A 57,671-nucleotide genomic window follows, 5' to 3' on the forward strand; every position below is an offset into this window, starting at 1 on the left:
TTTCCGTGGTTTAGCTCAAGGCGTTACAGATTACCTAGGCTGGCTTGATTCGAATGGCTAAATATTTGATTGTTGGCCCTTCTTGGGTAGGCGATATGGTCATGGCACAAAGCCTTTTTATGACCGTCAAACAAGGTGATAAAAACGCGATTATTGACGTGATTGGACCAAAATGGTCTGTGCCCATTCTTGCCAGAATGCCCGAGGTTCGAAATGCTATCACTCTGCCCACTGGGCACGGTGAATGGGGTATCAGCACACGTCGTCAGCTGGGTCACTCGCTTCGTAAAGAGGCTTATGATCACGCCATTGTGATGCCACGTTCTTGGAAATCGGCCTTGGTGCCGTTTTTTGCCAAGGTGCCACACCGCCTGGGCTTTACGGGCGAACAGCGCTATTTTCTTTTAAATGAGCGTCGTACCCTAGACAAAAGCATACTTAACCAGACGGTGAAACGCTTCACTTCTTTAGGTCTGCCTGTTGAGCAAGCCTATCCACCGCAAGACATTCCTTTTCCAAAACTGACGGTAAATGAAGACAATCAAACGCGCTTGTATCAAGCATTCAGCCTTTCCAACCGACCGGCCATTGCCTTGATGGCGGGAGCCGAGTTCGGGCCGTCTAAACAATGGCCTATCGGTCACTTTCATGAATTGGCAAAAAGCGCTATTGCCTCAGGTTATCAAATCTGGGTACTTGGCGGACCGAAGGATCAAACCGATGGAGATAAAATCGTAGATAATCTTGGTGAATTTGCGATTAACTTATGTGGTAAAACACAATTAGTCGATGTCATTGATTTGTTAGCGGCCGCCGAAAAAGCCGTCAGTAACGACTCGGGCCTCATGCACATCGCCGCCGCCGTTGGCACCGAAGTGCATGGCATTTACGGCTCCACCAGTGAATTATTCACACCGCCACTGACCGACAAGAAAACCATTCATAACCTACACCTTGAATGCTCGCCCTGCTTTAAACGAACTTGTCCTTTGGGGCATACCAACTGCCAGAATCAACTTATGCCTGATTCAATTATCAAATCTCTCGTGCTGTAAAAAGCTTTAACATTAAGGACTCTCATGAAAATATCAGGCAATATAATTACACTTAATGAAGAGAAAAATATAGTTGAATGCATTGAATCTATGCAAGCTATTTGCGATGAAATCATCGTAGTTGATTCTGGAAGTACAGACAAAACGATAATGTTAGCAAAATCGTTAGGAGCTACCGTTATAAATCAACCCTATTTAGGGGATGGAATTCAAAAAAATGTTGCTTTAAAGCATATTAAAAATAATTGGGTATTAAGTATCGATGCTGACGAACGCTTAACCATCGAAATGATTACTTCAATTAAAGAGCTACAGCTTGCTAATTCTGAATATGATGGGTTTTCATTTCGTAGGAAAAATATGATTGGTAGCCGATGGATTAAACATTGTGGTTGGTATCCTGATCGTTGTGTTCGTTTATATAACTCACAAAAAACAAAGTTCTCCGATGTTAAACAGCATGCAAGTGTACAAGCAAAAAATGTACGACACATAAATACTGACATTTTACATTACTCTTTTAAGAATATTGGCGAGTTGTTTGCGAAGCCTGGCAGAAATTTTAGTGGGAGAGCGGCTAAGATCATGTATGCTAAGGGAAAACGTGCTAATTCACTTTCACCTTTCACACATGGATTAAACGCTTTTATTCGTAAATATATCTTCCAACGGGGTTTCATGGGTGGTGTTGATGGCATGACAGTAGCTTTAAGCTCTGCTGTGAATAGTTATTTAAAATATGCTAAATTATTAGAATATCAACGCGACCCAAGTGTTACGAAGCAAGACGACTTTAAAAATATTTGGTAAATTTAGTAGGTAGTATATAGCTTGAATAACATTTTAACCGTTATGCATGTCAATCTGGCTAAAGGTTTTCGCGGTGGCGAGCGTCAAACAGAATTATTAATTAGTGCTCTTTCAAACTATCCTGATGTAATTCAGGTACTTGCATGTAGAAGTGACTCACCTCTTAGAGAAAAGCTTAAACATATTAGACACTTAACCTTTTTAGACTCGAAAAACCAACTAGACGGACATTGCAAAAATCAACATGCGGATATAGTTCACGCCCATGAAGCCAAGGCTGTCCACTGGGCATACATTTATAAGTTAATTCATAAAACGCCATATATTCTGACTCGTCGAATAGATGCCCAAGTAAAAGAAAAATACTTAAACAAAAAAACTTATAGCAATGCTTCTGCCCTAGTCGGTATATCCACTCTTATATCCAATAATCTTCGCGCAAAAAATTGGGGAGCTGTCTACCAAGTGCCTAGTGTACTTGCAAATTTAGAAAGCAACCCTAATATAGGCGAAGAGTTCAAAAAGACATTCCCAAATAAAAAAATTATTGGTCATGTTGGAGCACTAGTAGATAAACACAAAGGACAAAAAGTACTTATTGAAGCAGCTCAATTATTAGAAGATACTCACCCAGACTTACACTTTGTATTTTTTGGTAACGGGGTCGATGAAGAAGAGTTTAAATCTTTATCTAAACACTCTAAAAATATTACCTGGATGGGGTTTAAAGAAAATATTGGTGACTTCTTGCCTTATTTTGATATTTTTGCCTTTCCTTCAAGAAACGAAGGTCTTGGCTCTACATTATTGGATGTAATGAATGCAAACGTACCAATTATTGCTTCCAACGTAGGTGGAATACCAGATATTGTTATCAATAACGTAACGGGAGTATTGATAGAACCGAACGATAGCGAAGTGCTAAAAAATGCTATCATTCAACTATCAACGGACGAACCCCTACAAGCAAGGTTAGTCGCAGGTGCGAAAGATCAACTGGAAAAATACACACCTGAGAAGATGGCTCAAAGCTACATCACTATTTACAATAGCTGTCGAGTAAAAAAATAAAATAACGCGGGCTCTCACCCGCAATGCACTTATTTTACTTTCTAAACCTAGAAATATCGTCTAATGCATCTTTTAGATGTTCAAAGTTTAATTGCTGATCCTCTTTGACTCTATTTTTTAAATCATATAGGGTATATTGACCACCTACTCCAACTTCTAAAATACTTTCTTCTGATATCAAAGCATACTTCGAGTAACTAGATGAAATAAGCCAATCTCTAGGCTCTGACACATTCAACAAATCTATACCATTAGAATAATCACTTATCTTATTTGAAACACCGAGATAGTTTTTCATGACTGTAGGTATAACATCTTCATGACTCGTCATACCTATGACTGAATAATTTTCTTTCCGATTATTTCTAGGATCAACAATTACAAACGGCACCTGAATTTGAGAAGCAGTAAAATTACTATTATGCCCCCAATAGTTCAACTTATTATCATTTAACTCTTGAGCATGATCACCAGTAATAACAATTAGAGTGTCATTTTCTTTATTTTCATCGATTCTCGTTAACACTTTATCCACTAATTCATCTACATATCGAACACTAGTTCTATACCTATTCATAAACAAAGTAGGATCTGTATCGTTATTAAGAGCAAGATAATTAACACTTGCTAGCATAGGCTCATATTTTTTGTCATAATCGTTTGGAAAATCATAACCATGTGGCGCATCATAAAATAAAAATGAAAATGATGCTTTGCTACTATCTCTCTCTCCGTACCAAGCTAACCAATCATCAGTTAGTTTTAGATCACGCTCAGCTGGAGTGTTTCCATCAGATCTTAAACGTAAATTATTAACATTAGAAAAAATAGTTCTATTAAACTCTGGGTTCTCTAATGATGCTGATGTAAAAATACCTAATTCATATTCTAGCTGTTGAAGCCGATCTATAAAAACAGGAGATCTTCCATTAGATAAAGCACTCTCCCAATACGTCCCCGGCAGTCCATAAAATAAACCAAAAATCCCTGTTAATGTTGCATTACCAGTCGACATATGAGAATTAAAAGAGATACCTTTTTTAGCATAATCCCAAATATGGGGAGTATTATCACTATTAAATGTATCAAATCGCCATGAATCAACGACTATAAAAATAATATCAATTGGTTTTTTTACAGTATTGAACTCTAATGCTTTAATAGGATATTGAAAACTACCTCCAGACTTCATTGTTAACTCTTTTTGTCTTTCTAAAACTTCTTCATCAATTAAGCCGTGTTTACTCATAAAACTATTAGCTGTTGCTGGGTAAAATAAAGGCAAATAACTCTTAGTTATTGTAACAGGCCTATAACCGTATGCATGAGCCCAAATATGTATGAAATTACTAGCTAACAGACATATAAAAAAGAAAGTGAAGAAGTATCTTACCTTTATTTTCATTTTGAAAAAATTAAAGATAAGTCCCATTTTTAAAGCCAGTATAACACTAAAGCCAAAGGCAATAGAGACCCACGTCAGAATTGAAAAATCAACTACATCTCCTGAAAGTGCAAGCTTTAAAACAACCTCATTTATATGAAATCTGTATTGCGAAAACACAAAAGTATCTATTATAAGAAGGGATATTATTAATGCGGAAATAACTCCAATTAATATAGAAAAAATTCTTTTTGGCAAAATAACTAAAGGAAATAAAAAACACCCAAATATAAAAGACAAAAGAAACATTTGCCCTAAAATACTTGTCGATACAAATGTAAAACTCAAGATATTTGAAGGGAGATCAGGAAGAAAGTAATAATACCTTAAAGATATCAATGAAGCTAAAAAAACATCAAAAACCATCAAAACCTTTAGGATATTAATATTATAAAAAAATCTCATCTTATCAAAAAACATTCAACTATACTCTTATTAATATCTATATATAAAACATTGTCAAAAAAATTATTTTTTCTTACAAACTCGCCGCTCTCAACATACGCTTTGACCATTGACTCCAAGAACCCACATACAACAATTTGGCCTCGATACCAGCGTAGTTCAGCGCCAAAATATTATGACAAGCACTTACGCCGGAACCACAGTAAAACACATTGGCATCACTGCTGCCCGATAACCAGTCTTGCCATTCAACATGCAGTTGTTCTGCCGGTTTAAAGCAGTCGTTTTCGTCTAGGTTGTCGCTAAAAGGTCGATTAATGGCACCTGGAATATGGCCAGCGACAGGGTCCATGGTCTCGTTTTCACCGTTAAAACGATCCGAAGAACGTGCATCCACCAGCTGAAATTGATCGGTTTCGAAGTTTTCAACTACAGCTTGCTCACTCACGGCCCAAGGAAACGTGACATCTATTGAAGACGTGGACGCTGTTGCCTCCAAAGGTTCAATAGATAATGCATTTCCTGCCCGTAGCCATGACGATAAACCGCCATTTAATACCCTCACATTAATACCTTGCTGGATCATCATCCACCAAGCTCGCCCAGCAATAGCCCCTCCAGAGGTATCATAAACAATCACTGTGCTGTCTTTATCTATGCCCCACGCTTGTATCTGAGCAGAGAATATCGCTTCGTCCGGTAAAGGGTGTCGCCCCGTCAATTCTGTTTCTGGTGAAGCAAGCTGATGATGGACGTCGACAAAAATGGCATTAGGTATATGCCCTTCGCCATATTCAATCTGTCCTTTGCCATGGTCTGTTAAATAAAAACGGCAATCTAAAATCACCACATTAGGCTGGTCCAGCAAGCCAACCAGCTCGCTTGTCTCGATGAGTGTTGTTAATGACACAGACATTCCTTAGACGATGGTCGATGAAGCAAATTAGGTATTTGTTGGTGCTTAAATCTACTTTGATTCGGTGTTTTTTGCTAATATTTGCCGCTACTATTTTTCTTGAGTTTACTATGTTGCGTATTGATTTAATGCTCACTGAGCAAGGCTTGGCAAAATCCCGCGCTCAAGCACAAACTTTTATTAGTGAAGGTCGAGTCTCTTATAAGCTCAACGAACAATGGGTTAAAGCAAACAAAGCCAGCCTTAAATTACCATTAAATACAGAGCTTAATGTCACACAAGATGATGCCGATAAGTATGTTTCTCGTGGTGCATTAAAGCTTGAAGGGGCATTGCAGCACACTCAGCTAAATATCCAGCATTTTCATGTCTTAGATATCGGCCAATCCACCGGCGGCTTTAGTGATTGTGTCATTCAGCATGGCGCTGCCAAGGTCGTCGGCGTTGAAGTTGGCCACGGTCAGCTAGATAAACGCCTACTCGATCACGATAATATCGTTTGCTTAGAGGGTATTAATGCCCGTCATTTGTCTGTAGACGATCTGCAAGGGCACCTTCCTAGCGGCGGTTTTGACCTTGCCGTAATGGACGTGTCGTTTATCTCGCAGACGAAAATTCTGCCTCAGCTACCCGACTTATTGAAAAGCGCAGGGCATTTAATCACTCTAGTCAAACCCCAGTTTGAAGTTGGCAAAGCCTTTATCGGCAAAGGTGGTATTGTCAAAGACAAGTCCTGCATTGCACAGCTCAGCACAGACATTCAAGCTTTCGTAGGTGAATTAGGTTTCACAGTACAATGCTATATCGAAAGCCCGATCAAGGGCGGCGACGGCAACCAAGAATTTTTACTCTGGGCGATTAAAAACGCGTAATCAGCGTCAGTCATTCTCACAATATTTCATTATAAGAGTGGGAATGGCTCGGCAAAATCGCCTCCGCTTCTTTTTCTTCCAACTCAGCAATGTAATTTCTCGCCATATAAAAACCCAAACAGCCAAAAATCACCGAACCAATGGCCTGCCCGAGCAACACCCCTTCTGCCCCCATAAACAATGAAAAAATAATGATCAAAGGCCAGGTACCAAGCGTCGCCCGGCCAAAATTTAATAAGGTACTGTTCAGTGGTTTGCCAAGGTTATTAAACACCGCGATGGCGATAAATAATAAGCTCTGAAAGAAAAAGCTAAAAGACACAAAGGTAGCAAAAAATCGAATCAATTCCGCGCTGCCTTCTGTGGCATTAAACACGGAAACAAGCCAGTCTTGCGCCTGATACAAGCCCACACACAAGATAACACAATAGGCAAACGCGTAAATCACGGCACTGCTGATGGTGCTGTGCATTCGGTCAAATCGACCGGCGCCATAGTTTTGTCCAAGAATCGGTCCCACCGCGCCCGATAAAGCAAACAAGCCACCGAACACCACAGGGATGATTCGACCGATAATAGCCACCGCTGCGACGGCATCGTCGCCAAACGTGGAGGTATGTTCCATCACAATGGCATTCGCCAAAGGCGAAGATAAGTTTGTCAGCATGGCAGGAATCGCAATCACAGAAATTGACATCGCGTCTTTGAAAAAATCCATAAGATCAAATTCACCAAGCATTTTATGGATATACACAACACCGTAATAAGACACCGCGACCATGGAGAAACGTGCAATCAGCGAAGCAATCGCCGCGCCTTGTACCCCTAAACCAAAGGCGAAGATGAAAATCGGGTCCAACACCGCATTGACCAGACCACCAATTAAAGTGGCATACATAGCACGGCGCGCATCACCCAGAGCCCGCATAATGCCCGAGCCAATCATGCCAATCATCACTGCGGGCATACCAATAATCAGAATTTGTAAATACCCCGTCGCCAGATCAAGGGTTCGCCCTGTTGCGCCTATGTACAATAAAACATTCGAAATGTTAGGCCACAACATCCAGACCACGGCGGTAGAAAAAAAGATCCCAAACGCCAACACATTCACCGCTCGGCGTTTCGCCAGCTCAATATTTCCCTCGCCAACCGCTTTAGACACCAAAGCGGTCGCAGAAATAGACACGGCCATGCTCAAGGAAATGGTAAAAAACATAATACTGCTGGCAAAACCAACCGCCGCCACCGCCTCTTTCTCGCCCAACATAGACAAAAAAAGCATATCGACTAGGTCGACCAAAAACATGCACATCAAACCAAACGCACCTGTGGCAGACATGCTAACCACGTGCTTAAAAGTAGAGCCTTGTATCAGTTTTGCCGTATGTGGCATTCTTATCCCCTGCAATGACGCACGCTCGGTACGACAAACCATAAAAAGGCTGAATAAGTAAGTTCTTATTCAGCCTTGTATTTTCTCATGTATGCCCAGCTTAGAGAATGCCTACTTTGTGGATAACCTAATGAAGTGCATCACTGGATCGATTAAACACTAATTTTTCTACGTCGGTAAAACGCTCGGCAAAATGCACCGTCATGCCCTCTTTTACTGACTCAGGCAACTCTTCAAAGTCTCGACGATTAGGCTCGGGTAAAATCACTTCACTGATTTTACTGCGTTTAGCCGCAATGATTTTTTCACGAATGCCGCCAACGGCCAGTACTTGACCCGTTAATGTTAGCTCTCCGGTCATCGCCAAACCTTTACGGATGGGTTCGTTGCGTGCCAATGACATCAAGGCCGTGGCCATGGTCACCCCTGCACTAGGCCCATCCTTTGGTGTTGCACCTTCAGGAACGTGTAAATGCACCAAGCTATTATCAAAAAACTCCGGCGACTTTTGGTAACTCTTAGCGTGTGAGAAAACATAAGAATAAGCGATTTCTGCCGATTCCTTCATCACGTCGCCCAATTTGCCCGTGAGTTTTAAACCTCTCGTGAGTTCATGCACCTTGTTGGCTTCAATCGGCAAAGTCGCCCCACCCATCGATGTCCACGCCAGACCCGTCACCACACCGACACCTTGCAAGGTTTTCTCAGGGCGGAAGTACGGCATGCCCAATAAGGTTTCCACGTCTTTTACGCCAACGTTAATGTGATCTTTCTCGCCCGTCATTAATTCGACCACACTTTTGCGTAAGATCTTTTGCAGCAGTTTGTCCAACCCTCGCACACCCGCTTCTCGTGCATAATGTTCAATAACATGACGCAGCGCGGCGTCAGTAATATTGAGTTGTTTTTTAAGCAGCTTGTTTTTCTTCAACAGCTTAGGCCACAAATGCTGTTTGGCAATCGCCAGCTTTTCGTCACCGATATAACCCGACAAGCGAATCACATCCATCCTATCTAACAAGGGTGCGGGAATGGTGTCGAGCTGATTCGCCGTACAAATAAACAAGGCTTTCGATAGGTCGATGCGCATGTCGAGGTAGTGATCTAAAAACTCCACATTTTGCTCAGGGTCCAATGCTTCCAGTAAAGACGACGCGGGATCACCTTGAAAAGAAGAACCAATCTTATCGATTTCATCCAACATAATAACGGGATTTTCCACTTCCACGTCTTTTAAAGCTTGCACAAATTTACCCGGTAACGCGCCAATATAGGTGCGTCTGTGGCCTTTGATTTCAGCCTCGTCACGCATTCCACCTAGGCTGAAACGATAGAATTTTCGATTGAGGGATTCCGCGATGGATTTGCCGATTGAGGTTTTGCCCACCCCAGGTGGCCCCACTAATAACAAAATAGAGCCGCCCATTTCACCACGATGAGCGCCTAGCGCTAAAAACTCCACAATACGATCTTTGATGTCGCCCAAGCCTGCATGCTGGGATTCGAGCACTTCTCGCGCTAATTTGATGTCTAAATTGTCTTTAGAGTGCACGCCCCAAGGCAAAGATGTCGCCCAATCCAAATAATTACGGGTTACGCCATATTCCGGTGAGCCGGTTTCTAAAATACTGAGCTTGTGCAACTCGTCTTGGATTTTATCCTCTACAGCTTTTGGCAAAGCTTTGTTCTCTAACCTTGCTTGAAAAGTTTCAACATCTGACGTGCGATCATCTTTTGAAATACCCAACTCTTTCTGTATGACTTTTAACTGCTCTTTCAAGAAAAAGTCACGCTGATGTTTACTGATTTTGTCGTTTACTTCGGCGCTGATTTCATTTTGTAAACGGGCAATTTCCAGCTCTTTTTTTAACAGCGTCAAGGATAGATGCATACGAGCCTGCACAGAGATAGTAGCCAACACATCATACAGCTCTTCTGCATCAGCAGACGTAATGGAGGCTGCAAAGTCCGCCAACAGGCCAGACTCGTTAAAAGAAAAGCGACCTAGGTACTGCTTCAAGTCTTCACTGAATAAAGGGTTTAAGCGGATTAATTGCTTAATAGCGTCCAAAATAGCGATGGAATAGGCTTTGGCTTCATCACCATTGGATTTGATATCATTGATGTAACGCACTCGTGCCAGATACGGCGCTTCTTCGCTTAACCATTCAATCACTTCAAAGCGTTTTACCCCTTGAGCGACAAAGGTCAGCTTGTCATTTTGCTTTTCCGCTTTATGGACACGAGCCACACAACCAACAGCGCGAAACTCATCCACAGAAGGGGCTTTTTTGGCTTTTTTGTCGGCGTATACCAGACCAACCGCGGCTTGTGGGTGCTCGGCAATACGCTCAAGTGTGTCTTCCCATTGATCCGCATCGACCATCACAGGCTGTACTTGGGCAGGGAAAAAGGGACGACTCGATATGGGCAAAATGTACAAGGTATCCGGCAACACATCATCGGGTAATGCCAGACCTTTAGGGTCACTGATCACCACACTCTCATTGTCATCCAGCGTGTCGCTTTCATCATCTTGATGTATTTCCTGTTGATCTAGGTAGTTATCATCTTCATTCATTTTCAAGGTTCCAATGCATAAAATAGTCTTTACAGCAGTCAAGACTCTGTGTCTTGTCGCTGTTTTTGGTAGATAAAGACTATGTAATGGCAATCTTAAGGAAAACAACACCATAGGAATTTTTCCTAACTCGTTGCAAACTTTAGAAAAAGTTAACCTAGTAGACAGGATTAATGATTTGGTCACTTTGGACTTAGTGTTATTATATAAAGAACATTGTAAGAATTACTCAAGCATTCGACTCCCCTATTGATAGTGACATTAAAGGACAGGCCAATGACCCGCGAAGAACTTCTGAACACTTACCAAGATATTCACTTGGTAACGCACCCTTTTGTAAAACACAAACTCACCAGTCTACGAGACAAAAACACCAGCACCCGTGAGTTCCGCATGCTAGTAGAAGAGCTGGGTACGCTTATTGGTTACGAGGCTACCCGTGACATAGAAACCCTAGATGTGGAAATCGAAACACCTCTAGAAAAAGCCATGTGTCCAGTGTTAAAAGGCAAAAAACTGTGCATTGTGACCATCATGCGAGCAGGTAATGGGTTGGCTGAAGGAGTGCTTAAATTATCACCCAGCGCAAGAGTGGGCCATGTGGGTTTATATCGTGATCCAGAAACCAAACAACCGGTCGAATACTATTTAAAAATGCCTCATTCCGTAAATGAGCGCACCATTATTGTGGTCGACCCTATGTTGGCAACGGGTAATTCCGCCATCATGGCGATTGATAAAATGAAAGAAATGGGCGCGAAGGACATACGTTTTATCTGTCTGTTTGCTGCTCCTGAAGGCATCGAAGCTTTTAAAGCAGTTCATCCAGATGTGGCCATGTACATTGGCGCAATTGATCAGGGCTTAGACGAAAACGCCTACATTCGCCCAGGTGTCGGTGACGCTGGCGACCGTATTTACGGCACTCGCTAAAAGCGAATTAAGCGGCTTTTCTCTATATTTCGAAAAGTCGCTTATATTTCAAGCTCAGCTTTTTAACGCAAGAAAAGCCCCTGCACTGGCCATAATGCCACCCGCCGTTCTATTCAAAGAACGCATGGATCGTTCTGATTTAAACAATCGTCTTGCTTGAGAAGCACCTGCTGCAATCAACATTAAGCCTAAGAATAAGGCCATAAAAGCCAGCACCGACGCGATAACGATGTCGGAACCATTTAACACGGTCAAATCCATGAAAGTCGGTAAAAACGCGACGTAAAAAAGAATCACTTTGGGGTTAGACGCAGAAATCATAAAGCCTTGGACAAAGCTGGCGATCTGACTTTTTGTGCCCTGCTCCCCTTGTAATGACTCAGCAGACACAGGCGACACCCACATTTTCCAACCTAGATACATCAAGTACGCCGCGCCAGCGTAACGAATCACTAGAAATGCCGTTTCCCAGCTCGATGCAATCGCCGCCAAACCAAAGCATGCCATCACCAAATAAACGATATCACTCATCACCATACCCAAACTTAAAGACATGCTTGCTCGCGTACCTTTTGTCATACTGCGCGCTAAAATAGCAAACACACCAGGACCCGGTGTAATGCTAAAAATAAAAATCGCGATGAAAAATGTAATACCACTTTCTAATGTCATTCCCTTCTTCCTTTTATTGAGTAACGCCACAGCCGGCGAGAACCATACGAGTGACAAACGCTTTTGCGTCATCGTAATCGCTGATTTCCAATGTGTCCTTTTTGAGTAAAATTTTCACTTGCGCATCAAAGTCTGCATAAGTTTGCGTCATGGCCCAAATACTAATAAATAGATGCTCTGTCGACACAGGCTGCATCCAGCCTTTTTCTACCCATGTTTGAATCGTCGCTTCTTCTCGACTCAATTCGGTAACGAATAAACGGCGCAAATAATCCAGAACGAACGCTTCCTCACCAATTAAAGCCATAGCGAAAATTTTCGACGCGTTTTTATTGGTACGCGACTGCTCAATCTTTTCTTCTATGTAGCGAGTTAAGTTTTGCTTTGGCCCTTCATCGACATCAAAGCGACTTACAGAATGCAGCCAAAGTCGCAATATACGCTCTAACACGGCTTCCAGTAAATCTTTCTTCGAGCGGTAATAATAGTGAATATTGGCTTTGGGCAAGCCGGCTTCATCGGCGATCATTTGCGTAGTGGTTTTTGCCAATCCCTGACGTGCAAACACACGCTCCGAGGTTTCCAAAATAAGCGTTTGATTTTGTTCTCTAATGTGCGCTTTCAACTGGTCTTTTGGTCGTTTTACATCGCTCAAGGGGAGCCTCGCTGATAATTTATGGCGTAAAAAAAGGGGGATGAAAGTGCCGTTTAAACGTCCTGTTCGACACGCAGCAAGAATAGCATTCTTTGGAATTGTCACGAAGAAATAAGGCAAAAAAAGGCCAGCAGGGGGAAAACTGCTGGCCTTTAGATGCATTAGCTAAAGTAACTTAGTGCATTTTTTGACAAATTAGTTAGAGAACTGATTCATCGTGTTATCTTTACCAGACGCTTTTAACGCTTGCGCACCAGAGAAGTACTCTTTGTGATCATCGCCCATGTTAGAACCAGACATATCTTGGTGCTTAACACATGCCAAACCTTGGCGAATCTCTTTACGCTGTACTTCTTTAACGTAACCCAACATGCCCATTTCGCCGAAGTAGTCTTTCGCTAGGTTGTCTGTAGACAAGGCTGCTGTGTGGTACGTTGGCAAAGTGATCAAATGATGGAAGATACCCGCTTGCGCAGCTGCATCTCTCTGGAAGCAACGAATACGCTCATCGGCTTCCGCTGACAGTTCAGTCTCATCGTAATCCTGTGACATCAAACGATCACGCTGGTAAGCCGATACGTCTTTACCAGATTCAGTCCATGCATCAAATACTTGCTGACGGAAGTTCAGAGTCCAGTTGAACGATGGGCTGTTGTTGTATACCAGCTTCGCATTTGGCATAACGTCACGAATACGATTTACGATAGACGCAATTTGACCAATGTGTGGCTTCTCTGTTTCGATCCACAATAGATCAGCACCGTTTTGCAAAGAATTGATGCAGTCCATTACTACGCGATCTTCACCAGTGTCAGGCTTGAAACGAACCAAACCGTTTGGCAAGCGCGTTGGTTTGATCAAACGATCGCCTTGCTTAATCATCATGTCGCCAGATTTCATTTGATCAAGGGACGTTACTGTTTCGCCATCAATGAACGCGTTGTATTGGTCTGCAAGATCGCCAGGGTTTTGAGACACTGGGATTTTTTGCGTCAAGCCAGCACCCAAAGAGTCTGTACGCGCTACGATAACACCGTCATCAACACCCATTTCTAGGAAAGCGTAACGAACCGCGTTGATTTTCGCGATGAAATCTTCATGTGGAACGGTTACTTTACCGTCTTGGTGACCACATTGTTTCGCATCTGATACTTGGTTCTCGATTTGGATACAACATGCACCCGCTTCGATCATTTTCTTAGACAATAAGTAAGTCGCTTCTTCGTTACCAAAACCCGCATCGATGTCGGCAATGATAGGTACAACGTGTGTTTCGAAGTTGTCGATGTTCTCTTGTGCTGCTTTCTCAGCCGCTTGATCGCCTGCTTCACGAGCGTCGTCTAAGGCTTTGAAAAGGTGTTGCAATTCACGAGCGTCGGCTTGCTTCAAGAAGGTGTAAAGCTCTTCAATTAGCGCAGGAACCGATGTTTTCTCATGCATAGATTGGTCTGGAAGAGGACCAAACTCAGAGCGCATAGCAGCAACCATCCAACCAGAAAGGTACAAGTAACGGCTACGAGTGCTGCCGAAATGTTTCTTAATAGAAATCATTTTTTGTTGGCCGATAAACCCGTGCCAGCAGCCCAAAGATTGGGTGTAGTTTGCTGCGTCTTTGTCGTAGCTCGCCATGTCTTCACGCATGATTTTAGCCGTGTATTTAGCAATGTCCAAACCTGTCTTAAAACGGTTTTGCAGTTGCATTCTGGCAACATACTCAGGGTTCATTGCACCCCATGTTGCACCTTGTTGCTCGATAGTTTGGCTAGCCTGTTGGGTTTTATTTTTGTAAGTTTCCATTCTACTTCTCACTCTATTGGGTTGGTTCAATTGTTTTATGACGCTAAATAGTTGTGTTGCTTAATATCTGAGCTTCAATGTGTGCTCATTGGGGTCGTGCTACGAGTGCGCTTTTTTGGCTTTCACTCGGTAAGCATGCAGCAAAGGTTCGGTGTAACCATTCACTTGCTCTACCCCTTTAAAAATCAAATCTTGTGCGGCTTTAAAAGCAACGCTGTCGGCATTCGATGACATGGCACGGTATCCTGCGGTGTCTTTGTTTTGCTCATCAACCACCTTCGCCATACGCTGCATCACTTCATCTACTTGTTCTTTTTGACAAACCCCATGCAGCAACCAATTTGCTAAATGCTGGCTCGAAATACGCAAGGTGGCACGGTCTTCCATTAAGCCAACATTGTTAATGTCTGGCACTTTCGAACAGCCCACACCGTCTTCAATCCAGCGAACTACGTAACCTAAAAGCCCTTGTACGTTGTTTTCAATTTCACGTTCGATAACTTGGCTCGACAACGTCAAACTCGCCGGAATCGTCGGAATGGTTAGCAAGTCCGTTAAATTGGCTTGAGCACGAGTTTTTAATCGTTCTTGCACTGCAAACACATCAATCTGGTGATAATGCAGTGCGTGTAACGTGGCAGCCGTTGGCGATGGTACCCAAGCGGTGTTGGCCCCCGCTTTGGGGTGAGAAATCTTGGCTTCCATCATCGCCGCCATTTCATCTGGCATGGCCCACATGCCTTTACCAATTTGTGCTTTGCCAGGCAGACCACAGCGCAAGCCGATGTCCACATTGCGATTTTCGTAAGCTTGAATCCAAGGCTGAGCCTTGATCTGATCTTTTGGTAAAAAAGCACCCGCTTGCATGCTGGTATGAATCTCGTCACCAGTACGATCCAAAAAGCCGGTGTTAATGAAGAACACTCGTGATTTGGCTTGACGGATACATTCTTTTAAATTCACTGTGGTACGGCGCTCTTCGTCCATGATGCCGATCTTGATGGTGTTTTCTTCAAGACCTAACATTTGTTCAACGCGACCAAACAACTCGCAGCTAAACGCCACTTCGTCAGGGCCGTGCATTTTAGGTTTTACAACATAGATGCTGCCTGTTCGGCTGTTTCGTAAACCCTGCTCACGTTGTAAATCCAGGGCGCCAATCAACACGGTTACAACCGCATCCATGATGCCTTCAGGAACAAAGTTTCCTTCTGCGTCTTGCATCAGATCGCATTCCATTAGATGGCCAACGTTGCGAACCAATAACAAAGAACGACCATGTACGCGGTATTCGTTGTTGTCTAAATCCGTGAAAACACGATCAGGATTCATACGGCGAGTGTGTGTTTTACCGCCTTTTTGGAAGCTCGCTTCCAAGTTGCCTTGCATCAACCCAAGCCAGTTGCGGTACACTTCAATTTTGTCTTCCGCATCGACAGCTGCCACAGAGTCTTCACAATCCATAATGGTGCTAAGAGCAGACTCAACCACGATGTCGTTAATATTGGCTTTGTCTTTCTCGCCATTTTGGCCGTTGCGATCAAATTGGATCTCTACGTGTAAACCATTATTTCTAAGCAGAATCGCTTCCGGTTCGCTGCGCTGTCCGTTTACCGCAACCAACTGGTTTGGCTGTTTAAGACCCGCTTGAGTACCGTCTTCAAAAAAGGCAAGCAAATGGTGGTAGTACACCATGTAGCTGCTGACGTCTTTGTGTGAACCGGTTTCCAGTGGGAAAACCTCATCTAAAAATGCTTTCGCTTTCGCGATTACCTCGTCACCACGAGCAGGGTTGTAGCCATTATCTGTTTCAAGACCGTCGGTTTTAGCAATCACGTCTGTGCCGTAAAAAGCATCGTATAAGCTGCCCCAACGCGCATTGGCTGCGTTCAAAGCAAAGCGAGCGTTTTTAACGGGAACAACAAGTTGTGGGCCTGCTAGGCTAGCGATCTCAATGTCTGTGTTTTCGGTTGTGATGGTGAAGTCGTCACCCTCTTCAACCAAATAACCAATTTCACGCAAGAAGGCTTCGTATGCTTTAATGTCCATCGGTTGATCTTTGTGGGCACAGTGCCAGTGATCAATCTGCTCTTGCATGGAGTCACGAGTCGCCAATAACGCACGGTTAACAGGCGCCAAGTCGGACACTAGTTTTTCTAGGTCTTGCCAAAACTTAGTTGGCTCGATGGCATGAAGGGGAAGCACTTCTTCATTGATGAAGTTGCAAAACCCTGGGTGGATTACACTGTTATTTTTAGGTAAGGGCATATTCATCTCGCTTTCCTTTTCTAGTGAGCTTTATTCTTATCTTTATATTCACTGTTTCTAAAACAGCGACTGGGAAACTGTTCCCGCTTGCTTGATTTATAGTCTATGCCCAACTAAGATGAAATTTCACAATAAGAATTACACAGTGTAAATTTTACAAAAATGAAAAATAAAAATAACCTCAATCGCAAGGCTCATTTTTTGGGCACAAAAATCCGCAACCTCCGTAAACGCAACCGCTTGACGATGGAAGACCTGTCTTCTCGATGCATCAAAATAGACCCAGAATGCGCACCCTCTGTGTCTTATTTATCGATGATAGAAAGAGGCAAACGCATCCCCAGTGAAGACGTTTTAGAGGTGATCGCCAGCGTTTTTCAAAAAAATGTTGACTGGTTTTTAGATGATATTCCTGAAGAAGACGCTATCACCCCGTCAAAAGGCTCTGGCGGTGGCATTAACGGCATGCCTTTAGAACCAAACTTTTTGTTCTCAAAAGACATTCTACAAATCGCCATTCCTGAAATGCTGTCACAAACGGGCACCAGTGGACGTCAATTTGCCCATCTATTGATTCGCGCTCACCAAGAGCACCATCAAAATCACTTTCCCGACCTTGAGCGAGCCGCAGAAGAAATTGGGAAAAAGCGCCTGCCTTTAAGCTTGGACGATCTAGTCGATATCACTAAACAAATGGGCTTACAGATTAAATGGTTTCGCAAAACACCAGCGTCTGTTTTGCAAGAAATTGGCAGTAATGGCAATAACTTAGTCACGTCGTTTTTTGATCCGCCAAACACGGTGTACATCAATCAAATTATGAAAACACAGCCTCATCGGCTCAAATACAACCTGGCCGTTCACATTGGACATACGGTACTGCACGACAAAGATGGGCTAAAAAACATTCTGGTCACAGGCCGCAATGAAATTTCACCACTGCAAGCAAGGCAAGCTGCAGGGCCATCATCGGGTATGGACGCACAAGATATTTTATACGCATGGCGTGATTTTGAGTGCAGCTTTTTCGCTGGCGCCTTGCTATGCCCTAAAGTGCCGTTTCGACAAATGCTGGATCGCAATGGTTACGAGATTAATACCGCCCAATTGGCCGGCGTGTCGGAATCTGTCGCCATGCGCCGTATGACAGCGGCGTCGCCCTACCCCCATTGGCATTATTTTGATGCCTATGCACCCGGAAAACTCAAGGCCGTGTATCGGGGCAACGGCATACCTTTGCCTTGGGGCAACATGAGCTTAGTCGAAGACCCTTGCCATCACTGGGCGGTCTTTCGCAAAATCAACGAGCAAAGCTCAGGGTCATCAGCGCAGATTTCGATTTTAAACGTTGCGGACGAACCACGGATTTACGCATGTGAATCGATAAAAGTGGAGGATCTTGCTGGTAATAGTCACGTTATCTGTTCTGGCATTGACCTTAATCCCGCCATTGCCGCTCAAGGCAAAGACGCCATTTCCATTGCCAATGACTTAAAGCAGGCCTGCGTTACCGGTGGGGGTTCCTCTCATATTCCAAGAGGCATTAAGAAAGATTTAATGAGTGTGGCCAAAATTCTCAACATCAATTGGGTCGAGCGCGGTATTGAAAGCGATGCTAGATTAATTTGCTCACGCGGCGCTGTGTGCCCAAGGTCACCAAGCTGTTATCAAGAATGTGGACACAAATAAGGAGTGAAAAACTGCTTACAAAATAACAAAAGCAACCTCTGAACAACCAAGGGGATGGTGGAAAATGCCGATTATATGCAATCAGGTCTATCGAAACAAAGACACACGTATTAAAATTGGCGCAAATTCCCCTTCCCCCTAGTAAGGATCTTTCATGACTTTGTCGACCAGTCAGCCAACTAACGTTGTCGTGGTTAGTAACTCTTCCGATAATCCATTTGCTATTGATATTGCCTACGCCATGGGTCAATACGATGACATCGCTGATTTAATCAGCATGAAGCAATTCATGAACTCTGAATTTTGCCCTCGGTTTATCTCCGATGAAGCAGATTTCGATAACATTGGTCGCAAACTCAAGGGAAAAGCGGTCATTATTGTCAGCACTGGCAGCCATGTAAAAAGTCGTCAGGAACTGGCGATGGCGAACTTGATCATTGCTCGCGCGGCCAAAGAAAATGGCGCAGAACGCGTTATTCTAGTAGAACCTGATTTATTCTACAGTGCGCAAGATCGTGGCCCTCATTCTGACTTAGGGGAAACCAGTTTCGAGCGTGATATCAAAGATGTGAAGAAGTTCGACGGTCAACCTTTTACCGCAAAACTTTACGCCCAATTGCTAAAAATGTCTGGTGTGGACACTGTGATGACGATTCACAACCATTCCGATTCGGTTCAAAAAATGTTTAATCAAGTATTTGAGGGTGATTTCCACAACCTCATCCCTTACGAAATTTATGCCCATTACTTGCTAAACTCCAACATTTTGGATTACGGTGACGATGGTGAAGGGCTTGTATTGTGCGCACCAGACAAGGGTGCTCGCGACTTTGTTAAAGAAATGTTCAACACACTTGGACTGTCGAAAGCCAAATTCATTATGCTCGATAAAGAGCGTACCGATGAACGCAAAGTCGAAATCACTCTACACAGAGAAAGCGAACACACTTTTGATGGCCTAGACGGCGCCAGTATTGTGTTGTTTGACGACATGGTTCGTACCGGTTCTACTGTAGTGAAGTCCTGCCAGTTCCTACAACAAATCAACCCAAAACGCATGGTGTTTGCTGTATCGCACTTTTACGCCAGCGATGAAGGCCGTGAGCGCATGGCACACCCTGCTTTAGGTGAAATCTTAACTCTGAACACACTACCTACTATTTTGAACCGTGACGAACAAGGGCGTTTACGTAAAAAAATGGTCGTGCTAAAAGTAGAAAAATGGCTGGCTCAGGAACTATGCAACATCTTGGATTTGCCACAAACCCAAGAAGCCAACCCATATAAAATAGATATGTCGTCTAAAAACCCTCGTTTTAAGCGCAAAATTTGGTTCAGTGAAGAATTGTCTGAGCTAAAGGGTCACTAAAAGCTTTTACGCTTTTGATTTTTGAAAACGCCCAGCATCTTGCATGCTGGGCGTTTTTTATTAGGCGTGGAAAGTTAGTAATAAAAGATCTTTAATTTTGCGATCTATTTCTGCCACACCGGCTGCATCAAAATCGGCTTTTTCCACTTGATACAAAAACGGCTTCATTTCCCTGAGCTTCTTAATGGCCTGCGGGTCTTCAGCAAGCAGCACAGCCGTGTAAGAAAAAGCATCGTAGTAGGGAAAGGCTTGTTCACGTAAGGCATTTAGATAGGAATCAACCGCCTCATCACCAAACACCTGTTTAATCGCCGTAATAGCACCAAATACCGCCGCGCCTTCACACAACACCAAAGTATTACTAACGTCCCGTCCGAGAGGGAATTGACCTCGAACCAACTCCTGCATGACATCCGCTAGCATCATTACATCATTTGTGAATACCTTGGCAGGCATTTGAATAGTGTATCGGTATGGCTCATCAGAGTGCGCAAATACAGCACCTGGCTTGCTGATATCATCTCGTACTTCGAAGCCATCAAATTTAGCCTGATCAGCAGCCCCACCAAAAAGAAACTCCACCGCGGGCAACCAAGCTGCACGCAGCTTTTCCAACTTGTTTACCTCTGCTAAATAGGTATCTGTCACAATCTTGTCCTTATCTTTTCTGAAAGAAATTACACGCTTGACGGATGGCCGTAAGCGATTTTTTATTATCGCCAGACCATAGCATATTGGCTTGTTTGGAGCAGGGAAAACTTTAAAAAACTCTTCTCAATACGAGCTAGCAATCGGTTTAGATCAAGAAAACCCTTCATATAATTTACCCAGCCTTTAGCTGTGCTAAAATCCAACTCCATTCCAGCCGCAAGAGCGGTGGTTTACAGAAGTGTATGATTTCCCAACACTTCATACTCATTTTTTGGAGATATTATTATGCGTTCAGTTACGCTTAAAATGGGCATAGCCGCTACCATGGTCGCTTTACCGACTCTTGTAATGGCTCACCCAGGACACGAACACGCCAGTAGTTTTATGACAGGATTGATGCATCCAATGGGTGGCCTTGATCATTTACTTGCCATGTTAGCTGTAGGCCTATGGGCCGCCAGTATTGGTGGCAAAGCCATGTGGATGCTTCCTCTCGCTTTTATTAGCGCTATGTTGCTTGGTGGTGGGCTGGCGATCGCCGGCATTCAAATGCCTTTTGTCGAACAAGGTATTTTGTTATCGGTGATTTTGGTGGGTGTGTTACTGGTTGCATCGGCACGCTTCTCTATAGCCACTTGCGCGAGCATTGCAGGGCTGTTTGCCTTGTTTCATGGCACGGCTCACGGAGTAGAAATGCCACTCAATGCCAACGGTGTTGAATACGCGCTAGGCTTTATCGCCGCCACTTTCGCCTTGCATATAACAGGCATGGCATTAGGCACTCTTGTTACGCGTTTGCAGGCGCCATTGATGACCCGTTTGGCTGGCAGCGTGATTGCTATCGCAGGCGTCATCCTTGCTATTGCCTAATATGAGCAAATAGCTTTTTCCCATGACATTAAACTCTAACCACCTTGCTTGTTAAACAAGGTGGTTATTTTTCACTTGTCTGTGGATAAAACCCATAAATGCTATGGTATTAAATTGATATGAAAGGGTATTTTAATGCTATCTTCTTTACTGTGCTATTTATAGAACTCTGACACTATGGACGAATGGGCTTACCGCAACGCGCTACAATGTTTTCGTTTTGTGAATAACAGACAAGGGTATTTTTTTGAAAAAATTTGAATTTAAACCGTATTATGCCGTCATTATTTCCATTATTGCCTTTGTCGTTATAGTTGTACTTGGTCTCTCTTGGGTTCAATCAACGCACCAAGCGATTGTCAGTCAACAGCAGTTATTATTGAACAGCATTACACGTACCCAAGCATCCGCCTTAGAAAGAAAGCTCTCTTCTGCGTTTACATCAGCACAAATTCTTGCCTACGAAGTTGAGCAAAATAATGGCGAAACATCATGGTTTGAAGGCTATGCTGATACCTTAATCGACTCCATTGGTGGCATTGAAAGTTTGCAGCTCTCGCCACAAGGCATCATTTCAAAGATTTACCCAATAGAGGGCAACGAATCTGCCATCGGCCTGGATATTCTCAACTCACCCGCTTTTAAGAAAGAAGCTTCTTTGTCCGTTCGCAATCAAACTATGTTTGTTATTGGACCAATAGAACTGATACAAGGTGGCATCGCTGTGATCAGTCGAGCCCCTGCCTTTCTTCACAAAGGCACTGAGCAAGAACGCTTTTGGGGGTTTTCCTCTGCCATTATCTATTTAGACAACTTGCTTGAAGCCACACAATTGCACTCATTAGAAGATGAAGGCTACCAATATCGTTTAACCAGAAAAAACACAGCGACTAAGGAAGATATCACACTCGCCTCTTCTGAAGTTCCTCTGGCAGATATCCATGCCGTAACGGATTTGGTATTACCGGTTGGTACCTGGTCACTGAATGTCAGTCGGGGCTCTATTGCACTCGCAGGCGCGCAAAAGAATATTGGCTATTTTCTTTCCCTTATAGTTGGATTACTGCTCTCTGCTGCTTTATACGCGATTTTAATTCAGCCACTTAAACTACGAGAGCAAGTCAAAGCGAAAACCGCAGAGTTGCAAGAACTCGCCTATCGTGACCCATTAACAGGGTTAAAAAACCGCCGCTTCATTCAAGATACCTTACCTAAATCCTTACGCGGCCATCAAAAACGCGGTCGTGTATCAGCGTTTTTATACCTGGATTTAGATAACTTTAAACGCATCAACGACACCATAGGGCACGATGTGGGAGATCAGGTATTAACCGTGATCGCAAATCGACTCGATAAATTCAAAAGAACATCAGATTTGGTGGTTCGTTTAGGGGGAGACGAGTTTGGGCTCCTACTAGGCGATGTAACCAACAAAAAACAGGTCTCACAGCGCGCAGATCAAATACTACAGAGTGTTCGCCGTCCTGTTATTTTACGGTCGAAAGAATATGTTCTAAGCACGTCTCTGGGTATTGCTATGATCCCTGAGCATGGTCGGGATTTGGTCACCCTAATGCAAAATGCCGACATGGCCATGTACCACGCAAAACTGGAAGGCAAAAATCAGTACGCTTTTTATAATGAGCACATGAAGGTCAGCACCCATAACCTGGTCAAAGGTGAACAAGACCTAGCGCTTGCTCTAGAACGTGAAGAGTTTGAGGTCTACTTCCAACCGCAGTTTAACCTCAAGACAGACGAGGTGTTTGCCGCAGAAGCCCTAGTACGCTGGAATCACCCTGAAAAAGGGCTAGTGTTCCCCAATGATTTTATCCCCTTGGCAGAGAGCACAGGTAAAATAGTGGCTTTAGGCCATTGGGTGCTCGAAAATAGCATTGCCTACCTAGCTCAACGCAAACTGGAAAACCGTCCAGACATTAGCATACACATCAATCTAGCCTCGGCTCAGTTATCCGACGTACATTTTGTTTCCCTGGTAGAAGCCTTACTGGATAAATATCAGGTTCCCGCGCATCTAGTGGGTTTTGAAGTAACAGAGACCTCTATTTTAGCCGATATTCCTCTTGCCAGAAGTCTACTGCAACGCCTTAAAGATATGGGTATTTGTTTGTCCATTGACGATTTTGGCACCGGTTATTCGTCTTTGTCGCAATTGAAAAACCTGCCCGTCACCATGCTAAAAATTGACCGCAGTTTTATTATGGAATTAGAGAGTAACCAAGACGACCGAAAAATTGTTGAAGCCATTATCGCCATGGCACATAAACTGAATATCAAGGTACTGGCAGAAGGCATAGAAACACGAACACAATGGCAACTATTGGAAGCGTTTCAGTGCGACTTTGGCCAGGGATATTATGTAAGCAAGCCGGTCACAGCGACAGCTTTCAACCAAGGTACTCCCCTGCTTCATCCTAGTTAAGTTTTCTATTTGACCATTAAAAAAGGCATCACAAGGATGCCTTTTTTAATGGTCACTGGATCAATTAAACCATGACATGTTATAGCATTAAGACGCTAAACAAATAGCACGACCATGATTTTGCGCCTCAACCAATTCTTTGTGCAGGCTGCAGATGGCTTTTTCATAGTCTTCTTCGTCTACCACGAATTGCATGTCTACTTGACGCATAGATTGGTGCATTGCTAATACGTTAACCTCTTGTTCTGCGATGGCTTTTACGGCCTTCGCCAACATGCCAGTAGTTTTCATATCACTGCCGATAGCCGAGACAATCGCCACTTTACGTTGGGTAATTTCAGCATCAGCAAAACGCTCATGCAAAACACGCATGACGCGTTTTAGGGTTTTTAAGTTAATCGCCAAGTAATGCGTAATGGTGTTGGCATTAATGTCTTTGGCAATGATATGAGCGTGAAACTGGTTCAATACTTTTAAAATACCACCATCAAATACATCGATGTCGCCTGCCATGTCCTGATCGAACAACTCAACAGCAAACACACCACGACAGCCAGCAATAATTTCAACACAAGGCGCATCACTAACATAATCGCCGGTAATCAAGGTGCCTGTATGGTCTGGCTCAAAGGTGTTTTTCACTCGCAACGCAATGCCGCTTTGACGCAGACCCTTCGCGGCTTTCGGGTGAATCGCTTCCATACCAAGGTTGGCCAGCTGATCAGCTACGTCATAATTGGTACGGCCAATAGGCACGGCTTTGCTTTCGCCGACCAAGCGTGGATCTGCGCTACTTAGGTGGAATTCTTTGTGAATAACCGCTTCATGGGCCTCAGTCAATACCGCAATACGGCTAAAGGTCATTTCGCTGTAACCCCGGTCAAATGTCGACATTAAGCCAGTTTCACTGTGAGCATAGCCCGTAGCGATAGGCAGCTCCTTACTCAAATCAATGTCTTTGAAGGCATCAATGATTCGCTCGTCCAATGACATATGACTTGGACTGTTCCAACCGGTTAAATCAACAAAAACCGCATTTACGCCGTCTCGTTGAAGTAAATGCGCCGTATTCCAGGCACTGTGCGCTTCGCCCAAACTCGCGAGCATTTCGCGTACCGTAGCCAAGTGCTCACTAATGGAAAAGTGACCGTGCTGGCAAAGACGATGTAAATCCTCTAAGCATTCTTGCGCTTCTTGCAAGCGGCTGCTTAAAAAGTCATCGGCTTTTTGGCGCAACTCGCCTTCTTCAAATAAAGTATGGTTAATGTCCAACATGGCACTGCGAACATCTTGTAACGCCGGAAACCAATTGTTTTGCATGCGCTCTTGTGCAAACAGAGCAAACACGCCCGCATCGCCGGTTTTCTTGTGTTCCAGTAACTTATCTGTCATGCCAGCGTAGGCAGAAACAACAAAAATACGCTGATACATGCTCTGAACTTGCGTTGGCTTGAAAATTATATTGTCACGAACTGAACGGTAGTCACTCATGGACGTGCCGCCAATTTTTTCAACTGTATGTTGTCCCATCATTTACCCAATTTATCTAAGGGTCGAAGGTTGACTTCGACCGGAGCCAAAAACTGCCGCTATATTGTCATAAGGTTGCGGAAATTTTAAGCATTAATCGTATTTAAAGCACCCAATTCGTGTCATAAAACACGCATTGTCCAATGTTTATAAAAAGCAGGAAAAACGGAGTAAAAGGCGGGTGCTGAGAAGTCTGTAAGAGGATCAAAAAGATCAGAGCGCATCGATAACAACACACCCTGCTCTTTTTAACAAAACGCGACCTTGATAATCGCGAGATTAATCAAGAAGTTCGTACGCGCCTTCGGCGTTGTGCACTTCTTTACCAGTAATTGGCGGATTGAACACACAAGCCAGTTTCAGCTCTTTTGTCGCTCGCAAAGTGTGCGCATCGTGCTTATCTAGCACATAGACAACACCTGGTTTGATCTGGTGTTTTTGGCCGGTTTCACGGCTTTCCACTTCGCCTTCACCCGAAATACAGTACACAGACTCAAGGTGGTTTTGATAATGCATATCAAAATCTTTGCCTTCATAAATGGTCGTAATATGAAACGAAAAGCCCATGTTGTCTTCTTTTAAGATAAGACGCGTGCTTTCCCAGTTATTTTCTGGGCACACAACACGGCGTTCGGTTTTTTCGCATTCGGCTAAATCACGTGCAAACATATTTTCTTCCTTATAGTGTTGTTAATCGTTGATCTCTGGTGTTAAACGGCAATGTCGTAGTTTTCATCGAAATAGCTTTTCGCTTCAGGCATGTCGTCTTCTTTGGCACACACATCACGAATCGCACGCTCTAAAATATCGATGCCTTTTTTAAGGTCTTCATCACTAATAATCAGTGGGCAAAGGAATTTCACTACTTGATCGTCGGCACCGGAGGTTTCGATCATCAGGCCATTTTGGAAACATTTTTTGGTGATCTTGCCAGCAAGTTCGCCGCTAACACAGTTAATGCCGCGCATCATGCCTCGGCCTTGGAGAATAAAATTCCCTTCGCCAAATTCGTTCACAATCTCTTGGGTGCGGGAATGAATGTAGTCCCCTTTGCGTTTGATGTCTTTTTCAAAGGCATCGTCTTTCCAATAAGTTTCGATCGCCGCTTTTGCCGTCACAAACGCTAAATTGTTACCACGGAAGGTACCGTTGTGCTCACCTGGTTTCCATTCATCCAATTCTGGACGCATCAAGACAACCGCAAACGGCAAACCATAGCCGCTCAAAGACTTCGACATGGTGACAATGTCTGGCGTAATTCCCGATTCTTCAAAACTGAAAAAAGTACCTGTTCGACCACAACCCGCTTGAATATCATCGACGATCAATAAAACATCGTGCTTTTTACATACAGCAGCGAGATTTTGTAACCAACCCACGCTGGCCGCATTAATACCACCTTCGCCCTGCACGGTTTCTACGATCACCGCCGCGGGTGTATCGACGCCACTGCTTGAATCGGACAAAACCTTATCTAGGTATTCGGTGGTTTCGATACCATCGCCAAGGTAACCATCAAATGGAACCGTCGAAACGCCAGCCCCCAAGCTTGTTCCCGCTGCGCCACGGTGATGTGAATTACCGGTTACTGACAGCGCCGCCAAACTACAGCCGTGGAAGCCGTTGGTAAAGCTGATCACATTTTCACGACCGGTCACATTACGCGCTAATTTCAACGCCGCTTCGACGGCGTTGGTGCCCGTAGGCCCAGTGAATTGCACCATGTATTCCAAGCCGCGAGGCTCAAGAATGTATTGTTTAAAGGTTTCAAGGAACTCACCTTTGGCCTTAGTGTGCATATCCAAACCGTGGGTAATACCATCTTCTAAAATGTATTCAATCAGTTTTTCTTTAAATACTGGATTGTTGTGACCATAGTTTAATGTGCCTGCGCCTGCCAAAAAGTCTAAATATTGATTTCCTTCTTGATCGAATAAGTAGGCGCCTTGAGCACGGTGAAAAACACGTGGAAAAGAGCGTGCATAAGATTGAACTTCGGATTCGATTTCGTCGAAAATTTTCATATTGTTATCATCCTTTACGTAAACTAACTGTTCAGAAACTAAGTGATTAAACGGTCAACAAAACGACGAGCGAAAGCCTTGGCTTTCAAGCTCAGCGTTTTTCGGTTTATCGTGAGAAAGGGCCGATTCGAACAAGATGCTCGGTATCGTGTTGCCCATTGAAGTGAGTCTGTTCATCAAACATGATGGACTCGTTTAATGGCGCCTTAAGCTGATCAGCCAGGCGGCGGAACAAGGCCCATGAGCCTTCGTTCGTTTGGGTAATACTGGTGTTAATAAAGCGTACGCCAGAACAAGCTTCTCGTTCTAACAACGACAACACCATTTTTTTAGCCAATCCTTGACCGCGAGCTTTTTCACTCACCGCCACCTGCCAAACAAACAAGGTGTCTGGCTGATTGGGTATGACATAACCCGATACAAACCCCACTAAACCGTGCGCTTCTGAACGCGCCGCTACAGAGGTGTCACTAAAGTGACTGGCTTGCAATAAATTGCAATACGCCGAATTGGTGTCCAATGGAGGGCATGATGCCACCAGCTGATTCACCGCCATACCATCGGCTGCATTGGGTTTTACTAGATTTATTTTTTCAACACTCATAACAGAATCCATTAGAAAACAAAGTATTTTCATATCTAAAATGTCATAAATCACTTTACCTACATCAAGACCAGTGACCTTGATGTAGATAAAAATAGCTGATTTATATGACTTAAATATGACTTCGCTCTCAAATCACCTTAAATTAATTTGATGTCTAATCATTATACGTAAAATGTATTTTTAATCCAGCATTTCATTAGAGAACTAATTATTTATATGGTGAATAGTCACTAAAGGTCAGTGTTTATGCCTCTTTATAACGCGTCCGCGCTAAAAACAAGCACGCTAAAAATGCATTTTTTGTTGCATAACCGCATCGAAATTCGGAAAATCCCGCCCCTATTCGAAGTTTTGCTTACCAGCAACCAACACGCTGGCAGATTGGAAAGCACGGTCATGGATAAAAAACCCTCTTCGAACGCTGTTTTGAATCGTTTTTAATCCTTTAGAGATAACTTTTAGAGAGAACTATGAAAAATAAAACATCTATCCAGGGCTCCTGGGCGAGCCGATGGATTTTTATCCTAGCGGCCACAGGTTCTGCTGTCGGCTTAGGTAATATTTGGAAATTCCCTTACATCACAGGTGAAAATGGTGGTGGGGCTTTTGTGTTAGTGTATTTGGCTTGTATTTTATTGGTTGGTATTCCAATCATGATGGCGGAAGTGTTTATTGGTCGTCGTGCCCGTAAAAACCCCATCAATGCTTTAACCGATGTCGCCGAAGAATCTGAAGGCATTAAAGCATGGGGCATCATTGGCATCATGGGCATGCTGTCCGGCGTGCTTATTTTCTCTTTCTATTCCGTCGTTGGTGGCTGGGTGCTTCATTACATCAAGATCATGGTGACGGGTGAAATGATGGGCATCTCTTCTGAAGATGCTGGCGCTGCTTTTAGTGCATTACTTGGCGAACCTATCACACTACTGGGCTGGCACACCTTATTCAGTATAATGACAGTATTTGTAGTAGCAGCAGGCATCAACAAAGGCATAGAAACCGCGACGCGCATCATGATGCCAGCGCTGTTTGTCTTGCTTTTCATTCTACTAGGCTACGCTATGACTACCGGCGGCTTCACTCAAGGCTGGAACTTCATGTTCGAGTTTGACTTTAGCAAACTGACTTGGAATTCCGCCTTAGTAGCCTTGGGGCACTCCTTCTTTACCTTGTCATTGGGCATGGGCACTATCATGGCGTATGGCTCTTACATGACCAAAGACGCCTCAATTGGTAAAACCGTTCTGGCGATTGGCGCCTTGGATACCTTGGTTGCGTTAGTAGCCGGCTTGGCGATTTTCCCAATCATCTTCTCGAACGGCATGAACCCTGGCGCAGGCCCTGGTTTGATGTTCATTTCTTTGCCTGTTGCTTTTGGTCAAATGCCATTTGGTCAACTGTTCGGCATCTTGTTCTTTGTCTTGATCGGTGTTGCCGCTTGGACATCGGCTATTTCTCTACTTGAACCAACGGTGGCTTTCTTGGTAGAACGTTTCAAAATGAAGCGTATCAATGCCGCTATCGCTCTTGGCGTGGTTGTTTGGGGACTGGGTATCGCCTGCCTAGGGTCTTTCAACTTCATGTCGGATGTGACTTTCTTTGGTAAAAACACCTTTGACTTCTTGGACTACATCACTGCCAACATCATGCTGCCATTGGGCGGTATCTTGATTGCTTTGTTTGCAGGCTGGATCGTTAAAGACAAGTTTGCTCAGGATGAATTGCAGTTGCCTGCTGGCATTTACACGCTGTGGAACTTCTCGATGAAATTCACCGCGCCGATTGCCGTTGCGATTGTGTTGTACTTCTTGATCAACCCAATGAAATAAACACGCTGACAACCACAAAAAAGCCCACAAATGCTTAGCATTTGTGGGCTTTCTTATAAGCAATACAAACAAACGAGATAAGACGTCATTAGTCTTTGACTAACCTTTCTAGAAGTCTATTACATAGAACGTAAAGCGTAATTCTCACTCGCAGATTGAAGCGTTTTACTCAACGCTGCAGCCGTTCCAGGACGTTCTATTTTGTTCCAAATTTTTTCGTGAAAGTAAAAAGCAATGGTGTTAATGGCCGGTTCAACGATGGCAACCAAACCGCCCACTAACAAGCTGCCAGTGATCAGGTAAGCAACGCCAAAGGCGATTGAAAAGTGCATTACAGCGAAAGTCAGTGTTTTAGTCATGGTATTCTCCTCGGTTGATTTAATAAACATATTAAGAGAGAAGAATAAATACTTAAAATTTATTATGAGTATTTGTCTGATAGCTTTTTCCTTTTATGCCACCTTACAACACAACATCGCCTACCTTCCCTGACAATTTGCGATAAACGCCAACACACCTTCTAAAGCCTCCGAATACACACTCACCTGACCGACTCGCGTAGTGCCCGCTTCGTGGGCCGCTAACCAAAAGCCAGCACCAATCGCCGCAACTGGTTTCTGCCATTGATCCATTTGAGTAAGAATATCAGCGGATTTCGCCGCCAATTCGTTATCGCAAAATACCAACACAGAGTGCACTTCAGGCACGGAAACAACGGTCGACCAATCATCGCTGTGATAAGCGTTAGGTAATACCAGGCAAGCCACACCTTTATCCAACAACATGGCCGCGGCCATGTAACACCATAAGATTCGCTGCGACGACAAGCCAGTAATCAATACCTTAGTGGCACTTTTTGACTGTCCTTTGCCCTGTCCAACGCGATGCATCAACGCGGTTAACACCACAGATTCACAAAACGCCAATTCAGCCCCTTTGCCAAGCTGCTCAAAGCTGGGCAATAGGCCATCGCGAACCGCAATCTCGGCAGGGTATTGCGAGAAAACGTCTTGGTACAACTGAAGCACTTTCTCTTCTTGAAAGGCTTTTGCGGCCACCACCAGCGCTTGTTGCCAGTCGAGCCATTCGTTGTTTGGGTCAGGTTTGGCAGATGCCGTACTTTCCCCTGCCGTTTCCTGTTCCAGTAAGGCGCGCACCTTGCTAACGGCCACGCCTTGTTGAATCCAGCGCAAAATACCCTCCACTCGCAGCACATCCCCTTGATCATACAAGCGATGCCCCTTATCGGTTCGTTTGGGTTTTAATAACCCATAGCGACGCTCCCACGCCCGTAATGTGACCGAGTTCACGCCGGTTTTTAACGATAATTCGCGGATAGGAAAACGCGCTTCGTCAGCTTGCTCAGCAGAAGGCCTTAAAATAGTGTGTGTCATTGTTTTGTCCACGGCTTGCTTTTTGTTAACGTGTTTTTATCTAATCGCATCTTGCTGGAAAATACTATACAAATATTTTTTTGTACAAGTAGTTGCATTTATTGTACAAGATTATATATTGTATAAGAATTAAAGAACAAGTATCAGGATGACACACCATGACAAGCGAACAAAACAACACTCCGATTTTTGATATTGCCATCGTTGGCGCTGGCTTAGCGGGCAGCCTATGCGCGCATTTATTGTCGACGTCAGGCCAGTCTGTGTGTGTGATCGACAAAAGCCGCGGCAGCGGTGGACGCGCCAGCAGTAAACGCTTGAAAGGCGATGTCAGTTGTGATCTTGGGGCTTTTTATGTGCACGCCAAACACCCAAATACCAAGGCGTTGTTTGACCGCTTGTTAAACGACAAGGTTGTCGCTCCTTGGCCTGCACTGGACACAACTAACGCCTCAGCTTTCGTAGGTGTGCCTAAAATGAGCAGCATCACGCGGCACTTGTTGGGCGAAACCCATTTTATTACCAATACTCGCGTGCATCATTTGGATCAAACATCGTCTCACTGGCTACTGCGTGACGAGCGTTACCAACCTATTGTGCTCGCCAAAAAAATCATTATAACCGCACCGGCTCCGCAGTCAGCGGCCATATTATCAACTCATAGCGCGCTATCATCGCTGCTTGAAACCACCAACCAAGCTTGCGAGGGGTATCAGTCCCAATGGGCCATGTGGTTGGAAACAAACGCCAGTGAAGCCGATGTACTGATTGAGCCACAAAATACCCCCATAAAACGCATCATAAAAGACAGCGACAAAGCCCAGCGTCAGCACGATGGCTGCGACCGTTGGGTGATTCAAGCAGACCCAGATTGGACAAAACAGCATCTTGATGACGACAAAAACGACATTGCTGCGGCGCTACTCGAGGCTTTCACGAGCAACACTCACCTCAATATCACCAGACATGGCGAACCACATCGCTGGTTCTTGAGTCGTTTTTTCGCCAACAAAACGCACAACGCCACCACTTGGTCTGCACAACATAATGCGGGTATCGCCGGAGATTGGTTGTGTCAAGGTGATGCCGAAGGCGCTTTACTTAGTGCACTTACCCTAATCCAACAAATGAAAGACGCCCAATAAACTTTATCTCGTCTTTTAGAGGACATAACCATGACACACATAGAACATTCTCCAGATCAGCTTTCTCACAAAATTCCCGTCGGTATCAGTTCGTGCTTACTTGGCGACAATGTTCGCTATAACGGTGGGCATAGCCATTCCGATTATTGCGACAAGGTACTGACGAAGTATTTTGATTATCAAAAATTTTGCCCCGAAATGGCCGCAGGCTTTGGTACACCAAGGCCGACTCTGCGCTTAGAGGGTGATCCAAACTCACCTCGTATGACGTTTAGTAAAAACGCTGAAGAAGATGTATCTGACGTCTTTATGGCAGCATCAAACAAGTATATAGAAAAGTTGTCGCACCTAGATGGCTACATTTTGATGAAAAAGTCCCCTAGCTGTGGCCTAGAGCGTATCAAGGTATACCAAGAAAATGGTCATCCACACATGCAACGCAGTGCCGGTATGTTCACCAAAGCTTTACGACAGCGTTATCCACTGTTGCCCATGGAAGAAGATGGCCGTTTAAATGACCCTATGCTTAGAGAAAACTTTTTGCTACGCGTTTTCACACACCACGACTTCCGTCAAAGCTTGGGGGAAGGGGCTAGAATGAAGGACCTGATCGCCTTTCATAGTCGCTATAAATACATGGTAATGGCTCATTCACAGCCAATTTATCGCAAATTGGGACGTATGCTGTCAGGTAATGATACAAGACCATTTCATGCACTAAAAGACGCCTATTTTGAGACATTGATGACCACCTTATCGCAACCGGCTAAACGCAAAAACCATTGCAATGTGCTCATGCACTTGGTGGGTTACTTAAAACACGCTGTCGATGTGTCGGTTCGTAAAGACATTTTAGACGTTGTCGAACAGTATCGTCGTGGCGAAGTAAACTTGGCGACCCCAGTGACTCTGCTGCACCATTACATAAAGCACTACGGCAGCGAATACATCAATCAGCAGAGTTATTTTATTCCATACCCATCTCCGCTCGGTATCCGTAATACGGTTTAAGGTTATTGAACATAATGAAGATTACCCACCTAGTTTGGTTACGAAACGATCTGCGCTGGCTCGATAACCCAGCCTTGCACTTCGCTTCCTGTGCTGCAAAAGAGGCCAATGAGGGCATCGCTGTGCTCATCACACCCACACCGGGTCAATGGTCTGAACATAACGAATCGGATGCAAAAATAGGCTTGCGAGCTGGGTTAGTCAAACATCTTGCGGGTGAATTAGCGGCATTGGGCATCCCTTTGCATATTGTTAATGGCGACACCTATGCGGATTTGCCAGAGGCTATCGGTGAATTTTGTCAGCTCAATGACATCAAGCATCTCTGGTTTAACGGCGACTTACCCATTCATGAACAACAACGTGACCAAGCGGTTTGTGCCAAACTGCAACAGCAGGGCATTCAGACACACCAACAAGCGGCAGATCTGATCGTCGCTCAGGATGTATTGAGCCAACAAGGTACGCCGTTTAAAGTCTTCACGCCTTTCTTTAACCGCTGGGTCAGTCTACTGGCTCAACAAGACATCACCCCTTTTCCCGCTCCAGCGGCGCAAGCCCCAGCTATTGACCAAGACAACGCGCTACCAGAGCTAGTATGGGAAACGCCCTACCGAGAAGATTTATGGCCTGCTGACCAAAACATAGCCAGACAAAAACTCTGGCAGTTTTGCCATCATAAAGAATGCCTGTATAAAGAAGAAAGAGATTTTCCGATTATTCCCGCCACCAGCACTCTATCGCCCTATCTTGCACTGGGCGCGATAGGCCCAAGACAATGCCTCGAAGCAATTTTCTATACTTGCAACCAAGAAGAAAAACGCTGGCAAGACAGCATTTGGCTAAAAGAATTGGCGTGGCGCGATTTCTATCGTCAACTCATGGCACACTTTCCTTTTCTTTCTATGAGCAAACCCTTTAAAGCTGACACAGATGCGCTAACTTGGCGTAAAAACGACGCAGAGTTTCAAGCTTGGTGCGAAGGCAAAACTGGCTTCCCCATCGTTGATGCCGCCATGCGCCAATTAAATCAAACAGGTTGGATGCACAATCGCTTAAGAATGATCACCGCCAGCTTTTTTACCAAGCTTATGTTTGCCGATTGGCGTCGTGGCGAAGCTTATTTCATGAGTAAACTGATTGACGGTGAATTTGCCGCCAACAATGGCGGTTGGCAGTGGAGCGCCTCGACAGGCTGTGATGCGGCGCCCTACTTTCGTGTGTTCAACCCAACGCGACAGTCGGAAACCTATGACAAAAATGGCGACTTTATCCGACGCTTTGTTCCCGAGCTGTCCAGTTTAGACGCAAAATCCATTCACGACCCAAAACCACAGCAACGAAAAGTGTGTCACTACCCCGACCCCATCATTGACTACAAGCCAGCGCGTTTGGCGGCGATCGCCGCTTTTGATGCCTTAAAAGGCAAATAACTCGGCAAAAAACAAGAAAACCAAACATACAGTAATGTATGTTTGGTTTTCTTGACGACCGCTGACCAGCAATTTTGTTTTGAACTGTAATATTTTATAAACTTCGCTTTTACCTATCCCAACTAAATAATATAATCCGTGAAAATTTTCTTTGGGATCATCACTATGCCTGACTCACCGCAACACCTACACGACGTTCTTGTTAACTTACGACGTATTATTCGTGCAACAGATCTGCAATCTAAACGCGTCGTAAAAGCGTGTGGATTGACGATTCCACAAATTATGGTACTTCGCTCTATTGAAACATTAGGCGATGTTACCGTTCGCAAAATTTCTGACAGTGTGTCACTGAGTCAAGCAACGGTCACAACCATTTTAAATCGCTTAGAAGATCGTAAATTTGTCGAACGCGTTCGAGGCCAAAAAGATAAGCGCATTGTTAACGCGAGACTGACTGCAGAAGGCAAAACCATTTTAGATACGGCACCGCCTTTGTTGCATGAAAAGTTTGTGGATGAATTTGAATCATTAGAAGGTTGGGAGCAAACTCAAGTACTTTCATCTCTGCAACGGATCGCCATGATGATGGACGCCGAAAACATCGACGCAGCTCCAATGCTAGACATCAATTCTCCCAACGTATAAATCCTTTCTTTTTACTCAAATCTGCACAACTCGGCTTTCTACAGTCGAGTTTTTTCCTTTCTTCTTTAACAAAATTTTCGCTTAAACTGCAATTAAAAACCTTTTTTAACCACTCTAAACTCCCCTTCAAAATTCACTCAAGACATTGATTTATAACAATAAAAACAACCTGTTAACAAAAAACAACAACAACAAATTGATATAATTACTTAGATGTGTAAACTAATTATAGTTTGTTCACTAATATTTAATTCATAACAGGAACATAAAAATGTATAAAAAAAGTATTATTGCGAGCCTAATGGCACTCGCGGCCACGTCCTCTTTTGCTGCAACAAGTTGTGGAAAAGTTGAGATTGCTGACATGAACTGGAACTCCGCTTCTCTCATGGCTAACATCGATAAATTCATTCTGACCAATGGTTACGGCTGTGATGCTGAATTGATTCCAGGCGACACCATGCCGACCAGTACCTCCATGGCAGAAAAAGGTCAACCAGACATTGCACCAGAATTATGGACTAATGCGGTAGAAGCCTTGATCAATCGCGGTGTAGAAGATGGCACTCTGAGCGTGGCCGGTAAGTCTCTGTCCGATGGCGGTGAAGAAGGCTTCTGGGTGCCTAAATACATGGTGGATGAAAACCCTGAATTGGCAACGATTTCCGGTATTAAGAAATACGCAAAAGACTTTCCAAGTTCTGAAGATCCTTCTGTATCCGCTTTCTACGGCTGTCCTGCTGGTTGGGCATGTCAAATTACCGGTGGCAACTTATTCAAAGCCATGAATCTAGAAGAGGCAGGGTTTGAATTGATCGATCCGGGTTCTTCTGCCGGTTTGTCAGGTTCCTTAAGCCGTGCGTATGAGCGTGAAGAGTCTTGGTTCGGTTATTATTGGGCTCCAACAGCGATTCTTGGTAAATACGACATGGTCAAAGTCGACTTCGAAAGCGGTGTTGACGCAGAACACTACAAAGGCTGTATCTCTGAAGAAAGCTGTATGGACCCTCAAGTTACCATGTTCCCACCTTCTCCAGTTTACACGGTGACCACGGCAAACTTTAAAAAATCCAATCCTGAAGCATACCAGTACACCACGCAACGCTCATTAACAAATGATCAAATGAATATGTTGTTAGCTTGGATGGAAGACAACCAGGCAGATGGTCAATATGCCGCTGAAAACTTCATGTTTACCTATCCAGAAATCTGGTCTAAATGGGTCAACAAAGACGTAAAAGCGAAAATTGACAACGCACTCGACAGCCTCTAATCATTCTTTTCAACGTTGAAACAGCCGTGTTGATCCTCTCAGCACGGTCATTTACCCTGCTTTACTCTTTGAGAACGAACTTATGATAGACAGCTCTTGGTTGACAGAATTTCCAGATATGAGTCGACGCGAACTTCTCGCGATTCGACAATCTCTTGATAGTGCTTATCGAACCTTTTCCCGTGACTACGGTGAATCTATCGAGAATTTCTTCGACCCACTTTTATACTTTTTAGTGTGGTTTGAAAACCTACTAATTGAAACCCCTTGGTGGCTTGTTTTAGCCGCGATCGTCGGCCTTGTGTATGCCGCGACTCGATCTTGGAAACTTTGCTCTGGCGTGCTCGCCGCCTTTCTCGCCATTGGTTACTTTGGCATGTGGGAAGACACGATGCGAACACTCAGCATTATTACCGTCTGTACCATTCTTTCTATTTGTATTGGTATTCCTATTGGCATACTGATGGCACGATCTGACAGAGCGAAATCCATCATTACGCCTATGCTTGATATCATGCAAACCATGCCGGCTTTTGTATACTTAATTCCCGTTGTTATGTTGTTGGGTATCGGTCGTATCCCTGGGGTTATTGCCGTGGTGATTTACGCCATCCCACCGGTTATTCGATTGACAAATTTAGGTATCCGTCTAGTAAATCAAGAAACACTGGAAGCGGCGACCGCTTACGGTGCTACACCTACTCAGCGCTTGTTCGGTGTTCAGATCCCACTTGCTATGCCCACTATTATGGCCGGCATTAACCAAACCATCATGATGGCGTTAGCCATGGTTGTGGTCGCCTCTATGATCGGCGTAAAAGGCTTAGGACAACCTGTATTGAAATCCATCACAAACCAATACTTTACCCTTGGGCTATTAAATGGACTGGCAATTGTTGCCTTAGCCATCATCTTTGACCGCGTTTCTCAGAGCTACGCAAAACGCGCACAAAAACACCTTGAAGGGACTGAGAATGGATAACACACGCGAAACATTGATTGAAATTGAAGGCCTATACCAAATATTTGGCCCTGATGCGAAAAACGTTTTACCCAAGGTAAAAGCCGGCGCGTCAAAAGAAGAAATCTTAGCAGAAACTGGCCATACCATCGGTTTACAAGACATCAACCTGAGTGTTAAACGCGGCGAGATCTTCGTCATCATGGGACTGTCTGGTTCAGGCAAATCCACACTGATTCGTCACTTTAACCGCTTAATTGATCCAACGGCGGGTAAAATAAAGGTGGAAGGCGACGACATCATGGAGTTGCCGGTGAAAGAGCTAACCACGTTTAGACGTCATAAAATGGCCATGGTATTCCAACATTTTGGTCTAATGCCACACCGTTGTGTGCTAGATAACGTGGGTTATGGTCTCTTGATCAAGGGCGAAAAACGCGCCGAATGGAAACCCAAAGCAGTAAATTGGTTGGAAACAGTTGGACTAGGCGGCTATGAAGACCAGTACCCTTCTCAGCTTTCTGGTGGTCAGCAACAGCGTGTCGGCTTGGCTCGTGCCTTGTGTACCGATGCTGAAATCCTATTGATGGACGAAGCCTTTTCCGCCCTCGACCCCTTGATACGTAGCGAAATGCAGGAACAACTGATCGACTTGCAAGAGAACCTGCAAAAAACCATTATCTTTATCACTCATGATCTCGATGAGGCCTTGCGCCTTGGCGACCGAATCGCGGTGTTAAAAGACGGTAAATTGGTTCAAGTCGGCACTCCGGTTGATATCGTTCTAAAACCAGAAGATGACTACGTGAGAGCCTTTGCGAAAGATGTTAACCGCGCCAGAGCACTCACAGTGCAGACCATCATGACCGCCGACACCAGCAAATTGGAAGGCATTAGCGCGAAAGACGTTCGTGATATTTTCCCTGCCGACCGAGGCCACGCATTCGTCTTCAACAACAATGCTTACCAAGGTGTGTTAACAAAGCAACAGCTGGACGACATGCAAGATGACGACTTATTGGAAAAAGTGCTTATTAAAGTGCCGACCGTACGTCGAACTAACTTACTGCAAGATGTCATTCCTTTGTCTTTGAACACGCGTTTTGACCTTCCTGTGGTCAATAAACAGGGTGAACTCAAGGGTCGAGTGGAAGCCAGTAAATTGGCAGACGTTTTGTCTCCCTAAGCCCTTTAGCGCTTTTTGTGAAAAACTCAAATACAAAAATGGCCGTTTCATACGGCCATTTTTTTGGTTTTTATTGGTACATTGTGTCGATTACTTGAGGTTCAGTACGTCTTGCATGTCGTATAAACCCGCAGGTTTACCAGACATCCAACTTGCCGCGCGTACCGCGCCTTTAGCAAACGTCATACGGCTACTGGCTTTATGCGTAATTTCGATTCGCTCGCCTTCTGTTGCGAACCAAACCGTGTGTTCGCCCACCACATCGCCTGCACGAATGGTTTCAAAGCCGATTTCTTTTTGTGTACGTGCGCCCGTTTGACCTTCTCGACCATAAACAGCGCATTCTTTTAAGTCGCGACCCAAGGCTTCAGCTACCACCTCACCCATGCGCAGCGCCGTACCTGAAGGCGAATCCACCTTGTGGCGATGATGAGCTTCAACAATTTCTACGTCATAATCGTCACCCAGAATTTGAGCAGCGGTCGCCAAGAGTTTCAGTGTCAGGTTAACGCCCACACTCATGTTTGGTGCAAAGACGACAGAAGTACGCTGAGCCGCTTGATCCAAGGCGGCTTTCTCGTCATCGTTCAGACCTGTTGTACCCACCACAATGGCTTTTTGATGCTGTGCACAAAAAGCCGCGTTTTCCAGCGTTAAAGTCGGCGTAGTGAAGTCGATTAATACATCAAAGTCGTTTACACAGTCAGCTAATGTTGCAACGGCCGCCACACCCAACTTACCTACTCCGGCTAACTCACCAGCATCAGCACCAATTAAGCTGCTGCCCGGCTTAACAATCGCCGCACCCAATGAAACACCATCAGCGTCATGAACAGCGGTAATTAAATTCTTTCCCATGCGCCCAGAGGCACCAATAACGGCTACTCGCATTTTATTTTTCCTCAAATTTGATTGGGCAAACCATAACAAAGATTCGCGTGAATCTCAGCATTAAAAAGCGCCTTAACAAACGACACCCACAAAAAAAGGAGCCGAGGCTCCTTTAAAGGGTAGATATCGATAAAAAACGCGGATTTAAAAAATCTCGTTTGGCGCCAGATCTTCTACCATCTCTCGATCAAACTCAATAACGCCATCAGATGGAATCTCATCCACTGTATTTTGCATTACGGGTCGCGATGTGTCGTTTTGCTTAATCACGATTTCAACCCGGCGGTTAGTGGCACGTCGCGCAGAGGTGTCGTTAGGCACCAAGGGGCGTGTATCAGCAAACCCTGTTACGGCAAAGCGGCTTTGATCTAGCTGTCTAGACGAAAACAGTTCTTCAGCAACCGAAATGGCACGGGCAGACGACAACTGCCAGTTAGATCGAAATCGACGACTGTCGATGGGAATATTATCGGTATGCCCTTCCACCGAAATGGTCCCCTGAATTCCCACTAACACATCACGGATCATATCCACTACTGGGATAAAATCGTAGTTCAACTCCGCCGAACCGGACTCAAAAGAGCCCTGGTCTTTGATTCGAATAGTGATGGTCTCTTCTTGTGTTTCTATTTCCACCAAACCTTTTGACACTTCTTCGCTCATGATAGCCGCAATCATTTGCGCGTCTTCTTCGGTTTGCTGGATCTTTTTCTCTCGTTCTAAATCAGCACGAGATTTGTCGACAAAAGTATCTGGCGACGGCGAGCCCGATGTTTCTTGCTCTTTAGTATCCGACGATTCAGGCTTACAAATCACCTCTAGTGTGTTTTCTGGGGTGGTATCGGTTTTTTGTTTCACTTCGTTAATCGGGGTTGGCTCAGGCTTTCCAGGGCTAAACTCTTGGGCAATGATTGAAGTACCCATTGGAATAGAGTCCGCTTCAACCTCACGCTGTACACCAAAAGCCAGACTCAATGACCCAGCAATTTGCTTGAACTTGATGACATCCATTTCAGCAAAAGACAGCAAAAGCACAAAGAAACACATCAACAAAGACATGAGGTCGGCAAACGTCCCCATGTAAGCGGGCAAGCCCTCTACACATTCGGGGCAATCTTGCTCTTCTTCATCACTCATGATCAGATCCGTTTACAGATAAAATATTATTCACGTTCAGTTCTCTTACCTTCGGCTATATACGTTTTCAACGCGCCATCCAGGATACGTGGATTTTGACCCGACTGAATGGCTAACAAAGCATCCATGATCATTTTCTGACACAGTAACTCCTCATCAGCACGAATACCCAACTTAGCCGAAATAGGCAAACACACCATGTTAGCCAACATGGCACCATACAAGGTGGTTAACAAGGCTACGGCCATCGCAGGACCGATCGCTTTAGGGTCGGACATATTAGCCAGCATTTGTACTAGACCAACCAAGGTGCCTATCATGCCCATGGCAGGCCCTACATCACCGAATGATTTAAACACCTTTGCCCCTGAAACATGGCGCGCATAGGACTGATTCATATCTTTAGACAATTGGCTTTTCACCACGTTGCCATCGTGACCGTCCACCAGCATTTGTATGCCTTTGGACAAAAACGGATGGCTAACCTCTTTGCCCTCTAAAGACAGTAAACCGCCTTTTCGTGCTTCGTCCGCCAAGCCATAGATTTCATCGATCAAGGTATCAAGCGGGACACTTTTAAACATAAAGGCTTTGGCTGCGACTTTACCCGCGCCCAAAAATTGACTTAAAGGGTATTGCATCAAGATTACGAATGTCGATCCCACTAATACAATCAGCGTGGAAGCCACGTCGATAAACATTCCTGCCGACCCACCGACAAAGATCGCCGCGATAATAACGATAAACGATCCAACAAGTCCTATTAACGTTGCGATATCCACACACGTCTCCTAACAATAAAGCTATAATGCAACATACATTTTTCAACAATTCTATACGAAAGAAACACTGAGCATGACATCTTCTTGCAGGATTTTTGTAATTTTCATTAACACTGCCTCGAACCATGCGTCATTTTCTGGTACAAAACATAGGTTAAAATAAGAGTAGTCATCATGTCCCGAAAAAACAGCGTTCGCTATTTCGAAGAAAACCTCGGCGAACTAGATACCTTAGTTACTCAACTCGAATCCAATCAGCTGTCTTTGGAAGACGCGTTAAAAGCCTTTGAAAAAGGCGTTAAGCTGAGCCAAGAGTGCCAATCTGTTCTGACACAAGCGGAACAAAAAGTTCAAATTTTGCTCGAAAAACAAAACGGCGAACACCTAGAAACCTTTGACCCGGAATCCGACTCGTGACCCTAGACGATTTTTCTCACTATGCGCGCACTAGAGTCGATGATTATTTAACGCAAAATTTGACCACCTATGAGCCAGCTCAGCATTTACAAGACGCCATGTCCTATAGTGTGTTTAACGGCGGAAAACGTGTCCGGCCTATGCTGACTTACGCCGCAGCGGGATTATTCGGCGAAGCCAATAGCCTTACCGATGCCAGTGCCGCGGCGATAGAATCGATCCACGCCTACTCTTTAATCCACGACGATTTACCCGCTATGGACGACGACGACTTGCGTCGAGGCAAGCCCACCTGCCACATCCAATACGATGAAGCCACGGCGATTCTAGCCGGCGATGCGCTACAAACCTTTGCTTTCGAATTGCTCAGCCAAGTCAAACACGACAATCCGTCTCGTCAGATACAGTTGATTCAGGAGCTTGTCTACGCATCAGGTCGTCATGGTATGGTCACAGGTCAAATGATCGATTTAGCCAATGTCGGCGTACAAATAGACATTCGCGCGCTAGAGCAAATGCATCAGCACAAAACAGGCGCTTTAATTCGCGCCAGCATTCGGATGGGTGCCATCAGTACCGGTGCCACGAAAGCAGACGATTTTGCAGCTCTAGACGCTTATGCTGCGGCCATTGGACTGGCGTTTCAAGTACAAGATGACATCATCGACATTACGAGCGACACCGCCACATTGGGCAAAACCCAGTTTTCCGATGAAGATGCCAACAAGCCAACCTACCCTAAGTTATTAGGCTTAGAAGGCGCTCAAGCATTAGCGGCCTCGTTGCACAAGCAGGCTATATCGGCTATTTCTCCTTTTGGTAGTGCAGCACAGCCATTAGTTGAGTTGGCGAACTATATTATTGGCCGCAACCACTGATATAATTGTGCACTTTTTTAGATTAACTTATACGTGACGATACCTGTGCCCATGTTCGAAGAGATACCCACAGCACGACCCAACACCCCCTTGCTTGACCAAGTTAATTGTACGGCAGACTTGCGTGCTTTTAAGAAAGAGCAATTACCAACCTTGGTGCGTGAATTACGTGAATTCATGCTCTACAGCGTCGGTCAAACAGGCGGTCACTTTGGCGCTGGCCTTGGCGTGGTTGAACTGACCGTGGCACTGCATTACTTATACAACACACCCGAAGATCGCATCGTTTGGGATGTGGGCCATCAAGCCTATCCTCATAAAATACTCACTGGTCGACGGGACGCTTTGCTGAATATCCGCCAAGAAAACGGTATTTCGGGTTTTCCTAAGCGTGAAGAAAGTGAATACGACACCTTTGGCGTGGGTCATTCGAGCACCTCGATTGGCGCGGCTTTGGGTATGTCATTAGCCGCTCGACAGTTAAACACGGGGCGCAAAGCCGTGGCTATTATTGGCGATGGCGCCATGTCCGCAGGTATGGCTTTTGAAGCGTTAAATCATGCCGGTGATGTCAAAGCCGACATGCTGGTCATTCTTAATGACAATGAGATGTCTATTTCAAAACCTGTCGGCGCCCTATCAAGCTACTTTGCGCGTATTTGGGCCAGTAAAACTTATGACAACATTCGACGTAGCGGCCAGAAAGTTTTTTCAGGTCTGCCCTCTGCCCTCGAATTAGCACGTAAAGCCGAAGAACACATGAAAGGCATGGTATCCCCTGGCATGATGTTCGAAGAACTGGGATTTAATTACATTGGCCCAATCGACGGTCACGACATCGATCATTTGCTTGCCACCATTGCGAACTTGAAAGACCGCACTGGCCCACAGTTTTTGCATGTGATCACCAAAAAAGGCAAGGGCTTTGAACCAGCCGAAGGTGATCCTATTGGTTATCACGCCATTAACAAAATCGAGCCTGATCCAAAGCCTAATGTCCAAAAAGTAAAACGCCCTAAATACTGCAACGTTTTCGGTCAATGGTTATGCGATGTGGCCGAACAAGACGACAAGGTCGTTGGTATCACTCCAGCCATGAAAGAAGGCTCAGATTTAATCGAATTTGCTGAACGCTTCCCCGATCGTTACTTCGATGTTGCCATTGCGGAACAACACGCTGTCACCTTAGCCGCCGGTATGGCCTGCGATGGGATTAAACCCGTGGTAGCCATTTATTCCACGTTTTTACAACGCGCCTACGATCAATTAATTCACGATGTGGCTCTGCAAAACTTAGACGTTTTGTTTGCCATTGATCGCGCTGGCTTAGTGGGCGAAGACGGCCCAACTCATGCGGGCGTGTACGATTTAAGTTACCTGCGCTGCATTCCAAACATGGTAGTAATGGCACCGTCCGACGAAGACGAATGTCGTAAAATGCTGCAAACCGGCTACGAATACAAGGGCCCTGCCGCGGTGCGCTACCCTCGTGGCACAGGTCAAGGAGTGGCGATCGAGCCGACCTTGTCCACCATTGAATTAGGCCAATCTCGTACTTTACGAAAGGGTGAATCTGGGATTGTGATTTGTGCCTTTGGTCGTCCTACTTACGACGCCTTACAGGCGGCCAACGAGCTAGACGCAACGCTACTCGACATGCGCTTTGTAAAACCTTTGGATGAAAACGCCTTACTGGCTCACAAAGACGCCATGCTCTTTGTCACCGTAGAAGAAAACGCCATTATGGGCGGCGCGGGGTCGGCCGTGGTTGAGTTCTTACAAGCCAATCACATTCAAGTACCTGTGTTGCAACTGGGTCTGCCAGATCAATACGAAGAACACGCCACTCATCAATCCATGTTGGCAAAAGTCGGCTTAGATGAAGCAGGCATTTTGAAAAGCATTCGGGGCAAACTCAGCGCCCTGTAATCTGTTTGATAACGACATAAAAAAACACCATGATGAATCAAATCGTCATGGTGTTTTTTTGTGTTTACTGAATATTAACAGGTGTAGTTTAGGCCTAAGCGTCCACCGTCTACGTAAATGGTTTCCCCAGTAATGTAGCTGGCTTTGTCACTGGCCAAAAAGGCAACCGTATCACCAATTTCACGCGGTGTGCCGATACGACCCAATGGCGTACGGCTCAAGACATTTTTCATCGCCTCTGGGTTTGCGTTCACCCCTGCCATCATTTCGGTATCAATAGAGCCTGGACCGACCGCATTCACTCGAATGCCATTTTTCGCCAAGGCAAGCGCCGCCACCTTGGTCAACTGCATGGCGCCGCCTTTGGAAGCGCAGTAAGCGGCGATGCTCGGGATCGCCACTTGTGCATTAATCGAGGTCATGTTCACAATAGAACCGTGGATTTTATGCTCTACCATGCTTTTTGCAGCACGCTGTAAGGCGATAAATGTTCCCGTTAAATTCACATCGATCACTTTACGAAATTGTGACTCTTCCAAGGTTAAAAAGTCGCCAGGGTTAGCAATGCCCGCATTATTGACCAAACAATGCACAGGGCCGTGCTCTGCTTCAATGCGATCAAACATGGCTAAAATTTGCGCAGAATCCCCCATGTCGCAAACGTACGCAGCGGTACCATTCCCCATTGTCTCAGCCGCACGCTGAACCGTCTCTTCTTGTATGTCGGCTAAGATAATTTTGTAACCATCTTCAGCTAATGCTTCTGCACACGCCAAACCAATTCCTTGCGCAGCGCCCGTTACTAATGCCAATTTCGTCTTATTTGTCATCGTTTCATCCTACTTATAAAATGCTTGAGTGTTCAGTATTTACAGTGTCAGACCGTAGTCGTTCACCGCTTGATCTTGTGTAATGTAGCCTGCTTCTAAGTCGGCTCGCACCAAGGCTTCTGGCCGTTTTTTCGGATCGCCATAACCGCCACCGCCAGGGAGCTGCAGAATCAATTTCCGTCCAGCGGGAATCAGTTGTCGGCCCTTGCCTTTTAGCACTGTGCCGTCATCGAGCATAACGCTGCCCACACCACCGCTTTTACCCTGCTCACGCCCACGGGCAGGAAACTGAATGCGGTCAAACATGGCATTAAAGTACAGTTCATAACCCTCATTCGCACTGATGACGATGGTTTGCCCTAGGCCGCCACGAAACTCTCCGCTACCGCCGGAGCCTTCCAGTAGGTCTTTTTGCCAAATCGTCAATGGGCCAACATATTCAGTGGCTTCTGCTGACATGGTGCTGACCCCAGATGGAAACGCGGTCGCGCTGAGTCCATCCAAAGTGGCTCTTGCGCCCATGCCGCCAGAGTTAAACATCAAGATTTCAGAAGATCGCAAGCCTGAAGTTGGGTCCGTCGGACGCGCACTCAACAACACATTCCATAAGGCACTGGCACCTTCGGCGGGGGCCACACCAGGAATGCATTTGTGCAAGGCACCTAACACCACATCGGGAACAAAATGCCCCAATACATGGCGCACTGACACAGGTGCCGGGTGAGGCGCATTCAAAATACAGCCTTCTGGGGCGGTCACATCAAAGGGTTTTAGCGAGCCGGTGTTGTTTGGAATGTCTGGCGCAATCGCACACTTTAAGCCGTAACAAGCGTAGGCGCGGGTGTACACCATGGGAACATTCACACCAAATTTACTCGGCCCAGACGTACCAGCAAAGTCCGCCAATAAAGTGTCGCCTGCAATCGTCAAGGCAACACGCATGTCCACTGCGGCTTCGTAGCCATCGACCATCATGTCATTGTAATAAGTGCCATCTGGTAAGGCGTCGATACGCGCCAAAGTAGCCGCGCGGCTATTATCGATGATGAAATCGGACAGCGTTTCCAACTCTAGCAAATTAAATTCATTCATCATGTCCATCAAGCGTGCATCGCCCGCCGCATTACAGGCCGCCAACGAGTACAAATCCCCAATCACTTGATCTTGTTCGCGTACGTTATTGCGAATGATGTTTACAAGTCCTTTATTCACCTCACCTTGATCGATGAACTTCATAATTGGCACCAACAAACCTTCTTCGTACACTTCATTGGCATCGGGCCCATAACCACGTCCACCAATATCAACAACGTGTGCCGTGGCGGCAAAAAAGCCCACATGCTTACCTTGGTAAAAAGCAGGCGACACCATAGTGAAATCGTGCAAATGCCCCGTTCCCTTCCAAGGGTCATTGGTTAGATACACATCGCCTTCGCAAATATTGTTCGGACCAATTTCTTCAATAAAGTGCGGCACAGATTCCGCCATGGCGTTCACGTGACCAGGCGTACCGGTCACGGCTTGCGCTATCATTCGACCACGACAATCGAATACGCCCGCCGACAAATCCCCTGCTTCTCGCACTGAAGTTGAAAACGCCGTGCGAATAAGCGTTGTCGCTTGCTCTTCTACCACCGCCACTAAGCGGTTCCACATAATTTGATAATCGACCTTGCTTAATGTCATCTTAAATAGTCTCCATGATTTTTTTGTTCACCAGCAACATGGACTTATCATCCTGTGCGACGACGGTATAGCCTGTTGTCACTATGGTCGAGGTTTCATCCTCCACAATAACTGCCGGGCCAGAAACGGCATCTCCGGGTTGCAATGTATGACGCTCTACTTCGGCCGCGGTAACCACTTTGCGCAGTGCCGCGTCAAAAAACTCACGTGTTTTAGTGATGGCAATTTGCTGACCTGAACGACGCAATGTGATCGGTTCGACAGGCGCTAATGTTGAGGCCACGGTAATCGACCAGTTGGTAATTTCAATGCCCAAACCGTCGATCGTACGACCAAATAAACGGTGATAACCGGCTTCAAACTGGGCGCGGAATGTCTCCACATCGCCTGCGACATAGTCTTTGTAATCGATATCAATACCAATTTCGCCGCCTTGTCCGGTATAGCGCATAAAGGCTTGAACCTTGGTGGTCGTGTCTATGTCACCTGCTCCACGCTGGACAAATTCCAAGGCTTCCGCGCGTAACGAGCTGAGCAGAGCATTAATGCGTTGTGGGTCAAAATCCGTGAGGCGTTGGTACATGCCTTTGGTCGCTTCATAGGAAAAAGGCGCATTTAAGAAACCAATCGCCGAGCCCACGCCAGCACCCGGTGGGATAACCAAGTAATCCATGCTCAATTTTTCGCACAAACGACAAGCGTGTAAAGGCGCGCCACCGCCAAAGGCGATCATGGTGAAATTGCCAATTTCTTTGCCGTTTTCGACCGTGTGTACGCGGGCGGCGTTGGCCATGTTTTCGTCGACCACTTCTGTTACGCCAAAGGCCGCTTGCTGCTGATCTAGTCCGGCAACAGAGGCCACCTTGCTCGTCATCGCTTCACCGGCCAAGGGAACAGACAAAGGAATTTCGCCGCCAGCAAACAAGTCAGGGTCCAAACGACCCAACAACAAGTTGGCATCGGTTACCGTTGGATGCTCACCACCCCGTTGGTAACAGGCAGGACCCGGTTCCGATGCCGCCGATTTAGGTCCGACTCGAATCTGTTTCATGTCATCAACGTGAGCGATGGAACCGCCGCCCGCTCCGATTTCGACCATTTCCACCACAGGCGTTGACAATGGCATGCCTGAGCCTTTCGCAAAACGATAGGTTCTGGCCACCTCAAAGGTGTTGGCTGTTTTGGGTTTGCCGTCTTCGATAAGACAAATTTTGGCAGTGGTGCCGCCCATGTCAAAAGACACCACTTGGTTTTCACCGTAACTGCCGGCAAATTTGGCCGCAAAAATTGCCCCACCCGCTGGGCCTGACTCCAGCAATCTGACAGGGAACTCCGACGCGGTGTCAACACTGATTAGACCGCCCGCAGAATGCATCATGAAAACAGGACAAGTCACGCCAGTTGACTTTAATCGCTCAACCAAACGCCCTAAATACGCCGACACTTGTGGTCGAACATAGGCATTGGCGATCACGGTATTAAAGCGCTGAAACTCGCGCATTTGTGGCGACACATGGCTAGAGATAGACACACTTAACTCTGGCGCTGCGTCAGCAAAGGCTTTTTGAACCGCTACTTCGTTCACGTCATTGGCATAAGAATGAATAAAACCAACAGCAATCGCTTCGTAGCCTTCTGCCAAAATACGTTTCACCAAGGCTTCTAACTCGCTCGGGGCTATGTCGGTAATCACTTCACCTGTCGCACTCACACGTTCTTTTACGGTGTAACGATCGGTTCGTTTGACCAGTGGCGTTGGCAGGGTCAAGTTCAAGTCGTATTGTTCGAAGCGGTTTTCGGTACGCATTTCCACCACGTCTCGAAAGCCGTCCGTAGTGATAAACGCCGTACGAGCGCCACGTCGTTCGATCAATGAGTTGGTCACCAAGGTGGTGCCGTGAATCACGGTGGTAATCTCTGTTACGGCAATACCTGCGCGCTCACAAACCAGATGAATACCGTCTAAAATCGCCTGTTCTGGTTGGTGGTAATTGGTCAGTACCTTACCGGTAAAAAGCGTACCGTTTAAATCCAGTGCGATGTCCGTAAAGGTGCCACCAATATCCACACCGACTCGAGCTTGCTGTTGCGTCATGTCTCACTTCTCCTATTCTGATACTGCGTTAAATGCTTTTGTAATAGCGCCAAGCTTTGAAACAAGCCTCGTAGGTTGGCTCTCGAATGAAGGCGGCTCGATCTTTTATCAACCCGGTTACCGGCAACATAATGTTCTTCTCTGGTGCACCCGTTAACAATTGCGCCATGGCTTCGCCACACACGGTTCCTGTGGTAATGCCTCGACCATTGAAGCCAACGGCCGTGTACAAACCAGGCGCCAAAATATGGATGCGCGGCAAATGGTCTGGTGTCATGGCAATTTTGCCGTGCCAGGCTTTTTCAAATTCCACTTTGCCAAGAAAAGGAAACATTTGATTGATGCGTTTCTGTGCCCAGTATTCTGACTGACTGTTGTCCTTACCGGCCAATTTGCCCATGCTGCCTACAATTAAGCGTCCAAACTGGTCTTTTCGCACCGAAAACATCACCAACCCTGTGTCCCAGACACTTTGTGCTCCAGGCAAAATCTTATCGGCTATCTTGCCCAAAGGCTTGGTCGCCACCTGATAAAAATGGATCGGCGTGTAAGCCTGCTTTAGTCCAGGCCACAAATCGTCGTTGTACGCATTGCCACCGATAACAACTTGATTGGCGGTTACTGTGCCACGCTGGGTACGAACTTGCCATTTACCGTTCACCTGACTCAAGTTTAATGCCCGTGTCTGCGAGTAAATCACTGCCCCTTTGGAAACGGCTGCGGCCGCCAACTCACGGGCATACCCCATTGGGTTAACCGTGCCCGCTTTCGGGTCAAGTAGTCCGCCGTAAAAATAAGGCGTACCGATTTTGTTTTGCGTTTGATCGGCATCCAGTAGCGTCACCTCGCGTCCACGGCGCTGCCATTCTTGGGCTCGGGCAGACAGCTCTTTAAAGCCAGTCGGAGAATGGGCTGCATGAATAGTGCCATTTCGTGTCGCCTCGCACTTCATGTCAAAGCGGTCGATCAGTGAAAAAACCGTATCCGGTGCGCGCCCCATGACATCCAAAAAGCGATCGGCCGATTCGTCGCCCAATACGGTACGCACATCTTGAGGTGGCAGCCAAATACCAGGATTGACCATGCCACAATTTCGACCAGAACCACCAAAACCTATTTTCTCGGCTTCAAGCACCACACACTCGATGCCCATTTCTGCCAAGTGCAATGCGGTGGAAGAACCTGTGTAGCCGCCACCAATAATGGCGACGTCTGTCACAATGTCGCCCTCTAATAGCGCTTCTTCAGAAGTAGAAGGTGCCGACAAATCCCATAAGGAAATCGGCTGGCTTACCCCTGTTGTTTTTTCACTGTCTTTTAACGTCATCTGACAACCCCTCTGTTTACCCTAATTGGACACTCAAATCGCTCACAGCAACACGCTGTCGCCTTGGTCATTTTGCATTTCAAAAGCAATACCAGCGGTGTCACCAGCCAATACCCTTGCTAAGTGAGAAACACCCAGCGCATCGAGTTGCTGTTGAAGCGAAGCTGGATCTGGGTGGGTTAACACCACGCGGTTCAGTGTGATGCCTAAGTCCTTCATTCCTGTGGACGGATGCGCACCGGGAGACCACTCGATAAAAGTCGGGATAAGACCCTGTTCAGACAAAGAGCCGTCTTTAGGAATCGTCAAACGCCAGCTGCGCTCCCCTCGGGTAAAGGTCACAATTTCCCCTAAATCGATCGGGCTATTTTCAACCACGGCGTTAAGGTCGCTGGTTCCCACAACCCAATGATAGGCCTGAGCCGAGGCTTTAAAACGCGCTTGCACTTGAGGGTTGTCCATATCAAACCAACGAGCTCGACCAGGGTTCGGCGCTTCGGGGTCAATGGCTAAAACCTCAATGAAACTCTCGTTTCCAACCGGCGCGACCGCATTATGCGTGCTCATCGCTTCATGCTTGCTGGCTTTTGGAAGCGTCACGCTAAGGGAGGCTTCCAGTGATGCTATGCCTTGCTCTAAGCTATCTGCACCGATCACAATGTGATCAATTTTGTTCTGTATCGTCATCGTCATAACCTCTATTTGATGTCTTGGGGTAAGTCGTATTTAAGATAAATAAGCAAAGCCAGCGTCTAAATCACTGAGCAATGAATCGGCGTCTTCCAAACCAATATTGAATCGCACCGTGGGGCCTGTGGCCGTCCAAGTTGTTGCTGTTCGGTAAGGGCTTGGATCGACCGGAAGAATCAAACTCTCAAAACCGCCCCAACTGAGGCCAATACCAAACAGGCTCAAATTATTGATCATATGGCGGACTTTGTTTTCTAAGCCCGGTTTAAACACCACGCTGAATAGCCCAGCTGATCCGCTGAAATCTCGACGCCAATGTTCATGGCCGGGGCAATCTGAATGGGAAGGATGCAGTATGCGATCCACACTCGGTTGTTGCTCCAACCAAGCGATGCAGGCGGCGGTGCTCTGCGCGTGTTGGCGCAAACGTACTGCTAATGTGCGCAATCCACGTAACGCCAAGAAGACATCGTTGGCACCGGCTCGATCACCGATCGAGAGGCTCATTTTTCTCACTTTGTCATAGTGGGATTGTGACCCTGCGACGATTAGTCCAAGCATGGCGTCTGAATGACCGCTGATGTATTTGGAACCAGAATGCACCACCACATCCACACCAAGCGTTAACGGCTGACACAACAAGGGCGTTGCCCAAGTACCATCAAGAATACTCACCGCACCGGCGGCGCTGGCCACGTGCGCAATCGCTGGAATGTCTGGCACTTCAAATGACCCAGAACCTGGCGCCTCAAAAAACACCGCTGCTGTATTCGCTTGAACAAGAGACGCCAAATCAGCCCCTAACATGGGATCGAAGTAGGTTATCTCCACACCGTAGCCAGTCAGCACATTGTCACAAAACGCTCGAGTCGGGCCGTATACCGTGTCGGCTACTAGCACATGCGCTCCCGCTTTCGCGAACGCCATCAAAGAAACCACACAGGCCGTTAAGCCAGACGATACCGCCACACAGCCGACGCCGTGTTCCAATTCCGTCATCATGTTTTCCAACTCAAACGTGGCTGGTGTGCCGTAGCGTCCGTAGTACAAGGTGCCTTTTTCGTAACGTGTATCACGGGCTTGTTCAAACTCTTCTAGGTTGTTGAACAACATAGTGGAAGCTTGATAAATGGGAAGATTCACCGAGCGACCACGAGTTTGGTGATCTCGGCCAAGATGAATCAGTGCGTTGGTTAGGTTAGCGTCGCTCGTTTTCACATTTTATTCCTCACTAAAGAAGCCTAACTTTAATATTAAAGAAACAATCGTGTCAACATACGAAACAAAAGTTTTATTTAACGGTATTTTTTGTCAATAATACGCAAAACCTCATTGCACCAGCGGGTTTGGGTTTACCTTTAATTTGAAGGGGGATCTCTTTATACTGCGTGCCATTCAAATAGATTTTTAAAGGCAACACAGTCATGACGGGAAAGGTAGATTCAACACTATCGAAAGGGCTATCCATTATCGAAGCTCTGGCAGCAGAACCAAAAGGCATAGGTGTTTCTGAACTGGCGCGTAATTTAGAACTGACAAAGTCCAACACCTTTCGCTTATTACAGACATTAATCGCGGTGGGATACGTGACTCAAGATGCGAACAAACAGTACTTTGCGTCGATGAAAGCGTGGAAAATAGGTCAGATGATCATGGAAAAACTCGACTTGCCGGGACTTTCCATCAGTCAGATGCAGTACCTTTCTAGCATGACAGGCGAAGCGGTGTATTTGGCCGTCCTCGATGGGTTGTCGACTCTTTATATTGAAAAAATAGAAAGCACCAAAGCCGTACGAACCTACACCCCAAAAGGCGGCAATGCGCCCATTCATTGCGTCGCTACAGGAAAAGCGCTGCTGGCTTTCCAATACGATGCGCTGCGCGAAAAACTGATCGACAACCTGACTCTGTACACCGATAAAACCATTACCAGCATCGAAGCATTGGACAAAGAAGTCGCCATCATAAAAGCGCAAGGCGTCGCGATCGATCGCGGTGAATATCGCGCAGAAGTGATCAGTATCGCGGCACCGGTTTTTTCAGCGAACAACGAGGTGATTGCCGCCATCGGCGTGTCTGCACCGGCGATTAACGTGTCTGAAGACGACATCGACAATATGTCCCACAAGGTGATACTAGCCGCTCAGAGCCTAAGCAATACCTTAAAAGATATTTAAGTTCTCAACATCACCTGCTTAGCAGCACATGCCGCTTCTGTTTTAAGCATTGGCTGCTAAGGCGCGACTTTCGTCGCGCTCTTGTGCGTCTAGCCAGATTAATACGCCCACCAAAGCAACGCCCAATAACATCACACCAGCCGACAAATACAAACCAAGCGTGTAAGACCCAAACCACGACGCCAACAACCCAGTACACATAGGCGCGATAATCTGCGCCGAGCCATAAGCCAACGTCATCTTGCCCATAAACTTAGCGGGATTAGAAGGATAAAAGTGCCCTGCCATCGTCAACACGAGACTCACACAAGCAACAAACGTCGCCCCAAACAAAATCGCTCCCATACCAATCACCAACAAATTATCACTGACGGCAGGCAACACAATACCGACAATTTGCAGCACATAAGCCAACAGCAAGGCTTTTAAATACCCCCACTTTCGCGCCACCAAATCCCACGCTAATACAGCCGGTGTAGCCGCCAAACCAAGTACAATAAAAACGTGTTGCCCACGGCCTTCTAGGGCTGAAAACCCTTCGACAATATCCACAATAAAAGTCGCGCTCACCACATAACCGTAACCCGCACAAAAATACGCCGCCATCATAATCCATGCGAACGACCGGCTCGGGGGACTATCTATCACCTGATGACTGGCGTGCGTCGACACTATCTTGTTCGGATTGGGCATCCAAATCCATGCCGGCACAGCAAAAGCCACCGCCATTAACGACAAGTACAACCATTGGCCTTGCCAGCTTACCGACGCCCTTAGTAACACCTCCACTAAGAAAGCCGCAAAGAAAATACTCAGCCCAATGCCCGAAAAGTGAATGCCCAGCTCGCCTCTTTTTCCTTGGCTAACCAACCACTTTAAAATCAAACCCGACGCCAGAATAAACCCCGCCGACGTGCCAATGCCGGACACATAGCGTAATAACGACCAGAGATACATATTCGTCGTCAGCGCCATGGCCGCGGTGGTGATAACCGCCAACACCAGATACAAACGATACAAGACAAACTTATGGGACAAGTTATTCAAACAAGCCACAATCAACACACCGGTTAAATACCCCGCGTAATTAACCGTTGCTAACCAACCGGCCCCCACTTCGTTTAAGCCAGCTTCCGCCTGCATGATAGGAAGCAAAGAAGTATAAGAAAACCGTGCGACGCCCGCCGTCACGATCAAGCTGCAAATACCCGCCATATACACTTTCATTCGAGTGAGATTCGTTTGCATATATTCAACCTACTGTCTGATTAGACACACACTATAAAAGCTTTTAATCATCATAAAAATCGAATAGTTTTGAACAAACCATTCAGTAAAACAGAAACGAAATAATCAAAACCACTCGAAAAGTACGCGATGGAAGCACGTTATGGAAATTGTTAGCCTCAAAACCTTTAAAACCGTCGTCGATGAAGGTGGTGTAAAAAGCGCGTCTATCGCCCTTAACACAGTGCCGTCTAATGTCTCGATGCGCATACAAAAGCTCGAAAATGAATTAGACATCAAGCTGTTTACGTTGCAAGGACGCAAGCTCGAACTGACACCAAACGGCTCCTTGCTCTATGGCTATGCTCAACAAATACTTCAGCTAGAGTACCAAGCTAGGACGGCTATTTTGACCAACAAAGGACGCAGCGAACTCAAAATTGGCACCACTGAAACTTTTGCGGCCGTTCATTTGCCTTATACACTCAAGCAATTGAAAAAAACGCACCCGCATATCGCGGCTAAAATCCACACCGCCACCAGTGCCAACCTAATTTCCGCCGTACTAAGCAATAAAATAGACTGCGCCTTCGTGGGCATTCAAGTAACACACAAAAACCTAATATCTCGGCCTATCATCGAGGAACCGCTGGTTTTAGTGGAACCGGCTGATCAGGATTACAACCCTGTTATGATTGTTCGAGACATCGGTTGTGGTTATCGGCACGCGGCGCTTGATTGGCAACAAACCGCTGGACGAGGCAGCGAAGAGGTTATGACAATGGGCAGCGTCGAAGGCGTACTCGGCTGCATTGCCGCAGGCTTGGGTTATACCGTGATTGGGGAAGGCATGCTAAAAAATAGCCGCTATGAGGCCTCTTTGATTGCTCGGCCGGCGACTCAACACCAAGAGCCGTTTAAAATATCGCTCATCTATCAAAACGATAATCCATTGGCCGAGGACATTCTCGCCATTGCTACCTTGTTTGAATCATAAAAAGTTCAGTCATAGAGAGTTTAGGTATAAAAAGTTCAGGCATAAAAAAAAACAGGCCAAAATAGCCTGTTTCTTATACAACCACTTAGGTAACGCCCTTGCTTACTGAGCCGCTGCCGAGGTTATGCCTTTTAGCGCACCGGACACTTTATCAATCACAGCGTCACAACCTTTTACATTATGCAGCGTTTTTAGGTATTGAGGGTTTTGATAAGTCACCCATACTTTCTGATCTTGGTCTTCGCTCACCAACACTTTTAACGGCAAATCTATACCGATCGTTTGTGAGCATTCCATCAGTTTATTACCGATCACCGGACTGCCGAAAATCAGCACCTGTATTGGGCGCAATTCCAAATCCATCTTATGGGCATTGGCTTCATGATCAATACGAGCAAAGACATTAAGCCCTTTGCTTTCGACGATGGACACCAATTTATCCGTTGTTGCCTGAACAGAGTGCGCACTTTCTTGTGACAATAAAGGCTCCACCGCATTCGCCGCCACAGGACACAAAATAACCGCCGCACTTAAACACATAGACTTAAACATACCGACTCCTTCTTATATTAGATAAAGCCAATTAGACAGTATAAAGTCCTAGTGTACAAACCAATGCGTGTAAAGGTTCAGCAAGCGCCACTCCAAACGAACACTTTTTTACAACGAAGCGACTTCCCACTCAGTGCGTTATCGTCGTTAAAACCCTCTTTTACGGCACACAGCTCAATGGTGACTAAGCGCTATAAGCACCCGCTGAGTAATGAAGCTCATAACTGTGGCTATAAATTTCTAGGATATTGCCAAATGGGTCTTCCATGTAAATCATGCGGTAAGGCTTTTCACCTGGATAATAGTAACGCGGTGCTTTCATGCGTTTTTTACCGCCAGCCGCCACAATGCGCTCCGCTAACTCTTCAACATTCGGATCTTGTACACAAAAATGGAAGATGCCTGTTTTCCAATACTCAAAATTGTCTTCAGGGTTTTCTTGGTTTTTAAATTCGAACAGCTCAACGCCGATACGATCTCCCGTGGACAAATGCGCAATGCGGAAACGTTCCCAACCAGCGCCAAATACTTCCGAGCACATTTCGCCTATTGCAGAGTCATCTTCTAGGATCTCAGTTGGCTCCATAATGATGTACCAGCCTAATACTTCCGTATAAAATTTTACCGCCGCCTCTAAGTCAGGCACAGAAATACCAAGGTGAGAAAAGGTTCTTGGATAAGGTAGATGTTGTGGTGTTGTCATAATAACCTCAAACTTGAAAGGGTGGATTCCCTTTGATGAGGCTCACTATACGGAGGCCTTATAATTATTTGAAATTATCGATTGTTATAATTACAATAATTTTATGTTATCAAAAGACGGCTAACCTATGCTAAACCCCCTGTGGTTACACACCTTTAAAACCTTGGTTGACGTTGGGCACTTTACACAAACCGCTGAAAAACTGCACATGACACAACCAGGCGTTAGCCAACACATTAAAAAGCTAGAAAGCGCCGCTGGCCACTCTCTTATTCGTCGTGAAAACAAAGGCTTTGAGCTCACAGAGCAAGGGCGCATTGTGTATGACTATGCGCTAAAAATACGGGATGATGAGGCCAAGCTAATGGAAAGCTTGAGCTTTGACGACCCCTATTCCGGTGTATGTAAACTGTCT

The 57,671-nt window shown here is 45.6% G+C and carries 51 protein-coding genes (2 of these 51 only partly in view); 24 read left to right on the top strand and 27 right to left on the bottom strand.

Annotation, left to right across the window (positions count from 1 at the left end; genetic code table 11):
• The 4 genes in view from rfaD to J9B83_RS07200 are tightly spaced (at most 24 nt apart) and all read left to right on the top strand, a layout consistent with a single transcriptional unit that may run on beyond the window.
• A protein-coding gene (rfaD, locus tag J9B83_RS07185; protein WP_211536058.1) for an ADP-glyceromanno-heptose 6-epimerase crosses the window boundary here: on the top strand, positions 1–61 show its 3' portion. Its footprint begins 887 nt before the window's first position; only the last 61 of its 948 coding nucleotides appear in the window; the start codon falls outside the window, past its left edge; the stop codon is at positions 59–61.
• Positions 54–1,055 (top strand): lipopolysaccharide heptosyltransferase II, encoded by a 1,002-nt coding sequence (gene waaF / locus J9B83_RS07190; RefSeq protein ID WP_211536059.1) that lies wholly within the window; start codon positions 54–56, stop codon positions 1,053–1,055. The genes rfaD and waaF overlap by 8 nt, the downstream gene beginning before the upstream one ends.
• A 24-nt stretch (positions 1,056–1,079) precedes the next feature.
• Positions 1,080–1,865 (top strand): glycosyltransferase family 2 protein, encoded by a 786-nt coding sequence (locus tag J9B83_RS07195; protein ID WP_211536060.1) that lies wholly within the window; start codon positions 1,080–1,082, stop codon positions 1,863–1,865.
• 21 nt (positions 1,866–1,886) lie between these two features.
• Positions 1,887–2,936, top strand: coding sequence for a glycosyltransferase family 4 protein (locus J9B83_RS07200; RefSeq protein WP_236037169.1), 1,050 nt, complete (start codon positions 1,887–1,889; stop codon positions 2,934–2,936).
• A gap of 34 nt (positions 2,937–2,970) precedes the next feature.
• On the opposite strand, the gene J9B83_RS07205 is transcribed toward J9B83_RS07200, so the two are convergent.
• Together J9B83_RS07205 and J9B83_RS07210 are read right to left on the bottom strand one after the other, a co-directional pair.
• Positions 2,971–4,800, bottom strand: a complete 1,830-nt coding sequence (locus tag J9B83_RS07205; protein ID WP_236037170.1) for a DUF3413 domain-containing protein — start codon at positions 4,798–4,800, stop codon at positions 2,971–2,973.
• A 58-nt stretch (positions 4,801–4,858) separates the two neighbouring features.
• Complete coding sequence (locus J9B83_RS07210; protein WP_211536061.1) at positions 4,859–5,695, bottom strand: sulfurtransferase; 837 nt, start codon at positions 5,693–5,695, stop codon at positions 4,859–4,861.
• A 116-nt stretch (positions 5,696–5,811) separates the two neighbouring features.
• Here J9B83_RS07210 and J9B83_RS07215 point away from each other — a divergent pair, with 116 nt between their 5' ends.
• Positions 5,812–6,573 carry a TlyA family RNA methyltransferase gene (locus J9B83_RS07215; protein ID WP_211536062.1) on the top strand — a complete coding sequence of 254 codons (762 nt, stop codon included), beginning with the start codon at positions 5,812–5,814 and terminating at the stop codon, positions 6,571–6,573.
• A 16-nt stretch (positions 6,574–6,589) separates the two neighbouring features.
• Here the strand turns inward: J9B83_RS07215 and J9B83_RS07220 are convergent, their stop codons facing one another.
• Positions 6,590–7,969, bottom strand: coding sequence for an MATE family efflux transporter (locus J9B83_RS07220; protein WP_211536063.1), 1,380 nt, complete (start codon positions 7,967–7,969; stop codon positions 6,590–6,592).
• A gap of 127 nt (positions 7,970–8,096) precedes the next feature.
• Positions 8,097–10,550, bottom strand: a complete 2,454-nt coding sequence (gene lon / locus J9B83_RS07225) for an endopeptidase La (RefSeq protein WP_211536064.1) — start codon at positions 10,548–10,550, stop codon at positions 8,097–8,099.
• Positions 10,551–10,826: 276 nt separating this feature from the next.
• Here lon and upp point away from each other — a divergent pair, with 276 nt between their 5' ends.
• Positions 10,827–11,483: a uracil phosphoribosyltransferase gene (gene upp, locus J9B83_RS07230; RefSeq protein WP_211536065.1), complete on the top strand. Its 657-nt coding sequence runs from the start codon at positions 10,827–10,829 to the stop codon at positions 11,481–11,483.
• A gap of 54 nt (positions 11,484–11,537) precedes the next feature.
• On the opposite strand, the gene J9B83_RS07235 is transcribed toward upp, so the two are convergent.
• The 4 genes from J9B83_RS07235 to J9B83_RS07250 all read right to left on the bottom strand — a co-directional run bounded on the left by J9B83_RS07235 (position 11,538) and on the right by J9B83_RS07250 (position 16,881).
• Positions 11,538–12,155, bottom strand: coding sequence for a LysE family translocator (locus tag J9B83_RS07235; RefSeq protein WP_211536066.1), 618 nt, complete (start codon positions 12,153–12,155; stop codon positions 11,538–11,540).
• Positions 12,156–12,168: 13 nt separating this feature from the next.
• Entirely contained in the window at positions 12,169–12,810 is a 642-nt protein-coding gene (locus J9B83_RS07240) for a TetR/AcrR family transcriptional regulator (RefSeq protein ID WP_211536067.1), read from the bottom strand.
• Positions 12,811–13,005: 195 nt separating this feature from the next.
• Entirely contained in the window at positions 13,006–14,607 is a 1,602-nt protein-coding gene (locus J9B83_RS07245; RefSeq protein WP_211536068.1) for an isocitrate lyase, read from the bottom strand.
• Between the two features lie 99 nt (positions 14,608–14,706).
• Positions 14,707–16,881, bottom strand: coding sequence for a malate synthase G (locus J9B83_RS07250; protein ID WP_211536069.1), 2,175 nt, complete (start codon positions 16,879–16,881; stop codon positions 14,707–14,709).
• Positions 16,882–17,076: 195 nt separating this feature from the next.
• Here J9B83_RS07250 and J9B83_RS07255 point away from each other — a divergent pair, with 195 nt between their 5' ends.
• Complete coding sequence (locus J9B83_RS07255; RefSeq protein ID WP_236037171.1) at positions 17,077–18,564, top strand: DUF3612 domain-containing protein; 1,488 nt, start codon at positions 17,077–17,079, stop codon at positions 18,562–18,564.
• 154 nt (positions 18,565–18,718) lie between these two features.
• On the top strand, positions 18,719–19,933 hold the full coding sequence (locus tag J9B83_RS07260; RefSeq protein WP_211536071.1) for a ribose-phosphate diphosphokinase: 1,215 nt from the start codon (positions 18,719–18,721) through the stop codon (positions 19,931–19,933).
• Between the two features lie 60 nt (positions 19,934–19,993).
• Here the strand turns inward: J9B83_RS07260 and J9B83_RS07265 are convergent, their stop codons facing one another.
• On the bottom strand, positions 19,994–20,581 hold the full coding sequence (locus tag J9B83_RS07265; protein ID WP_211536072.1) for a hypothetical protein: 588 nt from the start codon (positions 20,579–20,581) through the stop codon (positions 19,994–19,996).
• A gap of 288 nt (positions 20,582–20,869) precedes the next feature.
• Here J9B83_RS07265 and J9B83_RS07270 point away from each other — a divergent pair, with 288 nt between their 5' ends.
• Positions 20,870–21,454, top strand: coding sequence for a HupE/UreJ family protein (locus J9B83_RS07270; RefSeq protein ID WP_211536073.1), 585 nt, complete (start codon positions 20,870–20,872; stop codon positions 21,452–21,454).
• A 247-nt stretch (positions 21,455–21,701) separates the two neighbouring features.
• Positions 21,702–23,897 (top strand): bifunctional diguanylate cyclase/phosphodiesterase, encoded by a 2,196-nt coding sequence (locus tag J9B83_RS07275; protein WP_211536074.1) that lies wholly within the window; start codon positions 21,702–21,704, stop codon positions 23,895–23,897.
• Positions 23,898–23,984: 87 nt separating this feature from the next.
• Here J9B83_RS07275 and J9B83_RS07280 read toward each other — a convergent pair whose 3' ends face one another.
• The 4 genes from J9B83_RS07280 to ectA all read right to left on the bottom strand — a co-directional run bounded on the left by J9B83_RS07280 (position 23,985) and on the right by ectA (position 28,055).
• Complete coding sequence (locus J9B83_RS07280) at positions 23,985–25,427, bottom strand: aspartate kinase (RefSeq protein WP_211536127.1); 1,443 nt, start codon at positions 25,425–25,427, stop codon at positions 23,985–23,987.
• Positions 25,428–25,706: 279 nt separating this feature from the next.
• Positions 25,707–26,096 (bottom strand): ectoine synthase, encoded by a 390-nt coding sequence (locus J9B83_RS07285; RefSeq protein ID WP_211536075.1) that lies wholly within the window; start codon positions 26,094–26,096, stop codon positions 25,707–25,709.
• A 41-nt stretch (positions 26,097–26,137) separates the two neighbouring features.
• The gene (ectB, locus tag J9B83_RS07290; protein WP_211536076.1) at positions 26,138–27,451 is read right to left on the bottom strand and encodes a diaminobutyrate--2-oxoglutarate transaminase; all 1,314 of its coding nucleotides are present in this window, start codon (positions 27,449–27,451) and stop codon (positions 26,138–26,140) included.
• A gap of 106 nt (positions 27,452–27,557) precedes the next feature.
• A complete protein-coding gene (gene ectA, locus J9B83_RS07295) occupies positions 27,558–28,055 on the bottom strand; it encodes a diaminobutyrate acetyltransferase (protein WP_211536077.1) in 498 nt (165 codons plus the stop codon).
• A gap of 473 nt (positions 28,056–28,528) precedes the next feature.
• Here ectA and J9B83_RS07300 point away from each other — a divergent pair, with 473 nt between their 5' ends.
• Positions 28,529–29,887 carry a sodium-dependent transporter gene (locus tag J9B83_RS07300; protein ID WP_211536078.1) on the top strand — a complete coding sequence of 453 codons (1,359 nt, stop codon included), beginning with the start codon at positions 28,529–28,531 and terminating at the stop codon, positions 29,885–29,887.
• 119 nt (positions 29,888–30,006) lie between these two features.
• On the opposite strand, the gene J9B83_RS07305 is transcribed toward J9B83_RS07300, so the two are convergent.
• Positions 30,007–30,246, bottom strand: coding sequence for a DUF2061 domain-containing protein (locus J9B83_RS07305; protein ID WP_211536079.1), 240 nt, complete (start codon positions 30,244–30,246; stop codon positions 30,007–30,009).
• A 120-nt stretch (positions 30,247–30,366) separates the two neighbouring features.
• Positions 30,367–31,281: a MerR family transcriptional regulator gene (locus J9B83_RS07310; RefSeq protein WP_211536080.1), complete on the bottom strand. Its 915-nt coding sequence runs from the start codon at positions 31,279–31,281 to the stop codon at positions 30,367–30,369.
• A 158-nt stretch (positions 31,282–31,439) separates the two neighbouring features.
• On the opposite strand from J9B83_RS07310, the gene J9B83_RS07315 reads away from it, so the two are divergent.
• The 7 genes from J9B83_RS07315 (at position 31,440) to J9B83_RS07345 (ending at position 38,938) form a co-directional block, all read left to right on the top strand.
• Positions 31,440–32,426 (top strand): NAD(P)/FAD-dependent oxidoreductase, encoded by a 987-nt coding sequence (locus J9B83_RS07315; RefSeq protein ID WP_211536081.1) that lies wholly within the window; start codon positions 31,440–31,442, stop codon positions 32,424–32,426.
• A gap of 30 nt (positions 32,427–32,456) precedes the next feature.
• Positions 32,457–33,437 carry a YbgA family protein gene (locus tag J9B83_RS07320; RefSeq protein ID WP_211536082.1) on the top strand — a complete coding sequence of 327 codons (981 nt, stop codon included), beginning with the start codon at positions 32,457–32,459 and terminating at the stop codon, positions 33,435–33,437.
• Between the two features lie 14 nt (positions 33,438–33,451).
• The gene (phrB, locus tag J9B83_RS07325) at positions 33,452–34,870 is read left to right on the top strand and encodes a deoxyribodipyrimidine photo-lyase (RefSeq protein ID WP_211536083.1); all 1,419 of its coding nucleotides are present in this window, start codon (positions 33,452–33,454) and stop codon (positions 34,868–34,870) included.
• 165 nt (positions 34,871–35,035) lie between these two features.
• On the top strand, positions 35,036–35,518 hold the full coding sequence (locus J9B83_RS07330) for a MarR family winged helix-turn-helix transcriptional regulator (RefSeq protein ID WP_211536084.1): 483 nt from the start codon (positions 35,036–35,038) through the stop codon (positions 35,516–35,518).
• 271 nt (positions 35,519–35,789) lie between these two features.
• Positions 35,790–36,791 (top strand): glycine betaine ABC transporter substrate-binding protein, encoded by a 1,002-nt coding sequence (locus J9B83_RS07335; protein ID WP_211536085.1) that lies wholly within the window; start codon positions 35,790–35,792, stop codon positions 36,789–36,791.
• Between the two features lie 82 nt (positions 36,792–36,873).
• Positions 36,874–37,773: an ABC transporter permease gene (locus tag J9B83_RS07340; RefSeq protein WP_211536086.1), complete on the top strand. Its 900-nt coding sequence runs from the start codon at positions 36,874–36,876 to the stop codon at positions 37,771–37,773.
• Positions 37,766–38,938 carry a quaternary amine ABC transporter ATP-binding protein gene (locus tag J9B83_RS07345; protein ID WP_211536087.1) on the top strand — a complete coding sequence of 391 codons (1,173 nt, stop codon included), beginning with the start codon at positions 37,766–37,768 and terminating at the stop codon, positions 38,936–38,938. The genes J9B83_RS07340 and J9B83_RS07345 overlap by 8 nt, the downstream gene beginning before the upstream one ends.
• Before the next feature lie 90 nt (positions 38,939–39,028).
• Here J9B83_RS07345 and dapB read toward each other — a convergent pair whose 3' ends face one another.
• The 3 genes from dapB to pomA all read right to left on the bottom strand — a co-directional run bounded on the left by dapB (position 39,029) and on the right by pomA (position 41,748).
• Entirely contained in the window at positions 39,029–39,829 is an 801-nt protein-coding gene (gene dapB, locus J9B83_RS07350; RefSeq protein WP_211536088.1) for a 4-hydroxy-tetrahydrodipicolinate reductase, read from the bottom strand.
• Between the two features lie 144 nt (positions 39,830–39,973).
• Positions 39,974–40,966, bottom strand: coding sequence for a flagellar motor protein MotB (locus J9B83_RS07355; RefSeq protein WP_211536089.1), 993 nt, complete (start codon positions 40,964–40,966; stop codon positions 39,974–39,976).
• Positions 40,967–40,992: 26 nt separating this feature from the next.
• Positions 40,993–41,748 (bottom strand): flagellar motor protein PomA, encoded by a 756-nt coding sequence (gene pomA, locus J9B83_RS07360; RefSeq protein ID WP_211536090.1) that lies wholly within the window; start codon positions 41,746–41,748, stop codon positions 40,993–40,995.
• A gap of 174 nt (positions 41,749–41,922) precedes the next feature.
• On the opposite strand from pomA, the gene J9B83_RS07365 reads away from it, so the two are divergent.
• Genes J9B83_RS07365 through dxs form a run of 3 tightly spaced genes read left to right on the top strand, consistent with a single transcriptional unit; the run spans position 41,923 to position 44,972 of the window.
• Positions 41,923–42,165 carry an exodeoxyribonuclease VII small subunit gene (locus tag J9B83_RS07365; protein ID WP_211536091.1) on the top strand — a complete coding sequence of 81 codons (243 nt, stop codon included), beginning with the start codon at positions 41,923–41,925 and terminating at the stop codon, positions 42,163–42,165.
• Positions 42,162–43,043, top strand: coding sequence for a polyprenyl synthetase family protein (locus tag J9B83_RS07370; RefSeq protein ID WP_211536092.1), 882 nt, complete (start codon positions 42,162–42,164; stop codon positions 43,041–43,043). The genes J9B83_RS07365 and J9B83_RS07370 overlap by 4 nt, the downstream gene beginning before the upstream one ends.
• 51 nt (positions 43,044–43,094) lie before the next feature.
• A complete protein-coding gene (gene dxs / locus J9B83_RS07375) occupies positions 43,095–44,972 on the top strand; it encodes a 1-deoxy-D-xylulose-5-phosphate synthase (protein WP_211536093.1) in 1,878 nt (625 codons plus the stop codon).
• Between the two features lie 74 nt (positions 44,973–45,046).
• On the opposite strand, the gene J9B83_RS07380 is transcribed toward dxs, so the two are convergent.
• From J9B83_RS07380 to metC, 6 genes are read right to left on the bottom strand one after another with little or no spacing between them, the layout of a single operon-like run.
• Positions 45,047–45,802 carry an SDR family NAD(P)-dependent oxidoreductase gene (locus tag J9B83_RS07380; protein ID WP_211536094.1) on the bottom strand — a complete coding sequence of 252 codons (756 nt, stop codon included), beginning with the start codon at positions 45,800–45,802 and terminating at the stop codon, positions 45,047–45,049.
• A 39-nt stretch (positions 45,803–45,841) separates the two neighbouring features.
• Entirely contained in the window at positions 45,842–47,488 is a 1,647-nt protein-coding gene (locus tag J9B83_RS07385) for a hydantoinase B/oxoprolinase family protein (protein WP_211536095.1), read from the bottom strand.
• A gap of 1 nt (position 47,489) precedes the next feature.
• A complete protein-coding gene (locus J9B83_RS07390; protein WP_211536096.1) occupies positions 47,490–49,583 on the bottom strand; it encodes a hydantoinase/oxoprolinase family protein in 2,094 nt (697 codons plus the stop codon).
• Positions 49,584–49,611: 28 nt separating this feature from the next.
• On the bottom strand, positions 49,612–50,910 hold the full coding sequence (locus J9B83_RS07395) for an NAD(P)/FAD-dependent oxidoreductase (protein WP_211536097.1): 1,299 nt from the start codon (positions 50,908–50,910) through the stop codon (positions 49,612–49,614).
• Between the two features lie 42 nt (positions 50,911–50,952).
• Positions 50,953–51,597 (bottom strand): VOC family protein, encoded by a 645-nt coding sequence (locus J9B83_RS07400; protein ID WP_211536098.1) that lies wholly within the window; start codon positions 51,595–51,597, stop codon positions 50,953–50,955.
• A 39-nt stretch (positions 51,598–51,636) separates the two neighbouring features.
• Positions 51,637–52,818 carry a cystathionine beta-lyase gene (gene metC, locus J9B83_RS07405; protein WP_211536099.1) on the bottom strand — a complete coding sequence of 394 codons (1,182 nt, stop codon included), beginning with the start codon at positions 52,816–52,818 and terminating at the stop codon, positions 51,637–51,639.
• A gap of 206 nt (positions 52,819–53,024) precedes the next feature.
• Between metC and J9B83_RS07410 the strand changes: the two genes are divergently transcribed.
• A complete protein-coding gene (locus J9B83_RS07410) occupies positions 53,025–53,777 on the top strand; it encodes an IclR family transcriptional regulator (protein ID WP_211536100.1) in 753 nt (250 codons plus the stop codon).
• A 42-nt stretch (positions 53,778–53,819) separates the two neighbouring features.
• On the opposite strand, the gene J9B83_RS07415 is transcribed toward J9B83_RS07410, so the two are convergent.
• On the bottom strand, positions 53,820–55,025 hold the full coding sequence (locus J9B83_RS07415) for a YbfB/YjiJ family MFS transporter (RefSeq protein WP_211536101.1): 1,206 nt from the start codon (positions 55,023–55,025) through the stop codon (positions 53,820–53,822).
• A 142-nt stretch (positions 55,026–55,167) separates the two neighbouring features.
• Here J9B83_RS07415 and J9B83_RS07420 point away from each other — a divergent pair, with 142 nt between their 5' ends.
• Positions 55,168–56,001 (top strand): LysR family transcriptional regulator, encoded by an 834-nt coding sequence (locus tag J9B83_RS07420; protein WP_211536102.1) that lies wholly within the window; start codon positions 55,168–55,170, stop codon positions 55,999–56,001.
• 102 nt (positions 56,002–56,103) lie between these two features.
• Here the strand turns inward: J9B83_RS07420 and J9B83_RS07425 are convergent, their stop codons facing one another.
• Both J9B83_RS07425 and J9B83_RS07430 read right to left on the bottom strand, forming a co-directional pair.
• Positions 56,104–56,553: a DUF302 domain-containing protein gene (locus J9B83_RS07425; protein ID WP_211536103.1), complete on the bottom strand. Its 450-nt coding sequence runs from the start codon at positions 56,551–56,553 to the stop codon at positions 56,104–56,106.
• Between the two features lie 184 nt (positions 56,554–56,737).
• Positions 56,738–57,256 carry a lactoylglutathione lyase family protein gene (locus tag J9B83_RS07430; protein ID WP_211536104.1) on the bottom strand — a complete coding sequence of 173 codons (519 nt, stop codon included), beginning with the start codon at positions 57,254–57,256 and terminating at the stop codon, positions 56,738–56,740.
• Between the two features lie 127 nt (positions 57,257–57,383).
• Here J9B83_RS07430 and J9B83_RS07435 point away from each other — a divergent pair, with 127 nt between their 5' ends.
• Positions 57,384–57,671 carry the start of a LysR family transcriptional regulator gene (locus J9B83_RS07435; protein WP_211536105.1) on the top strand. Its footprint extends 600 nt past the window's final position, so the window shows 288 of its 888 coding nt (coding positions 1–288); its start codon is at positions 57,384–57,386; the stop codon falls past the right edge of the window.

It is taken from the genome of Marinomonas vulgaris, from assembly GCF_018145875.1.
GTDB lineage: Bacteria > Pseudomonadota > Gammaproteobacteria > Pseudomonadales > Marinomonadaceae > Marinomonas > Marinomonas vulgaris.

Coding starts and splice junctions, on each gene's coding strand:
- J9B83_RS07320 (WP_211536082.1), top strand. CDS start 32,457: ATGACACACATAGAACATTCTCCAGATCAGCTTTCTCACAAAATTCCC.
- J9B83_RS07420 (WP_211536102.1), top strand. CDS start 55,168: ATGGAAATTGTTAGCCTCAAAACCTTTAAAACCGTCGTCGATGAAGGT.
- ectA (WP_211536077.1), bottom strand. CDS start 28,055: ATGAGTGTTGAAAAAATAAATCTAGTAAAACCCAATGCAGCCGATGGT.
- J9B83_RS07315 (WP_211536081.1), top strand. CDS start 31,440: ATGACAAGCGAACAAAACAACACTCCGATTTTTGATATTGCCATCGTT.
- J9B83_RS07235 (WP_211536066.1), bottom strand. CDS start 12,155: ATGACATTAGAAAGTGGTATTACATTTTTCATCGCGATTTTTATTTTT.
- J9B83_RS07345 (WP_211536087.1), top strand. CDS start 37,766: ATGGATAACACACGCGAAACATTGATTGAAATTGAAGGCCTATACCAA.
- dapB (WP_211536088.1), bottom strand. CDS start 39,829: ATGCGAGTAGCCGTTATTGGTGCCTCTGGGCGCATGGGAAAGAATTTA.
- J9B83_RS07270 (WP_211536073.1), top strand. CDS start 20,870: ATGCGTTCAGTTACGCTTAAAATGGGCATAGCCGCTACCATGGTCGCT.
- phrB (WP_211536083.1), top strand. CDS start 33,452: ATGAAGATTACCCACCTAGTTTGGTTACGAAACGATCTGCGCTGGCTC.
- J9B83_RS07280 (WP_211536127.1), bottom strand. CDS start 25,427: ATGGGACAACATACAGTTGAAAAAATTGGCGGCACGTCCATGAGTGAC.
- J9B83_RS07220 (WP_211536063.1), bottom strand. CDS start 7,969: ATGCCACATACGGCAAAACTGATACAAGGCTCTACTTTTAAGCACGTG.
- J9B83_RS07410 (WP_211536100.1), top strand. CDS start 53,025: ATGACGGGAAAGGTAGATTCAACACTATCGAAAGGGCTATCCATTATC.
- J9B83_RS07340 (WP_211536086.1), top strand. CDS start 36,874: ATGATAGACAGCTCTTGGTTGACAGAATTTCCAGATATGAGTCGACGC.
- J9B83_RS07390 (WP_211536096.1), bottom strand. CDS start 49,583: ATGACGCAACAGCAAGCTCGAGTCGGTGTGGATATTGGTGGCACCTTT.
- waaF (WP_211536059.1), top strand. CDS start 54: ATGGCTAAATATTTGATTGTTGGCCCTTCTTGGGTAGGCGATATGGTC.
- lon (WP_211536064.1), bottom strand. CDS start 10,550: ATGAATGAAGATGATAACTACCTAGATCAACAGGAAATACATCAAGAT.
- J9B83_RS07335 (WP_211536085.1), top strand. CDS start 35,790: ATGTATAAAAAAAGTATTATTGCGAGCCTAATGGCACTCGCGGCCACG.
- ectB (WP_211536076.1), bottom strand. CDS start 27,451: ATGAAAATTTTCGACGAAATCGAATCCGAAGTTCAATCTTATGCACGC.
- J9B83_RS07330 (WP_211536084.1), top strand. CDS start 35,036: ATGCCTGACTCACCGCAACACCTACACGACGTTCTTGTTAACTTACGA.
- J9B83_RS07195 (WP_211536060.1), top strand. CDS start 1,080: ATGAAAATATCAGGCAATATAATTACACTTAATGAAGAGAAAAATATA.
- J9B83_RS07395 (WP_211536097.1), bottom strand. CDS start 50,910: ATGACGTTAAAAGACAGTGAAAAAACAACAGGGGTAAGCCAGCCGATT.
- J9B83_RS07215 (WP_211536062.1), top strand. CDS start 5,812: ATGTTGCGTATTGATTTAATGCTCACTGAGCAAGGCTTGGCAAAATCC.
- J9B83_RS07285 (WP_211536075.1), bottom strand. CDS start 26,096: ATGTTTGCACGTGATTTAGCCGAATGCGAAAAAACCGAACGCCGTGTT.
- J9B83_RS07425 (WP_211536103.1), bottom strand. CDS start 56,553: ATGTTTAAGTCTATGTGTTTAAGTGCGGCGGTTATTTTGTGTCCTGTG.
- J9B83_RS07365 (WP_211536091.1), top strand. CDS start 41,923: ATGTCCCGAAAAAACAGCGTTCGCTATTTCGAAGAAAACCTCGGCGAA.
- J9B83_RS07310 (WP_211536080.1), bottom strand. CDS start 31,281: ATGACACACACTATTTTAAGGCCTTCTGCTGAGCAAGCTGACGAAGCG.
- dxs (WP_211536093.1), top strand. CDS start 43,095: ATGTTCGAAGAGATACCCACAGCACGACCCAACACCCCCTTGCTTGAC.
- J9B83_RS07250 (WP_211536069.1), bottom strand. CDS start 16,881: ATGAATATGCCCTTACCTAAAAATAACAGTGTAATCCACCCAGGGTTT.
- J9B83_RS07260 (WP_211536071.1), top strand. CDS start 18,719: ATGACTTTGTCGACCAGTCAGCCAACTAACGTTGTCGTGGTTAGTAAC.
- J9B83_RS07205 (WP_236037170.1), bottom strand. CDS start 4,800: ATGTTTTTTGATAAGATGAGATTTTTTTATAATATTAATATCCTAAAG.
- upp (WP_211536065.1), top strand. CDS start 10,827: ATGACCCGCGAAGAACTTCTGAACACTTACCAAGATATTCACTTGGTA.
- J9B83_RS07380 (WP_211536094.1), bottom strand. CDS start 45,802: ATGACAAATAAGACGAAATTGGCATTAGTAACGGGCGCTGCGCAAGGA.
- J9B83_RS07355 (WP_211536089.1), bottom strand. CDS start 40,966: ATGAGTGATGAAGAAGAGCAAGATTGCCCCGAATGTGTAGAGGGCTTG.
- J9B83_RS07430 (WP_211536104.1), bottom strand. CDS start 57,256: ATGACAACACCACAACATCTACCTTATCCAAGAACCTTTTCTCACCTT.
- J9B83_RS07415 (WP_211536101.1), bottom strand. CDS start 55,025: ATGCAAACGAATCTCACTCGAATGAAAGTGTATATGGCGGGTATTTGC.
- J9B83_RS07400 (WP_211536098.1), bottom strand. CDS start 51,597: ATGACGATACAGAACAAAATTGATCACATTGTGATCGGTGCAGATAGC.
- J9B83_RS07245 (WP_211536068.1), bottom strand. CDS start 14,607: ATGGAAACTTACAAAAATAAAACCCAACAGGCTAGCCAAACTATCGAG.
- J9B83_RS07305 (WP_211536079.1), bottom strand. CDS start 30,246: ATGACTAAAACACTGACTTTCGCTGTAATGCACTTTTCAATCGCCTTT.
- J9B83_RS07385 (WP_211536095.1), bottom strand. CDS start 47,488: ATGACATTAAGCAAGGTCGATTATCAAATTATGTGGAACCGCTTAGTG.
- J9B83_RS07300 (WP_211536078.1), top strand. CDS start 28,529: ATGAAAAATAAAACATCTATCCAGGGCTCCTGGGCGAGCCGATGGATT.